This window comes from Polymorphospora sp. NPDC050346 (assembly GCF_040655695.1).
Lineage (GTDB): Bacteria > Actinomycetota > Actinomycetes > Mycobacteriales > Micromonosporaceae > Polymorphospora > Polymorphospora lycopeni.
The window spans coordinates 1-43,218 of the sequence record NZ_JBFAKM010000033.1 but is presented as its reverse complement, the minus strand read 5'-3'; the positions used below and the strand labels follow the sequence as shown (position 1 = coordinate 43,218).

At 73.3% G+C, this 43,218-nt stretch carries 34 protein-coding genes; 14 read left to right on the top strand and 20 right to left on the bottom strand.

The window, feature by feature from the left end:
- Positions 1–55: 55 nt before the first annotated feature.
- The 4 genes from AB0I42_RS27850 to AB0I42_RS27835 form a co-directional block, all read right to left on the bottom strand.
- Positions 56–1,396 (bottom strand): extracellular solute-binding protein, encoded by a 1,341-nt coding sequence (locus tag AB0I42_RS27850; RefSeq protein ID WP_357541687.1) that lies wholly within the window; start codon positions 1,394–1,396, stop codon positions 56–58.
- Positions 1,393–2,232 carry a cyclase family protein gene (locus tag AB0I42_RS27845; protein ID WP_357541685.1) on the bottom strand — a complete coding sequence of 280 codons (840 nt, stop codon included), beginning with the start codon at positions 2,230–2,232 and terminating at the stop codon, positions 1,393–1,395. Before AB0I42_RS27845 ends, AB0I42_RS27850 begins: the two co-directional genes overlap by 4 nt.
- The gene (locus AB0I42_RS27840) at positions 2,229–3,050 is read right to left on the bottom strand and encodes a cyclase family protein (protein ID WP_357541684.1); all 822 of its coding nucleotides are present in this window, start codon (positions 3,048–3,050) and stop codon (positions 2,229–2,231) included. The genes AB0I42_RS27845 and AB0I42_RS27840 overlap by 4 nt, the downstream gene beginning before the upstream one ends.
- A gap of 209 nt (positions 3,051–3,259) precedes the next feature.
- Positions 3,260–3,997 (bottom strand): GntR family transcriptional regulator, encoded by a 738-nt coding sequence (locus AB0I42_RS27835; protein ID WP_357541682.1) that lies wholly within the window; start codon positions 3,995–3,997, stop codon positions 3,260–3,262.
- Between the two features lie 327 nt (positions 3,998–4,324).
- Between AB0I42_RS27835 and AB0I42_RS27830 the strand changes: the two genes are divergently transcribed.
- The 3 genes from AB0I42_RS27830 to AB0I42_RS27820 all read left to right on the top strand — a co-directional run bounded on the left by AB0I42_RS27830 (position 4,325) and on the right by AB0I42_RS27820 (position 8,023).
- Positions 4,325–7,087, top strand: coding sequence for a poly(A) polymerase (locus tag AB0I42_RS27830; RefSeq protein WP_357541680.1), 2,763 nt, complete (start codon positions 4,325–4,327; stop codon positions 7,085–7,087).
- A 421-nt stretch (positions 7,088–7,508) separates the two neighbouring features.
- Positions 7,509–7,793, top strand: a complete 285-nt coding sequence (locus AB0I42_RS27825; RefSeq protein WP_357541678.1) for a hypothetical protein — start codon at positions 7,509–7,511, stop codon at positions 7,791–7,793.
- Positions 7,763–8,023, top strand: a complete 261-nt coding sequence (locus tag AB0I42_RS27820; protein ID WP_357541676.1) for a DUF6244 family protein — start codon at positions 7,763–7,765, stop codon at positions 8,021–8,023. Before AB0I42_RS27825 ends, AB0I42_RS27820 begins: the two co-directional genes overlap by 31 nt.
- Positions 8,024–8,231: 208 nt before the next feature.
- Here the strand turns inward: AB0I42_RS27820 and AB0I42_RS27815 are convergent, their stop codons facing one another.
- Positions 8,232–8,618 (bottom strand): VOC family protein, encoded by a 387-nt coding sequence (locus tag AB0I42_RS27815; RefSeq protein WP_357541674.1) that lies wholly within the window; start codon positions 8,616–8,618, stop codon positions 8,232–8,234.
- A 113-nt stretch (positions 8,619–8,731) separates the two neighbouring features.
- Here AB0I42_RS27815 and AB0I42_RS27810 point away from each other — a divergent pair, with 113 nt between their 5' ends.
- On the top strand, positions 8,732–9,427 hold the full coding sequence (locus AB0I42_RS27810; RefSeq protein WP_357541672.1) for an ElyC/SanA/YdcF family protein: 696 nt from the start codon (positions 8,732–8,734) through the stop codon (positions 9,425–9,427).
- Positions 9,428–9,436: 9 nt separating this feature from the next.
- Here AB0I42_RS27810 and meaB read toward each other — a convergent pair whose 3' ends face one another.
- The 7 genes from meaB to AB0I42_RS27775 form a co-directional block, all read right to left on the bottom strand.
- Positions 9,437–10,429, bottom strand: a complete 993-nt coding sequence (gene meaB / locus AB0I42_RS27805) for a methylmalonyl Co-A mutase-associated GTPase MeaB (protein WP_357541670.1) — start codon at positions 10,427–10,429, stop codon at positions 9,437–9,439.
- Positions 10,426–12,627 (bottom strand): methylmalonyl-CoA mutase, encoded by a 2,202-nt coding sequence (gene scpA, locus AB0I42_RS27800; RefSeq protein WP_357541668.1) that lies wholly within the window; start codon positions 12,625–12,627, stop codon positions 10,426–10,428. The genes meaB and scpA overlap by 4 nt, the downstream gene beginning before the upstream one ends.
- Complete coding sequence (locus AB0I42_RS27795) at positions 12,624–14,486, bottom strand: methylmalonyl-CoA mutase subunit beta (protein ID WP_357541666.1); 1,863 nt, start codon at positions 14,484–14,486, stop codon at positions 12,624–12,626. Before AB0I42_RS27795 ends, scpA begins: the two co-directional genes overlap by 4 nt.
- A 91-nt stretch (positions 14,487–14,577) precedes the next feature.
- Positions 14,578–15,012: a DUF2809 domain-containing protein gene (locus AB0I42_RS27790; RefSeq protein WP_357541664.1), complete on the bottom strand. Its 435-nt coding sequence runs from the start codon at positions 15,010–15,012 to the stop codon at positions 14,578–14,580.
- 55 nt (positions 15,013–15,067) lie between these two features.
- Positions 15,068–16,105 (bottom strand): SDR family oxidoreductase, encoded by a 1,038-nt coding sequence (locus tag AB0I42_RS27785; RefSeq protein ID WP_357541662.1) that lies wholly within the window; start codon positions 16,103–16,105, stop codon positions 15,068–15,070.
- 7 nt (positions 16,106–16,112) lie between these two features.
- Positions 16,113–16,526: a hypothetical protein gene (locus AB0I42_RS27780; RefSeq protein WP_357541660.1), complete on the bottom strand. Its 414-nt coding sequence runs from the start codon at positions 16,524–16,526 to the stop codon at positions 16,113–16,115.
- Complete coding sequence (locus AB0I42_RS27775; protein ID WP_357541658.1) at positions 16,523–18,289, bottom strand: thiamine pyrophosphate-dependent enzyme; 1,767 nt, start codon at positions 18,287–18,289, stop codon at positions 16,523–16,525. The genes AB0I42_RS27780 and AB0I42_RS27775 overlap by 4 nt, the downstream gene beginning before the upstream one ends.
- A 130-nt stretch (positions 18,290–18,419) precedes the next feature.
- Here AB0I42_RS27775 and AB0I42_RS27770 point away from each other — a divergent pair, with 130 nt between their 5' ends.
- From AB0I42_RS27770 to AB0I42_RS27760, 3 genes are read left to right on the top strand one after another with little or no spacing between them, the layout of a single operon-like run.
- On the top strand, positions 18,420–19,637 hold the full coding sequence (locus AB0I42_RS27770; protein WP_357541656.1) for a D-arabinono-1,4-lactone oxidase: 1,218 nt from the start codon (positions 18,420–18,422) through the stop codon (positions 19,635–19,637).
- On the top strand, positions 19,637–20,011 hold the full coding sequence (locus tag AB0I42_RS27765) for a sensory rhodopsin transducer (protein WP_357541654.1): 375 nt from the start codon (positions 19,637–19,639) through the stop codon (positions 20,009–20,011). Before AB0I42_RS27770 ends, AB0I42_RS27765 begins: the two co-directional genes overlap by 1 nt.
- 43 nt (positions 20,012–20,054) lie before the next feature.
- Complete coding sequence (locus tag AB0I42_RS27760) at positions 20,055–21,200, top strand: FUSC family protein (RefSeq protein WP_357541652.1); 1,146 nt, start codon at positions 20,055–20,057, stop codon at positions 21,198–21,200.
- Positions 21,201–21,213: 13 nt separating this feature from the next.
- Here AB0I42_RS27760 and AB0I42_RS27755 read toward each other — a convergent pair whose 3' ends face one another.
- A complete protein-coding gene (locus AB0I42_RS27755; protein WP_357541650.1) occupies positions 21,214–22,446 on the bottom strand; it encodes a low temperature requirement protein A in 1,233 nt (410 codons plus the stop codon).
- A gap of 129 nt (positions 22,447–22,575) precedes the next feature.
- A complete protein-coding gene (locus AB0I42_RS27750; protein ID WP_357541648.1) occupies positions 22,576–23,220 on the bottom strand; it encodes a LysE family translocator in 645 nt (214 codons plus the stop codon).
- 166 nt (positions 23,221–23,386) lie between these two features.
- Between AB0I42_RS27750 and AB0I42_RS27745 the strand changes: the two genes are divergently transcribed.
- Positions 23,387–24,055: a TetR/AcrR family transcriptional regulator gene (locus tag AB0I42_RS27745; RefSeq protein ID WP_357541646.1), complete on the top strand. Its 669-nt coding sequence runs from the start codon at positions 23,387–23,389 to the stop codon at positions 24,053–24,055.
- Positions 24,056–24,068: 13 nt separating this feature from the next.
- Here the strand turns inward: AB0I42_RS27745 and AB0I42_RS27740 are convergent, their stop codons facing one another.
- The gene (locus AB0I42_RS27740; protein WP_357541644.1) at positions 24,069–26,036 is read right to left on the bottom strand and encodes a beta-galactosidase; all 1,968 of its coding nucleotides are present in this window, start codon (positions 26,034–26,036) and stop codon (positions 24,069–24,071) included.
- Between the two features lie 51 nt (positions 26,037–26,087).
- On the opposite strand from AB0I42_RS27740, the gene AB0I42_RS27735 reads away from it, so the two are divergent.
- Together AB0I42_RS27735 and AB0I42_RS27730 are read left to right on the top strand one after the other, a co-directional pair.
- A complete protein-coding gene (locus tag AB0I42_RS27735) occupies positions 26,088–28,382 on the top strand; it encodes a glycoside hydrolase N-terminal domain-containing protein (RefSeq protein ID WP_357541642.1) in 2,295 nt (764 codons plus the stop codon).
- A 58-nt stretch (positions 28,383–28,440) separates the two neighbouring features.
- Positions 28,441–30,789 carry a TIM-barrel domain-containing protein gene (locus AB0I42_RS27730; RefSeq protein ID WP_357541640.1) on the top strand — a complete coding sequence of 783 codons (2,349 nt, stop codon included), beginning with the start codon at positions 28,441–28,443 and terminating at the stop codon, positions 30,787–30,789.
- 72 nt (positions 30,790–30,861) lie between these two features.
- Here AB0I42_RS27730 and AB0I42_RS27725 read toward each other — a convergent pair whose 3' ends face one another.
- Genes AB0I42_RS27725 through AB0I42_RS27715 form a run of 3 tightly spaced genes read right to left on the bottom strand, consistent with a single transcriptional unit; the run spans position 30,862 to position 34,534 of the window.
- Complete coding sequence (locus tag AB0I42_RS27725) at positions 30,862–31,803, bottom strand: carbohydrate ABC transporter permease (protein WP_357541638.1); 942 nt, start codon at positions 31,801–31,803, stop codon at positions 30,862–30,864.
- Complete coding sequence (locus AB0I42_RS27720) at positions 31,800–32,864, bottom strand: ABC transporter permease subunit (RefSeq protein ID WP_357541636.1); 1,065 nt, start codon at positions 32,862–32,864, stop codon at positions 31,800–31,802. The genes AB0I42_RS27725 and AB0I42_RS27720 overlap by 4 nt, the downstream gene beginning before the upstream one ends.
- Entirely contained in the window at positions 32,861–34,534 is a 1,674-nt protein-coding gene (locus AB0I42_RS27715) for an extracellular solute-binding protein (protein WP_357541634.1), read from the bottom strand. Before AB0I42_RS27715 ends, AB0I42_RS27720 begins: the two co-directional genes overlap by 4 nt.
- 208 nt (positions 34,535–34,742) lie before the next feature.
- Between AB0I42_RS27715 and AB0I42_RS27710 the strand changes: the two genes are divergently transcribed.
- The 3 genes from AB0I42_RS27710 (at position 34,743) to AB0I42_RS27700 (ending at position 40,067) form a co-directional block, all read left to right on the top strand.
- Positions 34,743–35,957 carry an ROK family transcriptional regulator gene (locus AB0I42_RS27710; RefSeq protein WP_357541632.1) on the top strand — a complete coding sequence of 405 codons (1,215 nt, stop codon included), beginning with the start codon at positions 34,743–34,745 and terminating at the stop codon, positions 35,955–35,957.
- A 130-nt stretch (positions 35,958–36,087) separates the two neighbouring features.
- On the top strand, positions 36,088–39,012 hold the full coding sequence (locus tag AB0I42_RS27705) for a glycoside hydrolase family 3 C-terminal domain-containing protein (RefSeq protein ID WP_357541630.1): 2,925 nt from the start codon (positions 36,088–36,090) through the stop codon (positions 39,010–39,012).
- Positions 39,009–40,067 (top strand): LacI family DNA-binding transcriptional regulator, encoded by a 1,059-nt coding sequence (locus tag AB0I42_RS27700; protein WP_357541628.1) that lies wholly within the window; start codon positions 39,009–39,011, stop codon positions 40,065–40,067. Before AB0I42_RS27705 ends, AB0I42_RS27700 begins: the two co-directional genes overlap by 4 nt.
- A 76-nt stretch (positions 40,068–40,143) precedes the next feature.
- On the opposite strand, the gene AB0I42_RS27695 is transcribed toward AB0I42_RS27700, so the two are convergent.
- Positions 40,144–41,526, bottom strand: coding sequence for a M23 family metallopeptidase (locus tag AB0I42_RS27695; protein ID WP_357541626.1), 1,383 nt, complete (start codon positions 41,524–41,526; stop codon positions 40,144–40,146).
- A 255-nt stretch (positions 41,527–41,781) separates the two neighbouring features.
- Positions 41,782–42,264, bottom strand: coding sequence for an Rrf2 family transcriptional regulator (locus AB0I42_RS27690; RefSeq protein ID WP_357541759.1), 483 nt, complete (start codon positions 42,262–42,264; stop codon positions 41,782–41,784).
- Positions 42,265–42,357: 93 nt separating this feature from the next.
- On the opposite strand from AB0I42_RS27690, the gene AB0I42_RS27685 reads away from it, so the two are divergent.
- Positions 42,358–43,122 carry an SDR family oxidoreductase gene (locus AB0I42_RS27685; protein ID WP_357541624.1) on the top strand — a complete coding sequence of 255 codons (765 nt, stop codon included), beginning with the start codon at positions 42,358–42,360 and terminating at the stop codon, positions 43,120–43,122.
- Positions 43,123–43,218: the final 96 nt, after the last annotated feature.

Below are 43,218 nucleotides of genomic sequence, written 5' to 3'. Positions count from 1 at the left end.
GCCTCCGGCCGCGGACCCCGCAAGGGAGGCTCGCGCCTCCGGCCGCGGCGGGTGACTAACGCATCGCGTCGAGCAGGCCCTGCAGCTTGTCGTTCTGCTGGTCCGCCGTCCGCTTCAGTTCGCCGCCGGTCTGGCCCTCCAGGCCCTTGTTGGCGACCAGGCCGGCGATCTCGCGGGCCTCGACACCGGGGGTCACCGGCGGGTTCATCCGGGCCCGGGCCGTCTCGGTGCTGGTGAGGACGACCTGGGTGAACTCGGGCGTCTTGTCGGCCTGCTTGAACTCCGGCGACTCCCACGCCGAACCGCGCGGGCTGGGCCAGCCGGTGAGCTTCAGGTCGAGGTTCATCTGCTTGCTGGTGGCCCACTGGATGAAGTACCAGCTGGCGTCCCCCTTCTCGGAGAAGGGGTTGATGCCGTAGCCCCAGCCGCCGATGAACGGCGCCGCGTCGCAGTCGGCGCGCGGGACGGTGGTGTAGCCGACGTTGCCGGCGACCCGGGACTTCGTCGGGTCCTCGAGGTCCTTGACGAACAGGTTCACGTCCAGGAACGCGAAGACGTTGCCCTGCGCGAACTGCTGCGACGGTACGGGCCAGTCGAAGCCGGAGATGCCGGGCGGGCCGTACTTGCTGCCGAGCTGGCCGTAGACCTCGTACGCCTTGAGCGCCTCGGGGGTGTTGATCGCCGCCTTACCGTCGGTGACCCACTCGCCGCAGTGCGCGTACAGGAAGGACGAGAACGGGGTGGTGGTCTGGTACGGGATGCCGCGCAGCGCGAAGCCGTACGTCCGGTTGTCCGGGTCGTGCACCGCCGCGGCGGCCGCCTCCCACTCGGCGAACGTGGTCGGCACCGGCAGCCCGGCCTTCGCCAGCAGGTCCTTGCGGTAGTAGACCAGGTCGGTCTGCATCTCCCACAGGACGGTGACGGTCTGCTCCTCGACCGTCATCGCCTTGCGGATGCCGGCGCCGAAGTCCTCGAAGTCGTACTCCGGGTCGGTCACCCCCGGGTTCGAAAGGTACGGGCCGAGGTCGGTGTACCAGCCGTTCTTGGCGAACTGGAGGCCGTCGACCTCGGGGAAGGTCGCCATGACGTCGAAGTCCGAGGCCCGCGAGGTGAGCCGCACCGGCAGGTTCTGCCGGTAGCTGGTGACGTCGGAACCCTCGATCTCGACGGTGATGCCGGTGAGTTCGGTGAACTCGGCGAGTCCGGCGCGCAGGCTCTCCACCTGGCCGGTGTCGGCCACGTAGACCTTGATCGACTGACCGTCGTAGCGCTTCCAGTCGAAGGTGTCACCGGTGTATTCCGGGCCCTGGTTTCCGCCGCCGCCCCCGCCGCAGGCGGTGAGGGCCAGGGTCGCGGCCAGGGCTATCGCCACGTTCCTTGCTATCGAACGTTTCATGTCTGATCTCCTGACGAGAAGACCGGTTCTGCGGGGGCACCGGCGTCGGCCGAGACCTGGGCGACCACGGTGCAGGGGACCTCGCCGACACCCTGGACGGGCAGCGGGGCGAGGGTGAGCCGGACCCGGCGCCCGGTGAGGGCACCACATCCGACGAGGCCGGCGACGGTCCAGGTGGACGCGGTCAGGGCCAGCGTGGCGGCCCAGTCCTGCCGTACCTTCTCCGGCCGGTAGTGGGCGATGTAGGTCTTCGCGGCGTCCGACGGGAACGCGGGCCGCAGCCAGGGCCGCAGCTCGGTCCACTCGGTGCGGGCGTGCTCGCCGCCGGGCCGGTCGAGGTAGACGCAGTCGGTCAGCAGCAGGTCCGAGGAGTTGCGGTCGAGCGCCTCGGCGAGCGCCCGCGCCGCCTCGACACTCAGGTACGGGCTGTCGAGGTAGAACTCCTCGGTGGTGAACCGGGCCGGGTCGTCGCCCCAGCCGGTGACGAGGACGACCGCGTCACCGGTACGCAGGTCGGCGCCGGCCAGGGCCGCGGTGACCTGGTCGGCGGAGATCTCACCGCCCGGCCCGGCCGGGCAGTCGACGACGACCGCCGCCCGGTTGACCAGCCGCTCCGGCGGGAACTGGTCGGTGGTGGCGCCCGTCGGCGAGCCGAGTGCCGGCCCGAGCAGCCGGGTGGCGGAGCCGCTGCCCATCGTGATGTGGAAGAGGTTCGCGCCGTTGTACGTCAGCGTCGCGATCTCCTCGGTCCGGTACGGCGCCTCCCACGGGAAGAGGCTGCCGGCCGGCGACTCGGTGGTGATCGGGCGGGTCAGGTTGATGGTTCGCAGGGTCATCGGGCGTCTCCCGCCTCGTCGCCGTCGACGGCCAGTACGGTGCACGGAGCCCCTTCGGCTCCGGCGAGGAACAGGGGCAGGACGGTGACCCGTACCCGCTTGCCGCGCAGCGCGCCACAGTTGGCGACCGCCGCGACCGGGGACATCGCGAGGTGCAGGACCACCGACGACCCCCAGTCCGGTGCGCCACCTCCGGCGCCGCGCGCCGGCGTGTAGTGCCGCATGTAGATGCGCGCCTGCTGGGAGGGGAACGGCGGACGGTCCCACGGCTTGCGCGACGCCCACTCGGGGAACATGAAGCCCTCGCCGAGGTTGCCGATGTAGGCGCAGTCGGTGAGCATCAGGTCACTGCCGCGCTCGGTCATCACCTCGGCGAGCCGCTTGGCGCCGGCCAGCGAGAAGTGCGGACTGGTGGTGGCGTACTCGTCGCCGATGGCGCGGTAGCGCTCGTCGTCGCCCCACCCGGTGCGCAGCAGCACGGCGTCGCCGTCGCGGTAGTCGGGGTCCTTGGCCACGGCGCGGTCGATGTCGTCGGGCTCGATCTCCTCGCCCGCCTGCTTCGGGATGTCGATGACGACGGTCTCGCGGTTGACCAGCGTGCCGTAGTCCAGTTCGTGGATGCGGGGCGCGTCGTCGTCGTAGCAGGCGCCGAGCATGAGCCGGGTGCCGGCCTCGCTGTGGAAGCTCATCTGGTGGGTCGCCACGCCCTGCCGCTCGTGGGTGGTCACCGGCGTGAGCTGGAACGGGGAGTCCCAGGCCCACACGTTGCCGACCGGCATGAACGGGTAGAGCGGCAGCGTCAGGTTGACTGTTCTCATCGGGCCTCGCATCTTTTTTCGGGTACGGTCCGGCACCCGGCACGGTCCGGGTCGCCGGCCTGGGGCCGTACGCGGTGGGTCCGGTGTCGGGTCTGTCGGGTCCGTTGTCGGGTCTGTCGGCGCCGGTGTCGGGGCGGCGCGGTGTCGGGTCCGGGCCGGCAGTGGGTCTGGGCCGGCGGTGGGTCTGGGCCGGTGTCGCGGCGGGCCGGTCAGGCGTCGCCGGCGGACTGCGGGAAGCAGAGCCGGGGCTGTTTGGCCGCCCAGCGGCGGCGCTGGTCGGCCATCACGCCGCCGACCAGGTAGACGTGGTCGATGACCTGCTCGGAGATGGCCTCGGCGTCGCCGGCGAGGACCACGTCGAGCAGGACCCGGTGCGGTTCCGCGATGTCCTGCACGCCGAGCGTCGGGCCGACCATGTTCAGCCACATCCGGAAGAGCACGTGCTGCTCGTCCCAGGCCTTCATGACCCGGGGCAGCCCGCACGGTTCGCACAGGGCGCGGTGGAAGCGGTAGTCGAGTTCGGCGATGCGGCGGGCGTCGCCGGCCACCGACGCGTCGTGCATCTGGTCGATCAGGTCCTCGAGGCCGGCCACGTCGGACGGCTGCAGGCGTGGGGACGCCTGCTGGTAGGCCAGCGTCTCCAGGACCGTGCGGATCATGTGCAGTTCGTGTACGTCGTCCTCGGTCAACTGGACGACGCGGGTGGTGCGCGCCGACTCCTCGACGAGCAGGCCGTCCCGCTTGAGCAGCCAGATCGCCTCGCGTAGCGGGGCCCGGCTGACGCCGAGTTGCCGGGCCAGCGCCTCCTCCACGATCCGGGTGCCGGGTGGCAGTGTGCCGTCGAGGATCGCCGCCCGCAGGACGTCGTACGTCGACTCGCTCAGCACGACCTTCTGTGGCACCCGGAGCGCGGCGACGGACGGGGCGGGTTCGGCTGACTTGACCATGCGACAACCTTCCGGAGGGTCGTCCGGACTCGGTGAAGTCCGGCGATTTATCGTCGACGGTGTACGGTAGACGGAAACGTAGCCGTAACAAGAATGGCCGTCAAGGGGTCCCGCGAGGACACCTTCGAAGACAAAGCCCCTGGTAGACGCAGTGTGAGCGGGTTCGCGACAGCCAGCCATCCTCCGAGGGCGACACACGGTCGTAACACGGAAGTGACGGCCGCATCGCTATTCGGTGGCTCCGGACCACGGCCACCCCTACCCTCGGGCGGTGTCCCGCGCCCGGCGACGGACCGCCACGGACGCCCTGCGGGTCGAGGAGGGTCGATGCGTACGAGCGAGGAGATTTACCACCGCGCGCGGTGGGATCCCCGGTTCGACCCGGCCCGGTTCGTCATCGGCGTCAACGTGCGCGACCGGGAGCCGAAGCGGATCCCCCTGCCGGCCTTCGTGCCCGGCGGTGACATCCCATGGCACCGCGTGCTCTTCGTCGAGGCCGACGGTGAGGTCGTCTGGGACCGCGCCACCGGCCTGGACCGGATCGACGCCTCGGCGGCCGGCCGGGTCCGGGCACCGCGCCGGCTCCGCGCGCCGCACTTCGTCGCGACCACCCCGCACGCCTGGCACCCGGTCGACGGCTGGGCGCCGGCACCGGAGCAGCCCGCGGCGCCGGCCACCCGGCTGCGGGTCCTGACCTGGAACACGCTGTGGGACCGCTACGACAGCGACCGGATCGACACGGCGCGCCGGCGCCCGCTGCTGATCGCCACGCTGGAGCGCGCCGACGCCGACGTCATCGCGCTGCAGGAGGTGGAGCGCGACCTGCTGACCCGGCTTCTCGGCGCCGACTGGGTACGCGCCGGCTACACCCTCGGCACCGACCCGGCCGGCGGCGACATCGACGACGGCGGCGTGCTGCTGCTCAGCCGGCTGCCGGTGCGCGAGGCCGGCCGGCACCTGCTCGGTCCACACAAGACGGTGAGCGCGATCACCGTCGACTGTGGTGACGGGCCGGTCGTCGTGGCCGCCGCGCACCTGAGCAGCGACCGGGCGCAGGACGGTCCGGGACGCCGCGACGTCGAGCTTGCCAGCCTCGCCGAAGCGCTGTCCGTTGTAGATGGTCAGGTGATCCTGGCCGGCGACTTCAACGACGGCGGCGACACCCCGCAGCGTACGCTCCGGCTGCGCGACACCTGGACCGATGTGCACGGACCCGCCGACCGTACGGTGACCTTCGACCCGGCGGTGAACCCGCTGGCCGCCGTGTCGTCGCTGAGCGGACGGGCGTCGAGACTGGACCGCGTCCTGCTGGGCACCGGCGGCCTCCGGGCGGTCGCCGCCACCCTCGTCGGCGACACCCCGGCCGACGGGCTCTTCGCGTCCGACCACTTCGGAGTGTCGGTCGACCTGGCCGCGGAGTGCGCGCCGGTCGACGGTGACGTGCTGGACCTGCCACCGACCGCCCGTACGGCGCTGGCCTGGCTCCCACCCGACGAGCTGTGGCCGGCGATCCAACCGATCCGGGCCGACCACGATCCGCAGGTCGACCGCTGGCCGCCGCACGTCAACGTGCTCTTCGGATTCGTGCCGGAGTCGGCCTTCGAGCAGGCCGCACCACTGCTGTCGGCCGTCGCCGCGGCGACGCCACCGTTCCCGGTGCGGCTGGCCGGGGTGCGGACCTTCGCGCACCGCGACGACGCCACCGTATGGCTGGACCCGGCCGCCGCCGGTCCGGCGCCGTGGGCCGCCCTCCACGAGGCGCTGGTGCGACGGTTCCCGCGCTGCCGGGGCCGGGCCGACGGATACACCCCGCATCTCACGCTCGGCCGCGGCCGCGATCCGGACCGGGTCGCAGCCGCCTGCACCGCCCGCCTCGGACCGATGCCGGCACAGGTCGGCGAACTGGTGCTGCTCTCCCGGCGCGGCGACGAGCCGATGCGACCCCGGGCCGTCGTCACGCTCGGCACCGGTGCGGTCCGCTGGCTGCCGGAGCCCACCGCGCCGTCGCCCGTCACGGGCAGCGGGCACCGTCTGGTCACCGCGATCCGGGAGACGCTGGGCGACTGTGCCGTGCATGTCGCCGGATCCCGCCGCCTCGGATGCGCGCTGCCCGGCGCGGACCTGGACCTCGTCGCCGCGCTGCCGGGCAGTCCCGACCTCACGGACCTGCGGGCCCGGCTGGCAGCCGCCCTCCCGCACGCGTCGTCGGTGCGCCCCGTCGTCGGGGCCCGGGTGCCCGGCCTGCGGGCCCACGTCGACGGGCTCGACGTGGACCTCGTCGTGGTCGGCACCGGTCGGGTGCCGCCCGCCGAAGCGGTCGACCGCCGGGCCGAACTGGGCGAGACAGCGGCCACCGCACTCAGCGCGGTGTCCGATGCCGATGCGGTCCGGCGGGCCGTCGGCACCGACGCCCGTTTCCCGGACCTCGCGCGGGCGGTCAAGGCGTGGGCGAGGGCGGGCGGGCTCGACTCCGCCCCGTTCGGCGGGCTGCCCGGCCTCGCCTGGACGGTGCTCGCCGCCCGGACCGTACTCGACGCCGGTGACCTGCGAGGCGACGAACTCCTCCAGCACTTCTTCGGCACCTGGGCCGCGTGGGACTGGCGCCGGCCGGTCACCCTCGACGGCGGCACCGGGCCGCCGACGGACGCCGCCGTGACGGTCCTGACCCCGTCCTCCCCGGTCCGTAGCTGCACCGACCAGGTCGGCCCCGGCCTGCGCGACCTGCTGACCGAGGAGCTGTACCGGGCCTGGGAAGGGCACCCGCCGACCCCGCCACACCGGCGGCACGCGAGCTGGGCGGTCGTCACCGTGTCGGCGGTGGCCGCCGAGGCGTTCGAGGTGACGGTCGGCCGGTTCCGGGGCCGGATACGCGCCCTGCTGACCGCGATCGAGCGGGACGGAACCGTGGACGTCCACGCCTGGCCACGACCGTACGAGGCCGGCCCGGCCCGGCGCCGCTACGCGATCGGGCTGGGCCGCGAGCCGTACGACGCGGCCCGGCTCGCCGGGGTCGCGGCCGGCTGGCTCGACGGCGTCCCCGGCGTACGCGTCGAGCACGCCGACGGCGGCGCGGTCCCGACGCTCTTCTGACTGTGAGCATGGCGAGGTCGGTTCACGGGACTTGCCCGCCCGCTACCGCCGGCACCGGCCCCGCCGGCGACTTTGGCCTGATCAGGAGCTTAACCGCCAGTCAGCGGCTGAGGTGTCTCAGCACAGCCCTGTCCTCTCCGCACCGGACAGGACCCTCGCGCCCCCAAAGGTGAAAAGGAACGCACCATCGGAGCATCCCGCCCGCAGCCCCGCTACGGCACCCGTGATCATCTGCTGCCCAGCAGTTCGACACGCCGTACGGACAACAGCGGAACAGCTAACGATCACCACGCACCGCCACGTCACGAAGGGCGCGGGGGTGACGGCCGGCTGACGCACCACAGGAGCGTCACCCCACAGAGCCGAGGTACGTGTTATCGATATGTAAGCCGCGAGTCTCTGACCGGACGGGAGGGCCGACGTGTCGCCTGTCGAAGGTATTGGCGGCGACCTGCGATCAATGACCGCAGGTATCGCCAGGACGCTGGAGGCCATCGTCGCGGCCGACAACACCGTCGAGCAGATAGCTGGGCATGCGGCCAGGTCGGGCTTCACCGGCATCGGCCAGGGAATGGCCCGGTTGCGGACGGCGGTACGGGAACTGCATGCACGGGTCGCCGCCCTGGCCGAGTCGATCAACACAGCACGGGCGAGGGTCGCCCGGACACCGATCAGATGTCACCGCAAGAGATCATCTCGGTACTGACCCCGGTACTCGAAGTGCTCGCCGCAACGCGGAGCGGTATCGGTGCAACGATCGCCAAGGTCACGGAGAACCAGTACCTAACAATCGACGTACTGCACGGCGGCCAGCCTGGTCCGTTGCTGGCCTGCCTGGACGCGGTCAAGCAACTCCTGGTGCGGGCCGGACAGCGTGGCGATGCCGCCGAAGTGCATGCCGAAGCCTTGCTGGGCGGAGAGGCGCTGGAACAGTGACTCCCCAGAACGTGCGGCAGGTTCCGGTCGTCGTCGACGATCCTGACACTCTTCACCGGCTCCACCGGGCGGCCGACGACATGAGCACCGCCCGCGCGACCGCTTGTCTCCGAACCATCCTGCGACGAGTAGACCGGGAACCTCCCGGCCGCCGCACCCGATGCCCCTGCCGGCCCGTCGGCCGTACGGGACCGGGTAGGTCGGGCCGTCACGTGTCCTGGATGACGAGCAGCATCGTGCCTTGGGGGTCGCGCAGATAGGCGACGCGTTCGCCCCACGGGGTGTCGCCGGCGGGAACCACCACCGCGCCGCCGGCGTCCGGTGCGGCGGCGATCGCCGCGTCGAGGTCGGCCACGTAGAGGCAGAGATCGACCGCGTGGCCAGTCGCGGGCAGCGGGGTCCCGCCGTACATCGCCGGGCCGGTGCCGAGCCCGATCCCGAGCGTCGACGGGCCGACCCGCAGTGTCAGGTAAACCGGCTCGCCGTCCTCGGGGAACCGGTAGTCCACCTCGGCGCCGAAGACCTTCTCGTAGAACGATCTGACCGGTGCCACCGCGTCGACATTGATGATCGGAAACAGCTCGCCCCGGCCCATGTCCGGGAGGGTACCCCGACACCGGTTCGGCGGTCCCGGTCACCGCTAGCATGGCCGGCAATGGGCAGGAAGGGCATCGGGATGCGTTACGCGGTTCTTGTCGGGCGTCGTTGGTGACCGGGTCGGCCGGTCGGTCGCGCCGCCCGGTCCGCTGGCGTCGCCTCCTCCTACGGCTGGCCCTCGTCGCCGTCGTCGCGGCGATCCTCGCCAGCATCCCCTGGCTGTGGACCACCGTCTCCGCCAACGGCCACGTGTACGACGAGGCGGACGCGCCGGCCGCGGACGTCGTCATCGTCCTGGGCACCGAGGTGGCGACCGACGGCCAGCCGTCGCCACGGCTCGCCGGCCGCCTGCAGACCGCCGCCGCCCTGGTGCACGCCGGCCGGGCCCGCGTCGTCCTCGTGTCCGGCGACGGTGGTGGGGTGTCCGGCGACGAGCCGGCGGCGATGACGTCGTACCTGAGCGGGACGCTCGGGGTCGCCCCGGAGCGGATCGTGGCCGACCCGTCCGGCCTGGACACCTACGACAGTTGTGCCCGGGCCCGTGACGTGCACGGCATCACCCGGGCCCTGATCGTGACCCAGTCGTGGCACCTGCCGCGGGCGGTCACCCTGTGCCGGCACCTCGGCGTCGACGCCGACGGGGTGACCGCACGCTGCGCCGACTGCCCGACCAGCCTGATCGCCGGGAAGACGGTACGCGACTACCTCGCCAGCGGGAAGGCGGCGTGGGACGCGGTACGGCGCCGGCCGCCGGCGGTCGACTCGCCCCCGGACCCCGCGGTCAGCGACGCGCTGCGGGGCGGTTGAGCGGCGGTCTCAGGACCGGCCGGTGAAGGCGGCCAGCAGCCGCTCGGCGGCCAGGGCCGGGGTGAGGGTGCCGTCGAGCACCTCGCGTTCGAGCGCCGGGGCGAGCGCGACGACCTCGGGGTGGCCGCGCAGCCGGTCCATCAGCGCGCCCCGGGCCATCGCCCACATCCAGTCGACCTGCTGGCGGCGGCGGCGCCGGGCGAGTTCCCCGGATTCGGTCAGGGTGTCCTGGTGGCGGACCAGGTGCTCCCACACGCCGGTGAGTCCGGTGCCCTCGCGGGCGCTGCACGTCACCACGGGCGGCCGCCAGGTGCCCTCGGCGACCTGGAGCAGGCGGAGCGCGCCGGACAGTTCGCGGGCGGCCTTGCGGGCGTCGTCGGCGTGTGGGCCGTCGGCCTTGTTGACCGCGACGACGTCGGCCAGTTCCAGGACGCCCTTCTTGATGCCCTGGAGCTGGTCGCCGGTGCGGGCGAGGGTGAGCAGCAGGAACGAGTCGACCATGTCGGCGACCGTGGTCTCGGACTGGCCGACGCCGACGGTCTCGACGAGTACGACGTCGTAGCCGGCCGCCTCGACGACCACCATCGCCTCGCGGGTCGCCTTGGCCACCCCGCCGAGGGTGCCGGCGGTCGGTGACGGCCGGACGAAGGCGTTCGGGTCGACGGCGAGGCGGGCCATCCGGGTCTTGTCGCCGAGGATGCTGCCGCCGGTGCGGGTCGAGGACGGGTCGACGGCGAGCACCGCCACCCGGTGTCCGGCGGCGGTCAGTTCGCTGCCGAGCGCGTCGATGAACGTGGACTTGCCGACGCCGGGCACCCCGGTCACGCCGACCCGGCGGGTTTTGCCGGCGTGCGGGGTCAGTGCGATCAGCAGCCGCTGGGCCAGCGGCTGGTGGTCGGCGCGGCGGGACTCGACCAGGGTGATCGCGCGGGCGATCCAGGCGGCCGATCCGGCGAGGACCCCGTCGGCGTACGCCTGGACGTCGATCGGGCGGGACGTCATGCGGCGGGTTCGGGGTGGCCGAGCCGGCGGCCGAGTTCGGCGAGCAGGTCGAGCGCGGCGTCGGCGATGACGGTCCCCGGCGGGAAGATCGCCGCGGCGCCGGCCGCCCGGAGCGCGTCGAAGTCCTGGGGCGGGACCACCCCGCCGACGATGATCATGATGTCGTCGCGGCCGAGGGCGGCGAGTTCGTCGCGCAGCGCCGGCACCAGGGTCAGGTGGCCGGCGGCCAGCGAGTTGACGCCGACGACGTGGACGTCGGCCTCGACGGCCTGCCGGGCGACCTCGGCCGGGGTGGAGAACAGCGGCCCGACGTCGACGTCGAAGCCGAGGTCGGCGAAGGCGGTGGCGACGACCTTCTGGCCGCGGTCGTGGCCGTCCTGGCCCATCTTGGCGACCAGGATCCGGGGCTGACGCCCCTCGGCATCGCCGAACGCGGCGGTGGCTGCCCGGGCCGCCTCGACGTTCCCGGCCCCGCCGGCCTCGTTGCGGTACACCCCGGAAATGGTACGGATCTGGGCGGCGTGCCGGCCGTACACCTTCTCCAGCGCGTCGGAGATCTCGCCGACGGTGGCCTTGGCGCGGGCGGCGTCGATCGCCAGGGCGAGCAGGTTCTGGTCCAGTCCCGGCCCGCGCGTGCCGGCGATCGCGGCGTCCGCGCCCCTGGTCAGCGCGTCCAGGGCGGCGACGCAGGTGTCCTCGTCGCGCTCGGCGCGCAGCCGGCGCAGCTTGTCGAGCTGCCGGGCGCGTACGGCGCTGTTGTCGACCTTGAGCACGTCGATCGCGTCGTCGCCGTCGGGCCGGTAGCGGTTGACCCCGATCACCGGCTGCCGGCCGGAGTCGATGCGGGCCTGGGTGCGGGCGGCGGCCTCCTCGACACGCAGCTTCGGGATGCCCTCGTCGATGGCGCGGGCCATGCCGCCGGCCGCCTCCACCTCGCTGATGTGTTCCCAGGCCCGGCGGGCGAGGTCGTGGGTGAGCCGTTCGACGTACGCGCTGCCGCCCCACGGGTCGATGACACCGGTGGTGCCGGACTCCTGCTGCAGCAGCAGCTGGGTGTTGCGGGCGATGCGGGCGGAGAAGTCGGTCGGCAGGGCGAGCGCCTCGTCGAGGGCGTTGGTGTGCAGCGACTGGGTGTGGCCCTGGGTGGCGGCCATCGCCTCGACGCAGGTGCGGCCGACGTTGTTGAAGACGTCCTGGGCGGTCAGCGACCAGCCCGAGGTCTGGCAGTGCGTACGCAGGCTCAGCGACTTGGGGTTCTTCGGCCCGAACTCGCGGACCAGCCGGGCCCACAGCAGCCGGGCGGCGCGCAGCTTGGCGACCTCCATGAAGAAGTTCATGCCGATCGCCCAGAAGAACGACAGCCGGGGGGCGAACGCGTCGATGTCGAGGCCGGCCTCGCGGCCGGCCCGCAGGTATTCCACCCCGTCGGCGAGCGTGTACGCCAGCTCGAGGTCGGCGGTCGCACCGGCCTCCTGGATGTGGTAGCCGGAGATGGAGATCGAGTTGTAGCGCGGCATCCGCTGCGAGGTGTACGCGAAGATGTCGGAGATGATCCGCATCGACGGTGCCGGCGGGTAGATGTAGGTGTTGCGGACCATGAACTCCTTGAGGATGTCGTTCTGGATCGTGCCGGACAACCGCTCCGGCGCGACCCCCTGCTCCTCGGCGGCGACGACGTAGAGCGCCAGGACGGGCAGCACGGCGCCGTTCATCGTCATCGACACGCTCATCCGGTCCAGCGGGATGCCGTCGAAGAGCTGGCGCATGTCGTAGATGGAGTCGATGGCGACGCCGGCCATGCCGACGTCGCCGGCGACCCGCGGGTGGTCGGAGTCGTAGCCGCGGTGGGTGGGCAGGTCGAAGGCGACCGACAGGCCCTTCTGCCCGCCGGCGAGGTTGCGCCGGTAGAAGGCGTTGGACTCCTCGGCGGTGGAGAAGCCGGCGTACTGGCGGATCGTCCACGGCTGGGTGGCGTACATCGTCGGGTAGGGCCCGCGCAGGTAGGGCGTGATGCCGGGGTAGGTGCGCAGGAAGTCGAGGCCGGCGAGATCGTCGGCGGTGTAGAGCGGCCGGACGTCGATCCCTTCCGGGGTGTGCCAGACGAGCTGGTCGGCGCCGGCCGCGGCCCGCCAGGCGTCGAGGTCGCCGTCGGTGGTGGGCGGCCCGCCGAGTTCCACCGTCGAGAAGTCGGGGATCATCCGGCCACCTCCAGGTCGCGCAGCAGTTCGGTCAGGACCTCGACGGCGTCGCAGCCGGCGTACAGGTGGCCGGTGACGCCGGGGTAGTCCCTGGGACGGCCGGCGAGCCACACCCGTACGGCGCCGGCGGCGGTGAGCGCGGCGGCGACCGGCCCGGCCGACTCGGCGTAGAGCTTGTCGCTGGAGCAGAGGCAGGCCACGGTGGCGCCGCTCGCGGTGAACTCGGCGGCGAGCGTGGCGGGATCGTCGCCGGTGCCGGTCACCGTGGCGATGCCACCGGCGGCGAGCAGGTTGGCGGCGAAGCCGGTCCGGGCGCTGTGGACGGCCGGTGGCCCGAGCGCGGCGAGGAAGACGGTGGGCCGGTCGCCGGTGGCCGTACGGTGGGCGTCGGCCCGGTCGCGCAGCCGCTCGAACTGTTCGGCGTAGCGGTGCCGGGGCAGCCCGCCGGACGGTGGTGACGGTGCCGGCTCGCGCACCGGGAGCTGTTCGTCCAGGTTGGGGAACTCGCTGACGCCGGTGATCGGGTCGCGCCGGTGGGCGAGGTTGTCGGCGCGCCGCCGCCAGGTCGCGGCCAGCCGGTCGGCGACCAGGCCGCTGTCGAGCGCGGCCGCCATGCCGCCGGCCCGCTCGATCTCGGTGAACCAGTCCCAGGCGGCGCGGGCAAGTTCCTCGGTACGCCGTTCGACGTACCAGGAGCCGCCGGCGGGGTCGACGACCCGGCCGACGTTGGCCTCGTCGAGCAGCAGCGACTGGATGTTGCGGGCGACCCGCCGGGCCAGCGCGTCCGGCAGGCCGAGGGAGAGGTCGAACGGTTGGACGGTCACCGCGCCGGCGCCGCCGACCCCGGCGGCGAAGCAGGCGACGGTGGTGCGCAGCATGTTCACCCACGGGTCGCGGGCGGTCATCATCGCCGCCGAGGTGACGGCGTGCTGCCGCTGCCCACCGGCGGCCGGCAGGCCGCACACCTGGGCGACCCGGGCCCACAGCCGCCGCGCGGCGCGCAGCTTGGCGATGGTGCCGAACTGGTCGGCGGTGGCGGCGTAGCGGAACTCGAGCTGGTCGAAGGCTTCGGCGAGGCCGAGCCCGCCGTCGGTGAGGGCGCGCAGGTAGGCCAGGCCGGTCGCCACCGCGCAGCCGAGTTCCTCGGCGTCGCTGCCGCCGGCGTCGTGGTAGCCGGTGACGTCGACGGTGACGGCCCGCAGCCGCGGGAAGTCGGCGGCGCACCGCGCGGCGGCTCCGGCCACCGAGGTCAACGGCAGCTCGGTGGGCGTACCGGTCGCGGCGCGCAGCCCGAGCGGGTCGAGGCCGAGGTTGCCGGCGACCTCCCCGGCCGGGACGCCGCGGGCGTCGAGCAGGTCGAACCAGGCCTCGGTGGCGGCGAGGGACTGCCCTCCCGCGTCGAGGACCACGCCGGCCAGGTCCAGGTGTACGCCGTCGAGCGCGGCCGGGAGCCCGTCGAGCGGGATGCCGCTGTCGCCGAGCACCAGCCAGAGCGAGGTGGCCCCGTTCTCCAGGTCGGCGAGGACGGCGGCGTTCGTCGCCTTCGGATCGGGGTCGGCGTGCCGCTGGCGGACGTCCCAGCCGGTGGCGGCGGCGCCGGCGGTGCGACTGTCGCGGGTGTACGGGAACATCCCGGGCAGTCCGGTCGGCACCGTCTCGGTGTCGGCGGTGTAGAGCGGGGCGATCCGGACGCCGTCGTAGGTGGTGGTCGACAGCAGGTCCTCGACCGTCCCGGGTTCGCTGTCCTCGTCGGCCAGTCCGGCCTTGCGCGCCACCGAGTGGGCCAGCAGTCGCCACTCTTCCAGGGTGGCGGCCGGGAAGTCGGCAGCGAGGCGCATGTCCTCGGGCGGCACCGTCATGCCCGGATGCTACTGGCGACACCGTTCCGGCACGCTGGAGCGGAGCTGAATGTAACGAGCTTCATTCAGGGCCGTCTGGCTGAACGGCCCTTCAGGAGCGCTCCGTGGACGGCTTCCTGTCAGGGAGTGACGACGCCCCACGGGCGGCCCGGGACCGGGCCCGCAGCAACCAGTGCAGCGCGACCAGGGGCACCACCCCGACGGGATACCACGCCAGGTCGGTCGGATCGAACTGCACGCCCAGCGCCAGCCGGGCCAGCAGGCTGCGGGCCGACAGGGCGGCCGGGATCCCGGTCAACTGGAAGAACTCGACGAGCCAGCAGAAGCCGACCGCGACCGCGCCGGCCGGCAGCGGACCCAGGCGCGGCCACAGGAACAGCACGCCGGCGTAGACCATCGACGCGTAGAGGGCGGTGCCCGAGTGCTGCTCCAGGGCACCGTCGCTCAGGGCGCGGATGCCGAGGGCGACGACCAGGACGAGGGCGGCGGCGGCGAGCATGAGCAGCCGGACGGATCGCGCGGGCATCGACATCCCGGCGATGCTAGCCGCGGCCGGCCGGCGGCCGGCACCGGGCCGTGGCTCAGCGGCGGCGCCAGGCGTACGCGCCCAGGACGGCCCCCACTCCGCCGAGCGCGAGGGCCAGCCGCCGGTGCCGGGAGAGCCAGGCCTGCGGGCTGTGCGGGTGGGAACGGTCGTCGAAGGCACCGTGGGCGCCCTGGTCGGGCTGGCCGGGACCGTCCGCCGGCCGCCACAGGTTCGTCGGCCGGTCCGGGTCGGAGGGGCGGTCGGTCTGCTGTGCCCGGTAGCCGGTGCGGGCCAGGTAGTGGTCGAGCAGTCCGGGTACGAGGCGGTTGGCGAGGATGGTGAGCACGGTCGGGGCGCCGACCCAGTACTCCCGGCGGTTCGGCCGGGCGGCGGCGGCGACGATCGCCCGGGCCGCGACCTCGGGCTGGTAGATCGGCGGCACCGGCTGGGCGGGCCGGGGCAGCCGCGACAGCAGCCAGTCGAACTGCGGGGTGTTCACCGCCGGCAGGTGCACCATCGTCACCTTGACGTTGCTGCGGTCGTGCAGCAGTTCGCAGCGCAGCGACTCGGTGAAGCCGGCGACGGCGTGCTTGGCCCCGCAGTACGCCGACTGGAGCGGGATCGACCGGTAGGCCAGCGCCGAGCCGACCTGGACGATCGCGCCCCGGTCGAGCGGGACCATGTGGTCGAGCGCGACCCGGGTGCCGTGTACGTACCCGAGATAGGTGACCTCGGTGGCGCGGCGGAACTCGTCCGGGCTGATCTGGAGGAACGGGGCGAAGACGGCGCTGAACGCGTTGTTGATCCACACGTCGATCGGGCCGAGTTCGGCGGCGATGCGCCGGCCGGCCGCCTCGACCTGCGCGAAGTCGGCCATGTCGGTCTCGATGGGCAGCGCCCGCCCGCCGGCCGCCGCCACCTCGTCGGCGACGGCCCGCAGCCCGCTCTCGCCGCGGGCCAGCAGGGCGATCGCCGTACCCGGTCCGGCGAGCATCCGGGCCGTGGCCCGACCGACTCCCCCGCTGGCCCCGGTGACCACCACCACCCGCCCGGGGCCGCGTCCCGTGCCGTCGCTTCCGGCCGCTGCGTTCATGCCGGGCTCACCTACCCTCTTTCGCCGCCGGCCCGCCGGCGGTCCACAGGTCCAGCATCATCAGGACGACGGCGATCGCGCCGTCGTTGAGCGCGATCCGGCGCTGCGGCCGGTCGACGGCCGCGAGCGCGACCGTGGTCAGGGCGTGCAGCCCGTCGACGCCGGCGCCGACCCCGAACGCGGCGGGCGCCGGGCGCCGGGCGAGCAGCGCCGCCTGGACCAGGTGCCGGGCGCCGAGCACCCGCAGGGTGGCCACGGCCAGCGGGCTCGGCCGGCCGAGCCGGCGCAGGACCGGGCGGGGCGCGAGCAGCAGGGTGCCGCCCCAGCACATCCGGGTGAGCAGGCTGAGCCGGGGGACGACTCCCCCGCCGACGCGGGCCATGGGACCGCCGGTCGCGGCGGGCCACCGCCGGCCGGTCACGACCGCAGCTCGTTGATCTTGTCGCGGACGACCGTCGCCACGGTGGCGGCCTTGTGCGGCTGGCCGCGCAGGAACGCCTGGGTGAAGTGCTTGGCCTGGTCGTAGCGGACCTTGCCGGGCATCGGCGGCTCGTTGGGGTTGACGTCGCAGTCGACCAGTGCCGGCCCCGGGTGCGCCAGCGCGGCCCGGATCGCGTCGGGCAGCGCCCCGGCCTCGGTCACCTTGGCGCCGTACCCGCCGCAGGCGCGGGCCCAGGCGCCGAAGTCGGCCTCCGGCTGCCGGTGCCGTACGGCGTACTCCGGGTAGCCGAGGATGATCTGCTCCCAGAGGATCTGCCCGTACGAGTTGTTGTTGTTGATCACGACCTTGATCGGCAGCTCGTGCCGTACGGCGGTCAGGAACTCCGCCATCAGCATCGCGAAACCGCCGTCGCCGACGAAGGCGATCACCTGCCGCCCCGGGTGGGCGTGCTGGATGGCCACCGCGTACGGCAGCCCCGGCGCCATCGTCGCGAGGTTGCCCGACAGGTAGAACTCCCGGCCGCCGCGGATCGTCCAGTGCCGGGCCGCCCAGGTGGCGATCGTGCCGGAGTCGCAGGTGAGGATCGCGTCGTCGGCGGCGGCCGCGTCGAGGCAGCCGATCAGGTACTGCGGGGCGATCGGGTGCCGGTCCGGGTTCTCCAGCGACTCCATGTCCGACCGCCAGGCATCCCGCTTCGCCTGGTAGCCGCTCAGGAACGAGCGGTCGGGACGGTCGCGCAGCTTCGGCAGCAACTGCTTCAGGGCGAGCCGGGCGTCGGCGTTGACGGGCGCCTCCACCGGCACCCGCATGCCGATCAGGCTGGCGTCGACGTCGATCTGCACCGTCCGGGCCTGGCCGGGGGCGGGCAGGTACTTCGCGTACGGGAAGGAGGTGCCGACCATCAGCAGGGTGTCGCACTCCTCCATCAGTTCCTCGCTGGGCCGGGTGCCGAGCAGGCCGAGACCACCGGTGGTCAGGGGGTGGTCGTCGGGCACCACCTGCTTGCCGGACAGCGTCTTCACGATCGGGCTGGCCAGCGCCTCGGCGACGGCGAGCACCTCGTCGCGGGCGTCGCGGGCGCCGATGCCGACCAGCATCGCGACCTTGCGGCCGGCGTTGAGCACCTCGGCGGCGCGGGCCAGGTCGGGCTCGGCGGCCGGCATCGGCGGCCGGGACAGGGTCGACTGGCTCATCGCCGGCTTGCCCGGGCTGACGTGCCGGTACGGGTCCTCGGCCGCCGGGGCGACCTGGACGTCGTTGGGAAACGTCAGGTGCGCGACGGTGCGCTTGGCCAGCGCGTTGCGGATCGCGAGGTCGACGACGCCCGGCATCTGCTGCGGGTTGGTGACCATCAGGTTGTACACCGCCACGTCCTGGTACAGCAGTTCGGTGTGCACCTCCTGCTGGTAGCGCGAGCCGAGCACCGACGACTCCTGCATGCCGGTGATCGCCAGCACCGGGACGTGGTCGAGCTTGGCGTCGTACAGGCCGTTGAGCAGGTGGATCGCGCCCGGCCCGGAGGTGGCGACACAGACGCCGAGGCGACCGGTCGCCTTCGCGTAGCCGGTCGCCATGAACGCCGCCGCCTCCTCGTGGTGCACCAGGACGAACCGCAGTTTGTCCTGCTGCCGGCGGAACCCCTCCATCAGGCCGTTGATGCCGTCGCCCGGCAGGCCGAACACGGTGTCGACGCCCCAGTCGACCAGCCGCCGGGCCAGACTCTCGCCAACGATCTCCTGCACGTCGCCTCCCGCCGGCCGAAGTCAGGTCCGGCACCCGGCCGGACGCGCGGCGACTTCCCGCCAGCGCCGCCGGCAAACCCGTCCACCCGACGCCGGGACTAGCCACCGGCACCGTGGGTAGACGCCGACGGTGGCACGTCAGTTCGTCAACTGGTCCGGCAGCCTGGCCTTCACGCCGGGCGGGTACGCCGAGCCGGCCGACGAGGAGGCGGTGCGGGATCTGGTCCGGCGCGCCCGCGAGGACCGGACGAAGATCCGCCCGGTCGGCTCGGGGCACTCGTCGAGCCCGCTGGTGCGTACCGACGGGACCCTGCTCAGCCTGGACCGGATGGCGGGCGTGATCGGGAACGACCCGGCGGCCGGCCGGGCGACGGTGTGGGCGGGCACCAAGCTGAAGGCGCTCGGCGAGGGGCTGTACGACGCCGGCCTGGCGATGGACAACCTCGGCGACGTCGACTACCAGTCGATCGCCGGGGCGACCGCCACCGGCACGCACGGCACCGGGCTCGGCTTCGGCAACCTGTCCACCCAGGTGGCCGGCGTACGGCTGGTCAGCGGCGGCGGCGAGATCCTGGACATCTCGGCCCGGGACAACCCGGAACTGTTCGCCGCCGCGCGGCTGTCGCTGGGCGCGCTGGGGGTGGTCACCCGGATCACCCTGCACGTGCAGCCGCGCTACGAGCTGCGCCGGCGGGCGTGGTGCGCCCACGTCGACTGGACGCTCGACCACCTGGCCGAACTCCAGCACACCAACCGCAACATGGACTTCTACTGGTATCCGCGCAGCGACCAGACCCAGATCCGGACGATGAACCGGCGGGACCGGGAGCCGGACATCCAACCGTGGGCGGCGGGCCGCGAGCCGGGTCCGGGCGGGTATCCCGCCGAGGGCCAGGTCGGGCCGACCCACCGCACCATTCCGCGGCACCGGGAGCTGCGCTTCGAGGAGATCGAGTACATGCTGCCGTCGGAGGCGTTCCCCGCCTGCTTCGCCGAGGTCCGGCGGCGGATCCGGGACCGCCACCGTCGGGTGGCGGCGTGGCGGGTCCTGGTACGCACCATCGCCGCCGACGACATCGCGCTGAGCAACGCCCACGGCCGGGCGACCACCACCATCGCCTGCCTGCAGAACAGCTCGCTGCCCTACGAGGAGTACTTCCGGGACATGGAGGCGGTGTTCCGGCAGTACGGCGGGCGCCCGCACTGGGGCAAGAAGCACTGGCTGGCCGCCGGCGAACTGCAACCGCTCTACCCGCGCTGGGACGACTTCCAGGCGGCCCGCCGCCGGCTCGACCCGGACGGGGTGTTCCTCACGCCCGACCTGGCCCGACTGCTGGAGGAGGCGTGATGCCGGACATCGGACGGCGGGTCTGGGTGATCCCGGGCGGACGCATCCCGTTCCCCGCGCACGGGGCCGAGCCGGAGTTTGCCGGCTTCGACCAGCTCTGCGTCCTCAACGCCACCGACGAGACGGCCGAGGTGCGCGTGGACGTCTACTACGAGGACGCGGAGCCGGTCGGGCCGTACCTGATCCCGGTGGGCGCCCGGCGGATCCGGCAGGTCCGGCTCAACGACCTGATCGACCCGGAGGCGATCCGCCTCGACCGGCCGTACGGCTGCCTGGTGCGGTCACCGGTCCCGGTGGTCGTCCAGTTCCTGCGCCAGGACACCCGGCTGCCGGGTGCGCTGGGCCTGGCCACCACCCTGGCCTATCCGGCCTGAGCCCCCGACGTTCGGCGGACGGCGGCAGCGGGTAACCGCGCTCATGCCGACTTCCGACTCGTCCGGCCGCTGGACCGGCGGCGTGCGGGCCCGGCTCCGGGCCCGAGCAAAGGGTACGGGCCGGGACAGCTACCGCCGGCTGCAGACGTACCTGATCGTGGCGGTCCAGGCCGGGGTGGCCGCCGCACTGTCCTGGGTGGTGGCCGCACAGGTGCTCGGCAACCCGGAACCGACGTTCGCGCCGGCCGCCGCCGTCGGTACGATCGCCGCCGCCCTCGGCAACCGGACCCGCCGCACGGTCGAACTGATCGCCGGCGTGGTGCTCGGCATCACCGTCGGTGACCTGCTCATCCTCCTGATCGGCACGGGGGCGTGGCAGACCGGGAGCATCGTCTTCCTGGCCATCACGGCGGCGGCGGTGGTCCGGGGCACGGGGGCGTTGATGACCCAGGCCGGTGGTACGGCGGTGCTGATCGCGACGCTCACCCCGACAGTGGCCGACCTGGAGGTCCCCCGGACCATCAACGCGCTGGTCGGTGGCGCGGTCGGGCTGCTGGTGGTGCTCCTGATCGTCCCGCTCAACCCGCTGCGGACCGTACGGCGCGTCGCCAGCCCGGCACTGGACCTGTTCGCCCGGGAGATGACCCACTCGGCGGAGGCGCTCGCCCTCGGCGACGCGAAACGGGCCGAACGGGTCCTCGAGCGGATGCGGGACGCCGAGCAGGAACTCGGCCGGCTCGGCGAGGTCGTCACCGCGGCGGACGAGGTGGTCCGGTACTCCCCGGTGCGCTGGCGCCGCCGCCGGACGCTGGACGCGTACCGGCGCGGTGTCGAGCACATGGACCGGGCGTTCCGGAACAGCCGCGGCCTGGTCCGCCGGATCGGCACCGCGCTTCGGGACAACGAACCGGTGCCGCCCGACCTGCCGGCGGCGGTCGAGCACTTCGGCGAGGCGGTCCGGCTGCTGCACCGGGAGTTCCTCGACGAGCGGGAACCGCACCGGGCCCGCGAGCGGGTGCTGCGGGCGGCGCGGGAGGCCGGGCGGGCCTGCCGGGAGGAGATCGGCTTCTCCGGTACGGTCGCGGTCTCGCAGCTGCGGACCGCCTGCAACGACCTGCTCCGGGCCACCGGGGTGGGTCGCAACGAGGCCCGGGTGATGATCCGCGAGGCGGCCGCCGGGGAGCGGTAGGCGGAAACCCGTCCTAGAGGTGGCCGCCGCGCCACCGGCTGATCTCGGCCTCCGACGCCTCCTCCTCGTGCAGCGCCAGCTCCCGGATCCGGGTCCGCTCGGTCACCCCGGTCAGCCGCTGTACCAGCGCCAGGGCCACGCACGCCGCGACGAGCAGCCCGAGCGCGACGAGGACCGGCATCCGTACGGCCGCCACGGCGAGCCCGGCGATCAGCGCCACCGCGACGAGGGTCGAGCGTCGCACCCGGCGAAACGTGCGCAGCGTGGCGGCGACGCCGGCCAGCAGGAAGAGGACCACCCCGCCGTAGAGGGTGCCGACCGCACCGCTGGACCGGTGGTTCCCCGGCGCGGCGACCACCTCGAGGACGACCTTGAGCCCGAGGGCCGTGAACATGATCCCGATGATGATCGCCAGGTGCAGGTAGGTGTAGACGTCGCGGGCGAGCGGGATGCGGACCCGGTCCCGGGTGCCGTGCAGGGCCTGCTCGATCCCCAGTGCGAGGGTGTCGAACTGCAGCCACCACAGGGCGGAGATCAGGCCGATGCCCAGCACGCCGGCGATGATCACCGGCACGGTCAGGGTCAGCTCGGCGAACCGGCCCGGGCCGATCCCCAGGCCCAGCACCGACTCGCCGAGCGCGATGAGCACGATCAACCCGTGCCGCTCCGCGAAGTGCCCGGCGGAGACGACCGACCACTGGGTGTACGGCAGCAGGATGCCGGCGCCGTACTCCACGGCCAGGGCGGTCAGCCACAGCCCGAGCCGGACCCGGGCCGCGAGTTGGTCGTCGTCGAGCCACAGCGGGGTGAACGCGGCGAGCCCGATCAGCCCGGCCGCCACGACGGCCGGCAGGGTCAGCAGCCACAGCCGCCGGCGCGGCTGGTCGGTCGCGCTAAACACGTACCAGAGCGAGCCGACCGTCAGGGCCCGTACGGCCAGGTAGCAGGCGGCGAACACCGCCGGGCCGGACAGGTCATCGGGGCGGTCGACGAACGCCTGTGGCATGGACAGCGCCAGCACGAAGACGGCGGCCATGGTGGCGAACCCGATCAGCGGCAGGATGCCGTGGTCGGCGCGTACGGCGTTGCCGAGCGCCACGAAGCCCGTCCAGCACCACCACAGCAGCGCGAGCACGACGGCCCCGGCCAGCAGGCCGAACGGGTCGAGGTTCCGCGAGACCAGGCCCGTCACGTTCAGGAAGGCGAAGACGAAGATGAGGTCGTAGAAGAGTTCGAGCCTGGTCACCCGTGAGCCCGGAGCCACCGGCAGGAGCCACCGTGACCGGCGGAGGGTCGGCGCTGCGCTCACCGCCCGAGTCTGGCAGGAGGGCCGGACCGCGCGCAGCGTTTCCGGGGGCGGGGGCGGGGACGGTGGCTAGGCGCTCGCGCGGGCCGGCGCGTCGATGGCGAGTTTCACGCCGATCGCACCGAGCAGGGTGCCGGTCACCCACCGCTGGAACTTGTTCCAGGAGGGGCGGGTGGCGAGGAAGGCCGCGATGCTCCCGGCGACGATCACGAACATGGCGTTGACGACCAGGCTGACCGTGATCTGCACACTCCCGAGCAGGAACCCCTGCAGCATCACGTTGCCCGCGGCCGGGTCGATGAACTGCGGGATGAGCGCCATGTACATGATGGCGGCCTTGGGGTTGAGCAGGTTGGTCAGCAGCCCCATCCGGAACAGCTTCGCGGGCGAGTCACCGGCCAGCTCCCGGGTCTCGAACATGGAGGCCCCGCCCGGCCGCAGTGCCTTCCAGGCCAGGTAGAGCAGGTAGGCCGCGCCGGCCACCTTGAGGCCGGTGTAGAGCCAGGGCACGAGGACGAAGACCGCGGCGAGGCCGAGGTTGGCCATCGTCATGTAGACGACGAAGCCGACGATGGTGCCGCCCAGCGAGATCAGTCCGGCCCGGCGGCCCTGGCTGATGCTCCGCGAGACGAGATAGATCATGTTCGGCCCCGGGGTGAGCACCATCCCCAGGGCGACCAGCGCCATTCCCAGCACGGCGGCCCACGACACCACGGCCCGTCCCCCCTCCCGGACCCGCGCGGAGCGCGGCCGTCCCCCGTTTTCGGACCCGCGCGGAGCGCGGCCGTCCAGGCAGACAGTACCGCCGGCGCCGTCCGGCCGCGGCCCCGCTCCCCTTGCATTACGGGCCGCAATGTAATGGCGCTGGTAAGGTTCGGCCATGGCCGACCGATCCGGTGCCCGGGCCCGCACCGGGCGCCCCCGCGACACCCACATCGACGCCGCCATCCTCGACTCGACCACGGCCCTGCTCGGCGAGGTCGGCTACAAGCACCTGACCATGGGCGAGGTCGCCGCCCGGGCCGGCACGACGAAACCCGCGCTCTACCGGCGCTGGTCGTCGCAGCAGGAGCTGGTCCTCGCCGCGCTCGCCCGCCAGCTCGGCGGGATCGAGCCGGTCGACACCGAGTGCACGCTCTGCGACCTGCACGAGTCGATCAGCCTCTTCGTCGACGCGTTCCAGCGGCTGCGCCCCAACCTCCTCGCGCCGCTGCTGGCCGACTGCGCCGGGCACGACGACCTGCGGGACGCCTTCATGGCCACCCTGTTCGAACCGCCGCGGCAGGCCGTACGGCAGACGCTGCGCGCCGCCGTCGCCCGCGGCGACCTGCGCCCCGACCTCAGCCTCGACCTGGCCGTCGACCTGCTGGCGTCGCTGGTGCACTACCGGACCCTCTTCGGCCACGCACCGTTGACGGGCACGGACATCGAGGACGCCGTCGAGACGCTGTTGCGCGGGATCGCCGTCGACTACGACGCCCTGCTCGCCCAAAGCCTCGGGCAGGCCAGCCCGTCGTCCGCGCACGGGCTGCACGAGGCGCACGCCTGAGCCCGCCGCCGGGTCAGCCGGCACGCACCACGACCGCGCCGCCGGCCGGCACCCGTACGGTGCCGTCGACGGTGCCGCCGGTCAGCATGTCGACGCCGGTCGCGGCCACCTCGTGCGCGGTCGCGGTGTGGTTGAGCACGAAAAGCCACGAGCGGTCACCGGCACGGCGGGTCACCGCCTCCACCCCGGGCGGCAGGTCGGGCCGTACGGGTTCGACGCCGGCCTCGGCCGCCACCGCGCCCAGCAGGTCGGCGTACGCATCCGCGGCGAGGCGGGTGGAGACGTACCAGGCCACGCCCGCGCCGACGGGGCGCCGGGTGACGGCCGGACGGCCGGCCAGGACTCCGCCGGTGTAGGAGGCGACGACCTGCGCCCCGGTGGTGTGCACGCTCTCGCTCCACAGGTCGCCGGTCGTGCCGTCGGACAGCCGCACCGAGGTGTCCGGGGCCAGCGGGTGGAACTCCTCGACCCGTACGCCGAGCAGGTCGCGCAGCGCACCCGGGTAGCCGCCGGTGCGGACCCGGGCGTGCTCGTCGGCGACTCCACTGAGGTACGTCACGACGAGGTGCCCGCCCGCCTCGACGAAGGACCGCAGCGCGGCGGCCTGCCGGTCGGCCATCAGGTAGTGGCCGGGCAGCACCACGACGGCGTAGCCGGAGAGGTCGTCGAGTGCCCCCACGACGTCGGTGGTGATGCCCCGGCGCCACAGTGCGCGGTGTGCCCGCCGCGCGTCGTCGAGGTGGTCGAGCCGGGTCGACGGCAGCCCCTGGGCCTGTAGCGCCCAGGCGGACGGCTCGTCGAACACCACGGCCACCCGGGCCTCGACGGCGCCGGCGGCGACCTCGGCGATCCGGTCGAGCTGCCCGCCGAGCCCGACCGCCTCGCGGTAGACCCGGCTGTCCGGGCCGGCGTGCGGGACCAGCGCGGAGTGGAAGAGTTCGGCGCCGCCGCGCGGGGCCCGCCACTGGAAGAACATCGCGCCACGCGAGCCGCGGGCGACGGCGGCGAGGCTGTGGCGGGCCATCCGGCCGGGCTCCTTGGTGTGCATCCGGTCGCCGGTGTAGATGAGGTTCGGCGCGGTCTCCATCAGCAGCCAGTCCGGCCGTCCCGGGCTCCGGCGGGCCCAGCCGCGGGCCAGGTCGGCGGCGAACGCCGCCTCCTCCTCGGCGGCGGGGCCGGCGTCGGCCGGATAGTGGTCGATGGCGACGAGGTCGACCTCGGCCGCCCACCGGGCGTGGTCGACCGGCACCCACCCGCCGAGCACGTAGTTGGTGGTGACCGGCACGCCGGGGGTCGCGGCGCGCAGCAGGTCGCGCTGTTCGACGTACGCGGCGAGCAACTCATCGGAGGTGAACCGGCGGAAGTCGAGCACGTGGGTGGGGTTCGGCAGGTACTGGGTGGCGCGGGGCGGCCGGATCTGCGCCCAGTCGGTGTAGTGCTGGCTCCAGAAGGCGGTGGTCCACGCGTCGTTGAGCGTGTCGAGGTCGCCGTAGCGGTGCCGCAGCCAGCGGCGGAACGCCTCGGCGGTGAGGTCGCAGTGGCAGGTGGCGGCGTATTCGTTGTGCACGTGCCACAGGGCGAGCGCGGGGTGGTCGCGGTAGCGGCCGGCGAGCGCGGCGGCGATGCCCCGGGCGGCGGACCGGTACGCCGGCGCGCTGGCGCAGTAGGTGTCGCGGCTGCCGTGGCTGAGCCGGGTGCCGGCGGCGTCGACCGGCAGCGCCTCGGGGTGGGCGAGGCTGAACCAGGGCGGCGGCGAGGCGGTCGGGGTGGCCAGGGCGACCCGGATCCCGCCGTCGGCGAGCCGGTCGAGGACCCGGTCGAGCCAGCCGAAGTCGTAGCGGCCGGGTGCCGGCTCCAGCCGGGACCAGGAGAAGACCCCGACGGTGACCATGGTGACGCGGGCCCGGCGCATCAGCGCGACGTCCTGTGCCCACACGTCTTCCGGCCACTGCTCGGGGTTGTAGTCGCCCCCGAAGAACATCGCGCTCCCGCACCGTTGTGGTTTGTTTGGAATCCAGCCAAAGTAGAGCCGGTGCGGGCACCTGTCAACGGATCGGCGTCGCGGGCGCCGGCCGACACCTGGGAACACGCGATGGCCACCGGCAACGGCCGGCAGGGCGCCCTGTGCTGGGGCCGGCCGGAGAGCGGTCTGCGGCTGACCGTCTCCCACGAGCGGCTGTTCCTGCCGCTGCACCCGCCGCTCGACCCGCCGGACACCGCCCGGATCCTGCCCCGGCTGCGCGACCTGCTCGACACCGGCCACTATGCCGAGGCCGCCGCGCGGGTGTGCCGGCTCGCCGCCGACGACGAGCCGGCCTACGCCGAGACGGTCTGGATCGACCCCCTGGTCGGTGCCGCGACGCTGACCGTGACGACGCACCGCCCCGGCCCGGCGCGGGACCACCGGCGTACGGTCGACACCGCGACCGGCCTGGTCACCCAGGAGTGGCGCGACGCCGCCGGCGACGTACGGGTGGAGGTGTTCGTGTCCCGGCCGGCGGACGCGGTCGTGGTGCGGCTGTCGGCGACCGGCGGCTTCGCCGGCCTGGTGACGCTGGCCCCGGTGGACGGCTTCCCGCCGCGCCCGGTCGAGACCACCGTCGACGGGCTGGAACTGTCCGCCCGCTTCCCGCACGCCACCTGGCCCGGCGCGCTGACCGGCTACCGGGTCCGCTGCCGGGTGTCCGGCGCCGACGTCGACGGACCGGTGCTGCGGTCCGACGCCGTGCTCGTCGTCCGTACGCTGCTGCCCGGCGACCCCGACCCGGCCCCCGACCCGGCGGCCGACTTCGACGCGCTGCTGGCCGCGCACGCCGCCGAGCACGGCGAGTTGATGGGCCGGGTGTGCCTGGACCTGGCCGCCGACCCGGCCGACCGGGCCGCGCCGACCGAGGACCTGCTCACCGCCCCGGTCGGGCCGGCCCTGGTCGAGCGGCTGTTCGACGCCGGCCGCTACCTGATCGTCAGCAGCAGCGGCACGCTGCCGCCCACCCTCCAGGGGGTCTGGAGCGGCACCTGGACACCGGCGTGGTCCAGCGGGTACACCCTCGACGGGAACCTGCCGGCGGCGGTCGCCGCGCTGCTGCCCACCGGCACCCCGGAACTGATGCTGCCGCTGTTCGACCTGCTCGACGCGGTCCGCGACGACCTGCGCCGCAACGCCCGGCGACTGTACGGCGCCGATGGCCTGCTCACCCCGGTGCACCTGTCGACGCACGGCCGGCAGAACCACTTCGGGCCGGTGTGGTGCCAGACGTTCTGGACCGCCGGGGCGGCCTGGCTGGCCCGGCTGTACGTCGACCACTGGCGCTACACCGGCGACCGGGACTTCCTGGCCCGCCGGGCGTGGCCGTTCCTGCGCGAGACGGCCCGGTTCCACCTCGACTTCGTGCAGATACGCGACGGCACGGCGCGGTTCACGCCGTCGTACTCGCCGGAGAACGCCCCGGCCAGCACCGGCTCGCAGGCGTGCGTCGACGCGACGATGGACGTGGCGGTGGCCCGCGACCTGCTGACCAACCTGCTCGCGGTCGCCGCCGAGCTGGGCGTCGACGACCCGGACGCGCCACGCTGGGGGGAGCTGCTCGCCGCGCTGCCGCCGTACCGGGTCGCCGACGGCGCGCTCGCCGAGTGGTGCCATCCGGATCTCACCGACCGGCCGGCGCACCGGCACGCCTCGCACCTCTGGCCACTGTGGTACGAACCCGACCCGGCGATCACCGGCGATCCGGTGGTGCGGGCCGGCGCGGTGGAGGCCGTCCGCCGCCGGCTGGACTGGTGGGCGGGCGCGGACTCCGACGAGATGGCGTACGGGCTCACCCAGCTCGGCCTGGCCGCCGCCGCCCTCGGCCTGGCCGACGAGGCGTACGCGTGCGTGGAGCGGATGGCCCGGCTCTACTGGCGGCCGAGCCTGGTGCCGACCCACAACCGGGACGCGTTGTTCAACGTGGACATCGCCGGTGGGCTGCCGGCGGTCGTCGCGGCGATGCTGGTACGCGGCGCGCACGGGCGGCTCGACCTGCTGCCGGCGCTGCCCGCCGCCTGGCCGCGCGGGCGGGTGACCGGGCTGGCCGTGCGGGGCGCGGTGACCGTACGGGAGTTGCGCTGGGCGCCCGGCACGGTCGAGGCGGTGCTGTGGTCGGCGGGCGGGGCGCGGCTGGTCGTCGGCGCGCCGCCGGGAATGAGGTTCGGCGGCGCGCCAGCGCCACCTGGAGGGAGGTTCGACGGCGCGCCAGCGCCACCTGGAGGGAGGTTCGACGGCGCGCCAGCGATGGACCTCACGTTGCCGGCGGGAGTATCGGTGCCCTTACGCGCCGTTGACACTTAGTTGTGCTTCAAGAAAAACTATGTGCAGCTAGAGCCGCTGCAACAACTGAGGAGCACGCATGCCGTACCGCCCGCCCCTGGTCCCCCACGAGGTCTTCGTGGCCGACCCGCCCGAGTTGCCGGTACGGCCGCCCGGCGAGCAGGGACTCTCCGCCGTGGCCCGCGCGGAGGTGGTGTCGCTCGACGCCACCGGAGCGGTGGTCAAGGCCACCACCTCCGACGGCGGCACCCTGCTGGTCCGGCTCGACGCCGCCGGCGAGGGCGTCGTCCGGGTCCGCCTCAGCGACGACCCGCAGGCCCGCTCCCGCTCCGCCCGCGTCGCGACCCTGGTCACCCCGGGCAGCTACGCCGCCGACGTACGCGGTGTCGACGGCCGCATCCTGGTCGACGCCGGCGGGGTCGTCGCCGAGGTGACCCTCGACCCGTGGCGGCTGCGGTTCCTCGACCGGACCGGTCGGCCGCTCGTCGAGCAGAACGGCGGCGAGCGCGACATCAGCGGACGGCTGCGTACCCTGCCGTTCGGCCGGTCGCTTTCCGGCGGGGCCGTCGTGGCGTACCACGAGAGCTTCACCGCCCAGGCCGACGAACGGTTCGTCGGGCTCGGCGAGAAGTTCACCCCGCTGGACAAGCGTGGCCAACGCGCCCTGATGTGGAACTTCGACGCCTTCGGCACCGAGTCCGACCGGGCCTACAAGAACGTCCCGCTCTACCTGTCCAACCGCGGCTACGGCATCCTGGTCGACAGCGGGATGCCGGTGGAGTTCGACATCTGCCAGTCGACGCACAGTTGCGTGCAGATCCTCGTACCGGACGACCTGCTCGACTACTACGTCATCGCCGGCCCGACCCCGGCGGAGGTCCTGGACCGCTACGACGGGCTGACCAGCCGGCCGCTGCTGCCGCCGAAGTGGGCGTTCGGCACCTGGATGTCGTCGGGGTTCTTCGCCGACAGCCAGCAGGCGGCGCTGGAGCGGGCCCGGCGGCTGCGCGCCGACGGCATCCCGTGCGACGTGCTGCACCTGGACTGCTACTGGCAGACCGACGGCCACTGGTCCGACCTGGCCTGGGACCGGCAGGCGTTCCCGGACCCGGACGCCATGCTCGCCGAACTGGCCGGGATGGGCTTCCGGGTCTGCCTGTGGATCAACTCGTACCTGAGCCACCTCAGCCCGCTGTTCGCCACCGCCGAGGCGGCCGGCTACCTGTTGCGGCGACCGGACGGTTCGACGTACGTCGCCGACGTGTGGCACGGGTCGTACCCGGCCTGCGGCATCGTCGACTTCACCAACCCCGAGGCGACCGCCTGGTACCAGGGGCTGCTGCGGCCGCTGCTCGAACAGGGCGTCGCGGTCTTCAAGACCGACTTCGCCGAGGGGGTGCCGGCCGACGCGGTCGCCGCCAACGGGATGACCGGCACCGAACTGCACAACGTCTACACCCTGCTGTTCAACGACGCCGCCGCGCAGGTCACCCGCGAGGTCGCCGGGCACGGCATGGTCTGGGCCCGGTCGTCGTACCTGGGCGGGCAGCGGCACTCTGCCCAGTGGGGCGGCGACACCAGCGCCACGTACCCGGCGATGGCGAGCACGCTGCGCGGCGGGCTGTCGCACGGCCTGTCCGGGGTGCCGTTCTGGTCGCACGACGCGGGCGGTTTCACCGGCACGCCGACCGACGACCTCTACGTGCGCTGGGCGCAGTTCGCGGCGCTGTCGCCGCTGGTCCGCTTCCACGGCACCACCAGCCGGCTGCCGTGGAACTTCCCCGCCCACGCCGCCACGCTGGCCGTCGAGGCGCTGAAGCTGCGCTACCGGCTGCTGCCGTACCTGTACTCGGCGGCGGTCACCTCGGCCCGCACCGGGGCGCCGATGATGCGGGCGCTGCTGGTCGACGCGCCGGACGACCCGGCGGCCTGGACCGCCGAGCTGGAATACCTGCTCGGCCCGGACCTGCTGGTCGCCCCGATCGTCACCCTGGAGCCCGAGCGGTTCGTCTACCTACCGGCCGGCGACTGGATCGACTTCGACACCGGTGAGGTGGTCACCGGCGGCCGGCACCACCGGATCCGCGCCGAACTCGACCGCATCCCGCTGTTCGTCCGGTACGGCGCCCTGGTGCCGACCGTCGCCGTCGCCGAGACGATCCCGGACGGCCCGTTCACCGACATCACCGTGGTGAGCTGGGGCGGTGTGGACAGCCGTACGGTGATCAGCGACATCGACGGCGACACGACGGTGACCGCGATCCGCGACGGCGACACCCTGACTCTGACGGTCGACGGCCCGGCGCGGGTACGCCGGATCGCGCTGCCGGCGGTGAGCGGCGCGACGGCGCCCGAGCGGGTGGTGGTCGACGGCGTCGCGGCGCGGCTCTCCGTCACCGACGGCACCCTGGTGGCGGAGCCGCACTGAGCAGAGCCGCGTGGCCCGCGATCACCGATTCGCGGGCCACGCGGCCGGTCCGGTACCGCCGTCCGTACCCGCTCAGCCCTTGATCGCGCCGATGATGACGCCGCGGGTGAAGTGCCGCTGCACGAACGGGTAGACCAGGGCGATCGGCGCGACCGTCACCACCACCACGGCCATCTTGATGGCCAGGGTCGGCGGCATGCTGACGCCGACCGTGGCGCCGGAGGTCTGCGGCGTCTGCCCGGCCAGGATGAAGCTCTGCAGCACCCGCTGGATCGGGAACTTCTCGTTGTCGTCGATGTAGAGCAGCGCGTTGAACCAGACGTTCCAGTACCCGACGGCGTAGAACAGGCCGACGACCGCGATCACCGCCTTCGACAGCGGCAGCACGATCCGCCACAGGATGCGGAACTCCCCTGCCCCGTCGACCCGGGCGCTGTCGAGCAGTTCACCGGGGATGTTCTGGAAGAACGCCCGCATGACGACGAAGTTGAAGACGTTCAGGGCGGTCGGCAGGATCAGCGCCCAGAGGCTGTCCTTGAGCCCGATGCCGGTGACGACGAGGTAGCTCGGCACCAGCCCCGGGTAGACCAGGAACGTCAGCAGGAAGTAGAAGAGCAGCCCGCGGTGCCCGACCGTGCCGGGCCGGGACAGCCCGTACGCGGCGAGCACGGTCACCACCAGGCTGACCGCGGTGCCGGCGCCGGTGACCAGCGTGCTGATCCACAGCGCCTGGCTGATCTGCCCGCCGGAGAAGATCGTCCGGTAGGCCGACAGGTCGATCTCGCGGGGCACCACGACCAGGCCGCCGGCGGCGTTGATGGTCTCCTGCGAGGAGACGCTGGTGACCAGGACGACCCACATCGGGACGAGGACGGCGAGGACCACGACGGCGAGGACGCCGCCCTTGGCGGTCTGCCCGACGACGCCGGGCTTCTCCTCCCAGGCGGGGCGGGCGTTGCGGCGGCGGCGTGGCGGCCGGGTGGACGGGGGCGCGGTCGGCAGCGTGGCGGTCATTGTTTGGAGTACACCCCCCGTTCGCCGAGCGCGTGGGCGAACTTGTTGGCGGCCAGGATCAGGATCAGCCCGACCACGGCCTTGAAGAGGCCGGCGGCGGCGCCGAAGCCGTAGTCGCCGGTGATGATCGAGTGGTGGTAGACGAACGTGTCGAGGACCTCGGCCGCCTGCCGGCCGACCGCGTCGCGTTGCAGCATGAACTGCTCGAAGCCGACCGAGAGCGCGTCGCCGAGCCGCAGGATCAGCAGCAGGACGATGACCGGCCGCAGGCCGGGCAGGGTGATGTGCCACAGCCGGCGCCAGCGCCCGGCGCCGTCGACCGCGGACGCCTCGTAGAGGTTGGGGTCGATGGTGGACAGTGCGGCGAGGAACACGATGGTGCCCCAGCCCACGTCCTTCCAGACCACCTCGGCGGTGACCAGCACGATGAACGTGTCCGGGTTGGTCATGATCTCCGGCGGGGTGAGCCCGGCCTCGCGCAGTTCCTGCGCGAGCAGGCCGGCGCCGCCGAGCATCTGGACGAAGAACGTCACGACCAGCACCCAGCTGAAGAAGTGCGGCAGGTAGACCACGGTCTGCACGAACATGCGCAGCCGGGTGGACAGGATGCTGTGCAGCACGATCGCCAGCGCGATCGGCAGCGGGAAGAAGAACACCAGCTGGAACGCGGTGATGGTCAGGGTGTTCCAGAGCGCGTCCCAGAACGCCGGGTCGGAGAAGAGCGCGTCGAAGTTCTCCAGCCCGATGAACGGGCTTTGGAACAGCGCCTCCAGGGAGCTGTCACCGAGGTAGGGGTTGTAGTCCTGGAAGGCGACGACGTTGCCGAGGACCGGCAGGTAGTGGAAGACCAGCAGCAGCAGCGCGCCGGGGGCGACCATGACCAGCAGCGGCCAGTCGCGCCGCAGCCGGGCCCGCAGCGGCAGCCGGGGCTGGCGGCGGGACGACCGCTTACGGCCGGCCGGCGCGACGTCGGCCGGCGGGGTGCCGGGTTCGGCGGCCGGCCGGGTGGCCGGCGGCGGTACCACCGCCGCCGGCGTCCGGCTGACCTGGTCGTTGCTCACTTGCCGTCGGACAGCGCCGTACCGAGCATCTCGCGGGCCTCGTCACCGCCGCCGGCCCGCCATTCGCTGACGACCGCGTCGAGGTCGCTGATCGGCCGGCGGCCCCGGACGATGTCGGTGATCTTGTCCTCGGTGGGTACGGCCGCGGCCTTGTACTTCGCCGGCATCTCGAACTTCAGGCCCTCCCAGGGGTCCTTCTCCAGGTGGCGCACCGTGGTGTTCGAGTAGGTCAGCAGGTCCTGTACGAAGTTCGGGGTCTGCGGGGTCGGCTGGATGACCGGGCTGCGGCCACTGACGAAGAAGTACTGGTTCTGGATCTCCTTGAAGCCGAGTTCGGTCTTCGACGGCCCGTCGGTGGTGCGGGTGTGGTGGACGCCCTCGACGCCGTACTCGCGCAGGTCGAACTCCTTGGTGCCGAACGGCGCGGAGCACCAGTTGATCACCCGCAACAACTCCTCGACGCGGTCCTTGCCGAGTCCCTTCTTGATGAAGGTGTAGGAGATCGGCTCGTCGTTGCCCCAGGCGAGCGGGTCGCCGCCGGTGGCGGAGAACAGCGGAACCGGCTGGATGTCGAAGCCGGGGGTGACCTTCTGCTGCTCGGCCTGCATCGGCTGCCACATGCCGGTGCCGTCCTGCTTGAACAGGATCTTGCCGCTCTGCAGCAGCTGCTTGGCGTCGGCACCCTTGCTGGCGACGATGTCGGGGTGGACCAGGCCGGCCTGGTAGACCTTGGCCATGAACTCGACGGCCTGCCTGTACTCGGCGGTCTCGTACTTGAACTCCGGGGTGCCGTCGGACTTCAGCCGCCAGCCCTCCTTGCTGCCGGGCGCCTTGTGCAACATCTGCACGATCGGGAAGATGTCGTCGAACGCCCACACGCCCTTGGCGGGATCGGTGACCTGCTTGCCGATCTCGAAGAGTTCGTCGATGGTCTTCGGCGCCGCCAGGCCGAGCTGGGTGAGCAGGTCCCGGCGCTGGAAGAGCATCCACGGGAACGGCCCGTCGGTCGGGTTGGGGATCGCCATCAGCCGCTCGTTCCAGCACGCGTGGCGCCAGGCGCCGGTGGGGAACGTGGCCAGCATCGGGTACGCCCCGACCGCACCGCCCTGCAGGTAGGGGGTCAGGTCCTCGAAGAGGGCGCCGACGGCGTCGGCGAACCGGGGCAGCTTGTTGATTTCCCAGCCGGGCACGCAGAGCAGCTCGGGCACGTCCCGGGCGCCGAGGATGGCGCCGAGCTTCTCGGCGTACGTGTTGCCGTCCTGCACGCTGAAGTCGATCGGGGTGCCGAGCTCGGCGTTGACCGCGGTCAGGTAGGCGTTGTTGGCGCCGCTGGGCGGGGCCGGTCCCCAGGCCGGCATCATCGCGCTGATCTGCTGCCCGCTGGTGCCCGGCTTGTCGGTGATGGCGTCGAAGAGGTTGGCCGGGAACCGGGAGTAGCCGTCCGGGACGGGCCGGGTGCCCACGATGTCGGGCTTGGGGATGTCGAGGGTGAGGGCCCGCTGCTCGGGCAGCACGCCGGCGAGCCGGTCGAGGTTCTGGGTGGCGCCGCCGCCGGCGGACTTCTCACTGCAGCCGGCGAGCAGTCCGCCGCCCGCGACGGCCGCGGCGCCCAGGCCGAGCAGGCTCAGGAAGGTCCGGCGGTTGGTTGCGGCGCCCGTGGGTGTCGTCACGGCGCGCTCCTCTCGAAACGGGTCGACGGGGCAGGAACTCCCGCTAGACTTTGTTTGGCTGGTAGCCAAACAAAATAGTCGACGGTCAAGAGGCTCACAAGTGAGCATGCCGTGGCCCGGACGTCCGCGGGAGAGGTTTCCTGCCGGAGGTGCGGGTGCGGCATAGTGGACGTGCCCCGACCGGGCCGGGGCGGAAGGCGGAGCTGACGTGATCGGGACGCGGGGCGCCGCACAGGCGGCCGACTTGACCGACGTACGGACGACGAACCTCACCGTCGTCCTGCGTTATGTACGTGCACACGCACCCTGTTCCCGCGCGGACATCGCCGCGTCGACCGGGCTGAACAAGGCGACGGTGTCGAGCCTCGTCACCGACCTGCTCGACCGCCGGCTGCTGCGCGAGACCGGCCTGGTGGCCAACCGCATCGGCCGGCCGGCGACGATGCTGACCCTGGAGAGCCGGCCGTACGCCGCCGTCGGCATCGAGGTCGCCGCCGACCACATGACCGCGGTCGCCATCGACCTGGCCGGCGAGCGGCTGCTGTCCTGGCGGCGCGCCTCTCCCCTGACCGGACCGCCCGGCAAGGCGGTGGCCGCCGTCGCGGCGCTGGCCGGTCGGGTCGTCGGGAAGGTGACCGGGCAGGGGCGGCAGATCCTCGGTCTCACCGTCGCCGTACCCGGGCTGGTGGCCGCCGACGACACGGTCCGTTTCGCGCCCCACGTCGGCTGGCCCGAACTGGACCTGCGGGCCCAGCTCGTCAAGGCACTGCGCCGCCCCGCGTACGACGTGGCGGTGGACAACGACGCCAACCTGGCCGCCCTGGCCGAGCAGCGCGACGGCGGCTACGCCGATATCCCCGACCTGGTCCACCTGCTCGGCGGCGTCGGCGTCGGCGCCGGGATCATCGTCGACGGCCGGCCGCTGCGCGGCGGGCACGGCCGGGCCGGGCAGATCGGCCACCTGCAACTCGACCCGGCCGGCCCGGAGTGTGGCTGCGGCCGGCGCGGCTGCCTGGACGCGTACGTCGGGCTGCCGGCCCTGGTCCGCCGGGCGCTGCCGGACACCGGGGCGGACGGCCCGGTCGTCGACTACGCCCCGGAGATCGAGCGGATCGTCGCGCTGGCCGGGGCCGGCGACGCGACCGTGACCGGGGCGCTCGCCGAGGCGGGCCGCCGGCTCGGCCACGCCGTCGCCACCCTGGCCGACCTCCTCGACCCGCGGGTGGTGCTGCTCGGCGGGTCGTTCGTGCCGCTCGCGCCGTGGCTGCTGCCCGCCGCCGAGGCCGAGGTGCGGGCCCGGGTGTCCACCCCGGACGCGTGCCGGGTCGCGGTGTCCACCCTGGGCGCGGGCGCCGCCGCGGTGGGTGGCGCGGCCCGGGCGCTCGACCGGGTGGAGGCCGGGCACCTGCCCGCCGTTCCCTGACATCGGGATTCGTCCCGGTTCTCTTGACTGGGCCGACGCCCGGTGTCAGCCTCAGAGTGCTCCGTTCGAAACACGTGTGTAACCGCGTGTTCGGCGGAGCACTTTCCGGATCATTGTCGAAGCGCTTCGAATGTTCGACGTGGGATCGCAGGCCGAGGAGAGCACCACCATGGACGACACGGCACCCGGCACCTTCCGAGACCCCGACCTGCCGACGCCGGACCGGGTGGCCGACCTGCTCTCCCGGCTGAGCGGTGCCGAGAAGATCGCCCTGCTGCACCAGAACCAGGCCCCCGTCCCCCGGCTCGGTGTCGGCGGGTTCCGCACCGGCACCGAGGCCCTGCACGGCGTCGCCTGGCTCGGCCCGGCCACCGCCTTCCCGCAGGCCGTCGGCCTGGGCGCGAGCTGGGACCCCGACCTCGTACGCCGGGTCGGCGCGGCGGTCGGCGAGGAGGTGCGCGCCTTCCACCACAAGGACCCCGACGCCGTCGGCCTCAACGTCTGGGCCCCGGTCGTGAACCCGCTGCGCGACCCGCGCTGGGGCCGCAACGAGGAGGGATACGCCGAGGACCCGTGGCTGACCGGACTGCTCGGCACCGCCTACGCGGCCGGGCTGCGCGGCGACCACCCCGTCTACCTGCGTACCGCCCCGACCCTGAAGCACTTCCTCGGCTACAACAACGAGACCGACCGCGACCGCACCTCCAGCGACCTGCCGCCGCGGGTGCTGCACGAGTACGAACTGCCCGCGTTCCGGGCCCCGATCGCGGCCGGGGCGGCGGTCGCCGTGATGGCCTCCTACAACCTGGTCAACGGCCGGCCCGCCCACCTCAGCCCGCTGATCGCCGGTGAACTGCGCACCTGGACGGCCGACGACATCCTCGTCGTCGGCGACGCCGGCGCCGTCACCAACATCGCCGCCAGCCAGAAATACCACCCCGACCACGTCACCGGCTTCGGCGCCGCCCTGCGGGCCGGCATCGACTGCTTCACCGAGGACGACGACCGCAGCGGTCCGACCGTCGAGCGGATCACCGAGGCGCTGGAGCGCGGGCTGATCGACGAGGCCGACGTCGACACCGCCGTCCGGCACATCCTGGCGGTCCGGATGCGGCTCGGCGAGTTCGACCCGCCGGCCGGCAACCCGTACGCCGCCACCACCGCCGACGTCGTCAACTGCACCGACCACCAGCGGCTCGCCCGCGAGTCGGCCCGCCGGGGCACCGTACTGCTGAAGAACCCCGACGGGCTGCTCCCGCTGCGTCCACAGCAGACGGTCGCGGTACTGGGCCCGCTCGGCGACACCGTCCTGGCCGACTGGTACAGCGGCACCCTGCCGTACGCGGTCACCGCCCGCGCCGGGCTCGCCGACCGGCTCGGCGCCGACGCCGTACGGTTCGCCGAGGGCGTCGACCGGATCACGCTGTCGACGACCGCCGGACCGGTGCAGGCCGGGCCGGCCGGTGAGCCGCTGCGGGTCGGCGACGGCACCACCGGCACCGAGTTCGACGTGGTCGACTGGGGTGCCGGCACGGTGACGCTGCGGGCCGTCGACAGCGGCCGTTACGTACGCGCCGACGAGACCGGTGCGCTGGTCGACGACCGGCCCGGCCCCGGTGAGTGGATCGTGCGCGAGACGTTCGAACCGGTCCGGTGCGGCACCGGCACGCTGCTGCGCCACGTGGCCGACGACCGCTACGTGCGCGCCGGTGACGACGGTACGCTGCGGGTCGACGCGGCGACCCCGGAAGAGGCCACCGCGTTCGTCGTCGACCTGGTCACCGACGGGATCGAGGCGGCCGCCGCGGCCGCCCGCGCCGCCGACGTGGCCGTGGTCGTGCTCGGCAACCACCCGATGGTCGGCGGCCGGGAGACCGAGGACCGCGCCGACCTCGCCCTCCCGCCGACGCAGGAGGCGCTGCTGCGCGCGGTCCACGCCGCCAACCCGCGCACCGTGCTCGTGTTGACCAGCAGCTACCCGTACGCGGTCGGCTGGGCGCACGACCACCTGCCGGCCGTGCTGTGGACCGCGCACGGCGGCCAGGAGTACGGGTCGGCGCTGGCCGACGTGCTGCTCGGCGGCACCCCGGACGGGGAGCCGGTCGAACCGACCGGTCGCCTCCCGCAGACCTGGTACCGCTCCGACGCCGACCTGCCCGACCTGCTCGACTACGACATCATCGGCTCGGACGCGACCTACCTCTACTTCCGCGGCACGCCGCTCTACCCGTTCGGGCACGGCCTCGGCTACACCCGGTTCGCGCACCGCGACCTGCGACTGAGCACCGACACGGTCGACGCCGACGGGCAGGTCGAGATCAGCGTCGACGTCGTCAACGTCGGCGACCGCCCCGGCGAGGAGGTCGTGCAGTTCTACACCCGGCAGCGGCGGTCCCGGGTGAAGCAGCCGCTGCGTCAACTGCGCGGCTTCCGCCGGGTCCGGCTCGCCCCCGGCGAGCGGGTGACCGTCAGCCTGCCGCTGCGCGCCGCCGACCTCGCCTTCTTCGACGTGTCGTCGGGGCGGCCGGTCGTCGAGTCGGCCCGGCACACGGTGGCCGTCGGCCGCTCCTGCGTCGACCTCACCGCGACGGCCACGCTGACCGTGCACGGCGACGTCGTCACGCCCCGCGACCCGGCGGCGGCGCCGGTACGGGCGGCCGGCCGGGACGGCGAGTACGCGACGGTGCTCACCGACGAGGGGCCGGAGCACGGCGACGCGGCCACCGCCGTACGCGCCGGTGCCTGGCTGGCCTTCGAAGACGTCGAGATCGGGGCCGGGGTCCGGTCCGCCACCCTGCGGGCCGCCGCCCCCGCCGGCGGTGCCCGCGTCGAACTGCGCCTGCGCGACCCGCTGTCCGGCCCCGTCGCCGCGGTGTTCGAGGTGCCCGCCACCGGCACCCGGCACAGCTGGACCGAGGTCACCGCCGCGCTGACCGGGGCGGCCGGTGTCCACGACCTCTACCTCACCCTCGGCTCGCCGGGCGCTACGGTGAGCACGTTGGCGTTCGCCGGGGGCGCCCCGGATCCGGCCGGAAAGGGTACGGGCGCACAGTGACCTCGTCAGATCCCGCCGCCACGGCACCCAAACCCGCCGACCTGGTCACCATCACCGATGTGGCCCGGCACGCCGGGGTCGCCGTCAGCACCGTCTCCTACGTCCTGTCCGGCAAGCGGGCCATCTCCGCCACTACCCGGGAACGGGTGCTGAGCAGCATCAGCGCGCTCGGCTACCACCCGAACGCCGGGGCCCGGGCGCTGGCCAGCCGGCGGGCCAACGTGATCGCGCTGGTGCTGCCGCTGCGCACCGGCATGCACCTGCCGGTGCTGATGCAACTGGTGACCGCGGTGGTCACCGGCGCCCGCGAGTTCGATCACGACGTGCTGCTGATGACCGCCGACGAGGGGCCGGCCGGGCTGCGCCGCATCGCCGCCAGCGCGATGGTCGACGGCGTCATCGTGATGGACGTGGAGATGACCGACCCCCGGGTCCCGGTGCTGCGCGAACTGGGCCGGCCCAGCGTCCTGATCGGCTTCCCCGCCGACGCGCGCGGCCTCACCTGCGTCGACCTCGACTTCCACCGGGCCGGCGCGCTATGCGTCGAGCACCTGGTGCGGCTGGGCCACCGCCGGCTCGCCCTGCTCGGCGCCCCCGGCGTCGTCTACGAACGCGACACCGGCTTCGCCCACCGCACCCGGGCCGGCTTCCTGGAGACCGCCGCCGCCCACGGCGTCGCGGCCGTGGCCCGACCGTGCGAGGAGCACTACCCCGCCGTACGGGAGGCGCTCGTCGACCTGTTCGGCGACGACCCGGCACTGACCGGGATCGTGGTGCACAACGAGGCGGCGGTCGACCACGTGATGGCGGTCCTGCCGATGCTCGACCGGCGGGTCCCCCGCGACGTGTCGGTGGTCGCGATCTGCCCCGACCAGGTCGCCGAACGCACCCGCCCGGCTCTGGCGTCGGTGCCGATCCCGGCCGAGGAGGTGGGCCGCAACGCGGTGTCGCTGCTCATGCGCAAGCTCGCCGGCACGGCCGTACCGGACGCGACGCTGCTCGCCCCGGCGCTGACCGCCCGGTCCAGCACCGCCGCCGCGGACCTTCCCGCGTAGCCGGTCTCGCCGGCTGTGGCCGGCCCTGGAGCCGTGCCGTGGCCGGCCCGGTGCCGGGCCGGCCGGGCGGGCACGGTCAGATCGTGTAGAGGATCTTCACCCCGTCGAGGGTGGTCGCGGAGACGGCCGAGCCGCCGACGCCGGAGTTGAGGTTGCGCCAGCCGTTGTTGCTCGCCGCCTCGTGCACCATCCCGCCGACGACCGTGTAGACGTGCTTGACCCCACCCACGTTCAGCGCCGCCAGCGCGCTCCCGCTCACCCCGCCGATCCCGGAGTTGAGGTTGCGCCAGCCGTTGTTGCTCGCCGCCCCGTGCACCATCCCGCCGACGACCGTGTAGACGTGCTTCACCCCACCCACGTTCAAGGCCGCCAGCGCGCTCGCGCTCACGCCGGAGATCCCGGAGTTCAGGTTGCGCCAGCCGTTCGCGCTGGACGCCTCGTGCACCGTCCCGCCGGCGACGGTGTAGACGTACTTGACGCCGTTCACGTTGATCGCGGCGAGCGCGTTGCCGCTGACGCCGGAGATCCCGGTCCACAGGTTGCGCCAGCCGTTGGCGCTGGACGCCTCGTAGACGTTTCCGCCGGCGACGGTGTAGACGTACTTGACGCCGTCGACCGTGATCGCGGCCAGGGCGTTGCCGCTGACGCCGGAGATCCCGGTCCACAGGTTGCGCCAGCCGGTGTTGCTGGCCGCCTCGTAGACGTTGCCGTTGTTGACGGTGTAGATCAGCTTGGTGCCGCCGAGGGTGATGGCGGCGGTCGCCGACCCGGTGACCGAGCCGGCGCTGCCGCTGACCGGCAGGGCCCGCCATCCGGCGTTGCTGGCCGCCTCCCAGACCTGGCGGGCCGTGGTGCCGCAGTTGTTGCTGGTGACGTTGCGGGGTGCCGAGACGGGGCCGGAGACGTACAGCGGCCCGGTGTGCGGGCTGCCGTCGGAGGTGATGCCGGAGGGGACCCCGTTGAACCACGCCTCGCTGCGGACCCCGTCGCGGATCTGCTCGTAGTGCAGGTGCGGGCCGGTCGAGTTGCCGGTGCTGCCGACCCGGCCGATCCCCTGGCCGGTCGCCACCCACTGGCCGGCGGCGACCGGCGGCCGCTCGATCATGTGCATGTAGCGGGTCTGCCAGCCGCCGCCGTGGTCGATCACGACGTGCCAGCCGGCGCTGCTGCCCCAGCCGGCGAAGGTGACCGTGCCGCCGTACGAGGCGAGGATCGGCCGGCCACTGCTGCCGGCCCCGGTGAAGGTCATGTCGATGTCGTAGTCGTCGTGGCCGTAGTAGGTGGCCAGCCGCCAGGTCTCACCGCAGGGGAACGGGAGCTGGAAGTGGGGTTGCGGGCCGGCGGCGTGGGCCGGGGTGGCGACGACCGCGGTGGCGGCCACGGCGGCGAGCGCCGACGTGGCGGCGGTGGCGAGGGCCAGGAACGCGGCGGCGAGGGTACGGGCGGGCTTGCTCGTCATGGAGGGGTGTTCCTTCGGACGGAGCGACAGGGCCAGAGATGGATGTTGATGTTACTGTCGCCGTCCGGTCTTTGGGACGTCCGGTGTGCCGGGTCTGAAGGGCCACCCGCCGGCCGCCGGCCGCCGTAGGGACGGGGTATCGCTGTTTTGCCCCACAGCGAATTCGCTGTGGTCACGCCGAATTCGCTGTGGACCCCGACACCAACCTGCCCCGGGATCCGCACCGGCGACGACGGCCGCGCGGGACACCCGAACTCAGGCCGGGTCGTCCGGCGCGGACAGCCAGGCGCCCACCCCGGCGAGGGTCCCGGGGCCGAAGTCGTCGGTGACGCTCCGGGCGAGGTCGGCGATCGTCACCGCCCGCAGCGAGGCACGCCAGGCGGCATCGGCCGTGGCCATCGCGCGGGAGATCGCGCACGGTGTCGTGCACGCCTCGGCCGGGGTGGCCAGCGGGCCACGCTGCCGGATCTCGGTGCACACGAACGCCGGCTTGGCGCCGTCGACGGCCTCGACGACGTCGAGCACCGTGATCTGCTCCGCCGGCCGGGTGAGCACGTAGCCGCCGGCGTGGCCCTGGACGGAGCGCACCAGGTCGGCGCGGGACAGGCTCTGCAACTGCTTGGCCAGGTAGCTGGCCGAGACGTCGTGCAGCTCGGCCAGCCGGGCGGCGGGCACGGGCCGCTGCGCCGCGGTCAGTACGACGCAGCAGTGCAGCGCCCACTCGACGCCACCGGACATCTTCACACCCCCACCCTACTTGACTCGGACAGCAGGTGTCCGAGTAGCATCTCGGATATCAGATGTCCGAGTTAGGTACGAGAGGGGTCAGCCATGAAGATCGTGGTCATCGGCGGCAGCGGGCTCATCGGCGGCAAGCTCGTCGACACGCTCCGCGAACGCGGCCACGAGGCCGTTCCGGCGTCGCCCGCCTCCGGCGTCGACAGCGTCACGGGCAAGGGACTGCCCGAGGTGCTGGCCGGCGCCCGGGTCGTCGTCGACGTGACGAACTCGCCGTCCTTCGAGGACACCGCGGTGCTGGAGTTCTTCCGCGCCTCCACCGGCAACCTCCTCGCCGCCGAGGTCGCCGCCGGAGTCGGCCACCACGTCGCACTGTCCATCGTCGGCGCCGACCGGCTGCCCGACAGCGGCTACCTGCGGGCCAAGGTCGCCCAGGAGGAACTGGTCAAGGGCGGACCGGTGCCGTACACGATCGTCCGCGCGACGCAGTTCTTCGAGTTCATCCCCAGCATCGCCCGGGCCGGCGCCGACGGGGACACCTTCCGCCTGTCCCCGGCCCTGCTCCAGCCCGTGGCGGCCGACGACGTGGTCGACGCCCTCGCCGACGCCACGGTCGGCCCGCCGGTCGGCGGCACCGTCGAGGTGGCCGGCCCGGACCGGGTGGGACTCGACGAACTCGTCCGCCGGCTCCTGCTCGCCGGGCGGCTCGAAGGGGACGCGGCCCAGGTGACCACCGACCCCGAGGCCCACTACTTCGGCACCCGCCTCGACGACGGATCGCTCACCGCCGGAGACGGCGCCCTGCTCGGCCGGACCCGTTACGCGGACTGGCTCGAGGCGTCGGCACCGACCCGCTGACCGGCGGTCCCGTGACTTCAACGAGCGCCGCAAGCGGCGCCCCGACGGCTGACCCGCGCCCGGTACGGTACGGCCCCGCCGTCGGTGGCGAGCACC

Bases quoted from the DNA above. Each gene is read 5' to 3' on its own strand.
- AB0I42_RS27850 (WP_357541687.1), bottom strand. From the start codon at position 1,396: ATGAAACGTTCGATAGCAAGGAACGTGGCGATAGCCCTGGCCGCGACC.
- AB0I42_RS27845 (WP_357541685.1), bottom strand. From the start codon at position 2,232: ATGACCCTGCGAACCATCAACCTGACCCGCCCGATCACCACCGAGTCG.
- AB0I42_RS27840 (WP_357541684.1), bottom strand. From the start codon at position 3,050: ATGAGAACAGTCAACCTGACGCTGCCGCTCTACCCGTTCATGCCGGTC.
- AB0I42_RS27835 (WP_357541682.1), bottom strand. From the start codon at position 3,997: ATGGTCAAGTCAGCCGAACCCGCCCCGTCCGTCGCCGCGCTCCGGGTG.
- AB0I42_RS27830 (WP_357541680.1), top strand. From the start codon at position 4,325: ATGCGTACGAGCGAGGAGATTTACCACCGCGCGCGGTGGGATCCCCGG.
- AB0I42_RS27820 (WP_357541676.1), top strand. From the start codon at position 7,763: ATGTCACCGCAAGAGATCATCTCGGTACTGACCCCGGTACTCGAAGTG.
- AB0I42_RS27815 (WP_357541674.1), bottom strand. From the start codon at position 8,618: ATGGGCCGGGGCGAGCTGTTTCCGATCATCAATGTCGACGCGGTGGCA.
- meaB (WP_357541670.1), bottom strand. From the start codon at position 10,429: ATGACGTCCCGCCCGATCGACGTCCAGGCGTACGCCGACGGGGTCCTC.
- scpA (WP_357541668.1), bottom strand. From the start codon at position 12,627: ATGATCCCCGACTTCTCGACGGTGGAACTCGGCGGGCCGCCCACCACC.
- AB0I42_RS27795 (WP_357541666.1), bottom strand. From the start codon at position 14,486: ATGACGGTGCCGCCCGAGGACATGCGCCTCGCTGCCGACTTCCCGGCC.
- AB0I42_RS27790 (WP_357541664.1), bottom strand. From the start codon at position 15,012: ATGCCCGCGCGATCCGTCCGGCTGCTCATGCTCGCCGCCGCCGCCCTC.
- AB0I42_RS27785 (WP_357541662.1), bottom strand. From the start codon at position 16,105: ATGAACGCAGCGGCCGGAAGCGACGGCACGGGACGCGGCCCCGGGCGG.
- AB0I42_RS27765 (WP_357541654.1), top strand. From the start codon at position 19,637: ATGCCGGACATCGGACGGCGGGTCTGGGTGATCCCGGGCGGACGCATC.
- AB0I42_RS27760 (WP_357541652.1), top strand. From the start codon at position 20,055: ATGCCGACTTCCGACTCGTCCGGCCGCTGGACCGGCGGCGTGCGGGCC.
- AB0I42_RS27745 (WP_357541646.1), top strand. From the start codon at position 23,387: ATGGCCGACCGATCCGGTGCCCGGGCCCGCACCGGGCGCCCCCGCGAC.
- AB0I42_RS27740 (WP_357541644.1), bottom strand. From the start codon at position 26,036: ATGTTCTTCGGGGGCGACTACAACCCCGAGCAGTGGCCGGAAGACGTG.
- AB0I42_RS27730 (WP_357541640.1), top strand. From the start codon at position 28,441: ATGCCGTACCGCCCGCCCCTGGTCCCCCACGAGGTCTTCGTGGCCGAC.
- AB0I42_RS27725 (WP_357541638.1), bottom strand. From the start codon at position 31,803: ATGACCGCCACGCTGCCGACCGCGCCCCCGTCCACCCGGCCGCCACGC.
- AB0I42_RS27705 (WP_357541630.1), top strand. From the start codon at position 36,088: ATGTTCGACGTGGGATCGCAGGCCGAGGAGAGCACCACCATGGACGAC.
- AB0I42_RS27695 (WP_357541626.1), bottom strand. From the start codon at position 41,526: ATGACGAGCAAGCCCGCCCGTACCCTCGCCGCCGCGTTCCTGGCCCTC.
- AB0I42_RS27690 (WP_357541759.1), bottom strand. From the start codon at position 42,264: ATGTCCGGTGGCGTCGAGTGGGCGCTGCACTGCTGCGTCGTACTGACC.
- AB0I42_RS27685 (WP_357541624.1), top strand. From the start codon at position 42,358: ATGAAGATCGTGGTCATCGGCGGCAGCGGGCTCATCGGCGGCAAGCTC.